General features: G+C 44.4%; 64 protein-coding genes and 1 riboswitch (1 of these 65 cut by a window edge). Of the genes, 15 read left to right on the forward strand and 49 right to left on the reverse strand.

Annotated features, from left to right (window positions below; translation table 11 throughout):
* Positions 1-126: 126 nt before the first annotated feature.
* From MFMK1_RS15905 to MFMK1_RS15915, 3 genes are all read right to left on the reverse strand, one after another.
* Positions 127-465, reverse strand: coding sequence for a P-II family nitrogen regulator (locus MFMK1_RS15905; RefSeq protein ID WP_366922660.1), 339 nt, complete (start codon positions 463-465; stop codon positions 127-129).
* 11 nt (positions 466-476) lie between these two features.
* Positions 477-1,814, reverse strand: coding sequence for an ammonium transporter (locus MFMK1_RS15910; RefSeq protein ID WP_366922661.1), 1,338 nt, complete (start codon positions 1,812-1,814; stop codon positions 477-479).
* Between the two features lie 404 nt (positions 1,815-2,218).
* Positions 2,219-2,920, reverse strand: a complete 702-nt coding sequence (locus MFMK1_RS15915) for an HAD family hydrolase (RefSeq protein ID WP_366922662.1) — start codon at positions 2,918-2,920, stop codon at positions 2,219-2,221.
* Positions 2,921-3,009: 89 nt separating this feature from the next.
* On the opposite strand from MFMK1_RS15915, the gene mug reads away from it, so the two are divergent.
* Complete coding sequence (gene mug, locus MFMK1_RS15920) at positions 3,010-3,519, forward strand: G/U mismatch-specific DNA glycosylase (RefSeq protein WP_366922663.1); 510 nt, start codon at positions 3,010-3,012, stop codon at positions 3,517-3,519.
* Here the strand turns inward: mug and MFMK1_RS15925 are convergent.
* Entirely contained in the window at positions 3,516-3,797 is a 282-nt protein-coding gene (locus MFMK1_RS15925; protein ID WP_366922664.1) for a hypothetical protein, read from the reverse strand. The genes mug and MFMK1_RS15925 overlap by 4 nt on opposite strands.
* A 57-nt stretch (positions 3,798-3,854) precedes the next feature.
* Between MFMK1_RS15925 and MFMK1_RS15930 the strand changes: the two genes are divergently transcribed.
* Positions 3,855-5,399 carry a GNAT family N-acetyltransferase gene (locus tag MFMK1_RS15930; RefSeq protein ID WP_366922665.1) on the forward strand — a complete coding sequence of 515 codons (1,545 nt, stop codon included), beginning with the start codon at positions 3,855-3,857 and terminating at the stop codon, positions 5,397-5,399.
* 32 nt (positions 5,400-5,431) lie between these two features.
* On the opposite strand, the gene MFMK1_RS15935 is transcribed toward MFMK1_RS15930, so the two are convergent.
* Complete coding sequence (locus tag MFMK1_RS15935; RefSeq protein ID WP_366922666.1) at positions 5,432-6,250, reverse strand: alpha/beta hydrolase; 819 nt, start codon at positions 6,248-6,250, stop codon at positions 5,432-5,434.
* A 142-nt stretch (positions 6,251-6,392) separates the two neighbouring features.
* Positions 6,393-7,964, reverse strand: a complete 1,572-nt coding sequence (locus tag MFMK1_RS15940; protein WP_366922667.1) for a methylenetetrahydrofolate reductase C-terminal domain-containing protein — start codon at positions 7,962-7,964, stop codon at positions 6,393-6,395.
* Between the two features lie 262 nt (positions 7,965-8,226).
* Between MFMK1_RS15940 and MFMK1_RS15945 the strand changes: the two genes are divergently transcribed.
* A complete protein-coding gene (locus MFMK1_RS15945) occupies positions 8,227-9,345 on the forward strand; it encodes a PRK06851 family protein (RefSeq protein WP_366922668.1) in 1,119 nt (372 codons plus the stop codon).
* Positions 9,346-9,480: 135 nt separating this feature from the next.
* Positions 9,481-9,573, reverse strand: a riboswitch (cyclic di-GMP riboswitch).
* Positions 9,574-9,860: 287 nt separating this feature from the next.
* On the opposite strand, the gene MFMK1_RS15950 is transcribed toward MFMK1_RS15945, so the two are convergent.
* From MFMK1_RS15950 to MFMK1_RS16050, 21 genes are all read right to left on the reverse strand, one after another.
* Positions 9,861-10,439 carry a hypothetical protein gene (locus tag MFMK1_RS15950; RefSeq protein ID WP_366922669.1) on the reverse strand — a complete coding sequence of 193 codons (579 nt, stop codon included), beginning with the start codon at positions 10,437-10,439 and terminating at the stop codon, positions 9,861-9,863.
* A 519-nt stretch (positions 10,440-10,958) separates the two neighbouring features.
* A complete protein-coding gene (locus tag MFMK1_RS15955) occupies positions 10,959-12,158 on the reverse strand; it encodes a heterodisulfide reductase-related iron-sulfur binding cluster (protein WP_366922670.1) in 1,200 nt (399 codons plus the stop codon).
* Positions 12,159-12,569 carry a hydrogenase iron-sulfur subunit gene (locus tag MFMK1_RS15960; protein WP_366922671.1) on the reverse strand — a complete coding sequence of 137 codons (411 nt, stop codon included), beginning with the start codon at positions 12,567-12,569 and terminating at the stop codon, positions 12,159-12,161.
* Positions 12,569-14,059, reverse strand: coding sequence for a hypothetical protein (locus MFMK1_RS15965; protein ID WP_366922672.1), 1,491 nt, complete (start codon positions 14,057-14,059; stop codon positions 12,569-12,571). Before MFMK1_RS15965 ends, MFMK1_RS15960 begins: the two co-directional genes overlap by 1 nt.
* A complete protein-coding gene (locus MFMK1_RS15970) occupies positions 14,049-15,257 on the reverse strand; it encodes an FAD-dependent oxidoreductase (protein ID WP_366922673.1) in 1,209 nt (402 codons plus the stop codon). The genes MFMK1_RS15965 and MFMK1_RS15970 overlap by 11 nt, the downstream gene beginning before the upstream one ends.
* 4 nt (positions 15,258-15,261) lie before the next feature.
* Positions 15,262-16,119 carry a CoB--CoM heterodisulfide reductase iron-sulfur subunit B family protein gene (locus MFMK1_RS15975; RefSeq protein WP_366922674.1) on the reverse strand — a complete coding sequence of 286 codons (858 nt, stop codon included), beginning with the start codon at positions 16,117-16,119 and terminating at the stop codon, positions 15,262-15,264.
* Positions 16,119-16,637 carry a 4Fe-4S dicluster domain-containing protein gene (locus MFMK1_RS15980; RefSeq protein ID WP_366922675.1) on the reverse strand — a complete coding sequence of 173 codons (519 nt, stop codon included), beginning with the start codon at positions 16,635-16,637 and terminating at the stop codon, positions 16,119-16,121. Before MFMK1_RS15980 ends, MFMK1_RS15975 begins: the two co-directional genes overlap by 1 nt.
* Positions 16,638-16,654: 17 nt before the next feature.
* Positions 16,655-17,071 (reverse strand): glycine cleavage system protein H, encoded by a 417-nt coding sequence (locus MFMK1_RS15985; RefSeq protein ID WP_366922676.1) that lies wholly within the window; start codon positions 17,069-17,071, stop codon positions 16,655-16,657.
* A gap of 22 nt (positions 17,072-17,093) precedes the next feature.
* Positions 17,094-18,152: a lipoate--protein ligase family protein gene (locus tag MFMK1_RS15990; RefSeq protein ID WP_366922677.1), complete on the reverse strand. Its 1,059-nt coding sequence runs from the start codon at positions 18,150-18,152 to the stop codon at positions 17,094-17,096.
* 58 nt (positions 18,153-18,210) lie between these two features.
* Positions 18,211-18,690, reverse strand: a complete 480-nt coding sequence (locus tag MFMK1_RS15995; protein ID WP_366922678.1) for a DsrE/DsrF/DrsH-like family protein — start codon at positions 18,688-18,690, stop codon at positions 18,211-18,213.
* Between the two features lie 25 nt (positions 18,691-18,715).
* The gene (locus MFMK1_RS16000) at positions 18,716-18,943 is read right to left on the reverse strand and encodes a sulfurtransferase TusA family protein (protein WP_366922679.1); all 228 of its coding nucleotides are present in this window, start codon (positions 18,941-18,943) and stop codon (positions 18,716-18,718) included.
* Between the two features lie 12 nt (positions 18,944-18,955).
* Positions 18,956-19,264: a sulfurtransferase complex subunit TusB gene (gene tusB, locus MFMK1_RS16005; RefSeq protein WP_366922680.1), complete on the reverse strand. Its 309-nt coding sequence runs from the start codon at positions 19,262-19,264 to the stop codon at positions 18,956-18,958.
* Between the two features lie 12 nt (positions 19,265-19,276).
* Positions 19,277-19,627, reverse strand: coding sequence for a DsrE family protein (locus tag MFMK1_RS16010; protein WP_366922681.1), 351 nt, complete (start codon positions 19,625-19,627; stop codon positions 19,277-19,279).
* Between the two features lie 13 nt (positions 19,628-19,640).
* Entirely contained in the window at positions 19,641-19,994 is a 354-nt protein-coding gene (locus MFMK1_RS16015; RefSeq protein ID WP_366922682.1) for a DsrE/DsrF/TusD sulfur relay family protein, read from the reverse strand.
* A gap of 160 nt (positions 19,995-20,154) precedes the next feature.
* Positions 20,155-21,168: an L-erythro-3,5-diaminohexanoate dehydrogenase gene (gene kdd, locus MFMK1_RS16020; protein WP_366922683.1), complete on the reverse strand. Its 1,014-nt coding sequence runs from the start codon at positions 21,166-21,168 to the stop codon at positions 20,155-20,157.
* 12 nt (positions 21,169-21,180) lie between these two features.
* Positions 21,181-22,203, reverse strand: coding sequence for a lysine 5,6-aminomutase reactivase subunit KamB (gene kamB / locus MFMK1_RS16025; protein WP_366922684.1), 1,023 nt, complete (start codon positions 22,201-22,203; stop codon positions 21,181-21,183).
* Entirely contained in the window at positions 22,200-23,018 is an 819-nt protein-coding gene (gene kce / locus MFMK1_RS16030; protein ID WP_366922685.1) for a 3-keto-5-aminohexanoate cleavage enzyme, read from the reverse strand. The genes kamB and kce overlap by 4 nt, the downstream gene beginning before the upstream one ends.
* A gap of 5 nt (positions 23,019-23,023) precedes the next feature.
* Positions 23,024-23,416, reverse strand: a complete 393-nt coding sequence (gene kal / locus MFMK1_RS16035) for a 3-aminobutyryl-CoA ammonia lyase (RefSeq protein WP_366922686.1) — start codon at positions 23,414-23,416, stop codon at positions 23,024-23,026.
* Between the two features lie 18 nt (positions 23,417-23,434).
* On the reverse strand, positions 23,435-24,184 hold the full coding sequence (gene kamE, locus MFMK1_RS16040) for a lysine 5,6-aminomutase subunit beta (protein ID WP_366922687.1): 750 nt from the start codon (positions 24,182-24,184) through the stop codon (positions 23,435-23,437).
* A complete protein-coding gene (gene kamD / locus MFMK1_RS16045; RefSeq protein WP_366922688.1) occupies positions 24,138-25,742 on the reverse strand; it encodes a lysine 5,6-aminomutase subunit alpha in 1,605 nt (534 codons plus the stop codon). The genes kamE and kamD overlap by 47 nt, the downstream gene beginning before the upstream one ends.
* Positions 25,743-25,744: 2 nt before the next feature.
* Entirely contained in the window at positions 25,745-27,304 is a 1,560-nt protein-coding gene (locus MFMK1_RS16050; protein ID WP_366922689.1) for an amidohydrolase, read from the reverse strand.
* Between the two features lie 209 nt (positions 27,305-27,513).
* Between MFMK1_RS16050 and MFMK1_RS16055 the strand changes: the two genes are divergently transcribed.
* Positions 27,514-29,172, forward strand: a complete 1,659-nt coding sequence (locus tag MFMK1_RS16055) for a PucR family transcriptional regulator (protein WP_366922690.1) — start codon at positions 27,514-27,516, stop codon at positions 29,170-29,172.
* Between the two features lie 48 nt (positions 29,173-29,220).
* Here MFMK1_RS16055 and MFMK1_RS16060 read toward each other — a convergent pair whose 3' ends face one another.
* The 3 genes from MFMK1_RS16060 to MFMK1_RS16070 form a co-directional block, all read right to left on the reverse strand.
* On the reverse strand, positions 29,221-29,406 hold the full coding sequence (locus MFMK1_RS16060; RefSeq protein WP_366922691.1) for a hypothetical protein: 186 nt from the start codon (positions 29,404-29,406) through the stop codon (positions 29,221-29,223).
* A 13-nt stretch (positions 29,407-29,419) separates the two neighbouring features.
* Positions 29,420-29,653 carry a glutaredoxin family protein gene (locus MFMK1_RS16065; RefSeq protein ID WP_366922692.1) on the reverse strand — a complete coding sequence of 78 codons (234 nt, stop codon included), beginning with the start codon at positions 29,651-29,653 and terminating at the stop codon, positions 29,420-29,422.
* Positions 29,654-29,877: 224 nt separating this feature from the next.
* Positions 29,878-30,840, reverse strand: a complete 963-nt coding sequence (locus tag MFMK1_RS16070) for a 2-hydroxyacid dehydrogenase (RefSeq protein WP_366922693.1) — start codon at positions 30,838-30,840, stop codon at positions 29,878-29,880.
* Positions 30,841-30,988: 148 nt separating this feature from the next.
* Between MFMK1_RS16070 and MFMK1_RS16075 the strand changes: the two genes are divergently transcribed.
* The 3 genes from MFMK1_RS16075 (at position 30,989) to MFMK1_RS16085 (ending at position 31,852) form a co-directional block, all read left to right on the forward strand.
* On the forward strand, positions 30,989-31,132 hold the full coding sequence (locus MFMK1_RS16075; protein WP_366922694.1) for a hypothetical protein: 144 nt from the start codon (positions 30,989-30,991) through the stop codon (positions 31,130-31,132).
* Between the two features lie 18 nt (positions 31,133-31,150).
* On the forward strand, positions 31,151-31,312 hold the full coding sequence (locus tag MFMK1_RS16080) for a YgaP family membrane protein (RefSeq protein WP_366922695.1): 162 nt from the start codon (positions 31,151-31,153) through the stop codon (positions 31,310-31,312).
* A gap of 267 nt (positions 31,313-31,579) precedes the next feature.
* Positions 31,580-31,852: a DUF3243 family protein gene (locus MFMK1_RS16085; RefSeq protein ID WP_366922696.1), complete on the forward strand. Its 273-nt coding sequence runs from the start codon at positions 31,580-31,582 to the stop codon at positions 31,850-31,852.
* Positions 31,853-31,975: 123 nt separating this feature from the next.
* Here MFMK1_RS16085 and MFMK1_RS16090 read toward each other — a convergent pair whose 3' ends face one another.
* A complete protein-coding gene (locus MFMK1_RS16090) occupies positions 31,976-32,161 on the reverse strand; it encodes a 4-oxalocrotonate tautomerase (protein WP_366922697.1) in 186 nt (61 codons plus the stop codon).
* 98 nt (positions 32,162-32,259) lie between these two features.
* On the opposite strand from MFMK1_RS16090, the gene MFMK1_RS16095 reads away from it, so the two are divergent.
* Complete coding sequence (locus tag MFMK1_RS16095; RefSeq protein ID WP_366922698.1) at positions 32,260-32,472, forward strand: hypothetical protein; 213 nt, start codon at positions 32,260-32,262, stop codon at positions 32,470-32,472.
* A 57-nt stretch (positions 32,473-32,529) separates the two neighbouring features.
* The gene (locus MFMK1_RS16100; RefSeq protein ID WP_366922699.1) at positions 32,530-33,402 is read left to right on the forward strand and encodes a fumarylacetoacetate hydrolase family protein; all 873 of its coding nucleotides are present in this window, start codon (positions 32,530-32,532) and stop codon (positions 33,400-33,402) included.
* 22 nt (positions 33,403-33,424) lie between these two features.
* Here the strand turns inward: MFMK1_RS16100 and codY are convergent, their stop codons facing one another.
* Positions 33,425-34,222, reverse strand: coding sequence for a GTP-sensing pleiotropic transcriptional regulator CodY (gene codY / locus MFMK1_RS16105; protein WP_366922700.1), 798 nt, complete (start codon positions 34,220-34,222; stop codon positions 33,425-33,427).
* Between the two features lie 245 nt (positions 34,223-34,467).
* On the opposite strand from codY, the gene serC reads away from it, so the two are divergent.
* Positions 34,468-35,550 carry a 3-phosphoserine/phosphohydroxythreonine transaminase gene (serC, locus tag MFMK1_RS16110; protein ID WP_366922701.1) on the forward strand — a complete coding sequence of 361 codons (1,083 nt, stop codon included), beginning with the start codon at positions 34,468-34,470 and terminating at the stop codon, positions 35,548-35,550.
* A gap of 19 nt (positions 35,551-35,569) precedes the next feature.
* Here the strand turns inward: serC and MFMK1_RS16115 are convergent, their stop codons facing one another.
* Positions 35,570-36,682, reverse strand: a complete 1,113-nt coding sequence (locus tag MFMK1_RS16115) for a YkvI family membrane protein (protein WP_366922702.1) — start codon at positions 36,680-36,682, stop codon at positions 35,570-35,572.
* Positions 36,683-36,909: 227 nt separating this feature from the next.
* Here MFMK1_RS16115 and MFMK1_RS16120 point away from each other — a divergent pair, with 227 nt between their 5' ends.
* Entirely contained in the window at positions 36,910-38,112 is a 1,203-nt protein-coding gene (locus tag MFMK1_RS16120; protein ID WP_366922703.1) for a cofactor-independent phosphoglycerate mutase, read from the forward strand.
* Between the two features lie 67 nt (positions 38,113-38,179).
* On the opposite strand, the gene MFMK1_RS16125 is transcribed toward MFMK1_RS16120, so the two are convergent.
* From MFMK1_RS16125 to MFMK1_RS16135, 3 genes are all read right to left on the reverse strand, one after another.
* Positions 38,180-39,238 (reverse strand): phosphodiester glycosidase family protein, encoded by a 1,059-nt coding sequence (locus tag MFMK1_RS16125; protein WP_366922704.1) that lies wholly within the window; start codon positions 39,236-39,238, stop codon positions 38,180-38,182.
* Positions 39,225-39,656, reverse strand: a complete 432-nt coding sequence (locus tag MFMK1_RS16130) for a hypothetical protein (protein WP_366922705.1) — start codon at positions 39,654-39,656, stop codon at positions 39,225-39,227. The genes MFMK1_RS16125 and MFMK1_RS16130 overlap by 14 nt, the downstream gene beginning before the upstream one ends.
* Positions 39,657-39,892: 236 nt before the next feature.
* Positions 39,893-41,602, reverse strand: a complete 1,710-nt coding sequence (locus MFMK1_RS16135) for an ATP-binding protein (RefSeq protein ID WP_366922706.1) — start codon at positions 41,600-41,602, stop codon at positions 39,893-39,895.
* A gap of 242 nt (positions 41,603-41,844) precedes the next feature.
* On the opposite strand from MFMK1_RS16135, the gene minC reads away from it, so the two are divergent.
* On the forward strand, positions 41,845-42,519 hold the full coding sequence (minC, locus tag MFMK1_RS16140) for a septum site-determining protein MinC (RefSeq protein WP_366922707.1): 675 nt from the start codon (positions 41,845-41,847) through the stop codon (positions 42,517-42,519).
* 43 nt (positions 42,520-42,562) lie between these two features.
* On the opposite strand, the gene MFMK1_RS16145 is transcribed toward minC, so the two are convergent.
* From MFMK1_RS16145 to MFMK1_RS16185, 9 genes are all read right to left on the reverse strand, one after another.
* The gene (locus MFMK1_RS16145) at positions 42,563-42,910 is read right to left on the reverse strand and encodes a hypothetical protein (RefSeq protein WP_366922708.1); all 348 of its coding nucleotides are present in this window, start codon (positions 42,908-42,910) and stop codon (positions 42,563-42,565) included.
* Between the two features lie 168 nt (positions 42,911-43,078).
* Complete coding sequence (locus tag MFMK1_RS16150) at positions 43,079-44,488, reverse strand: oxaloacetate decarboxylase subunit alpha (RefSeq protein ID WP_366922709.1); 1,410 nt, start codon at positions 44,486-44,488, stop codon at positions 43,079-43,081.
* Positions 44,489-44,684: 196 nt separating this feature from the next.
* Positions 44,685-46,424 (reverse strand): pyruvate kinase, encoded by a 1,740-nt coding sequence (gene pyk, locus MFMK1_RS16155; RefSeq protein ID WP_366922710.1) that lies wholly within the window; start codon positions 46,422-46,424, stop codon positions 44,685-44,687.
* Positions 46,425-46,439: 15 nt separating this feature from the next.
* Positions 46,440-47,399, reverse strand: a complete 960-nt coding sequence (gene pfkA / locus MFMK1_RS16160) for a 6-phosphofructokinase (protein ID WP_366922711.1) — start codon at positions 47,397-47,399, stop codon at positions 46,440-46,442.
* 18 nt (positions 47,400-47,417) lie between these two features.
* Positions 47,418-47,618: a putative signal transducing protein gene (locus tag MFMK1_RS16165; RefSeq protein WP_366922712.1), complete on the reverse strand. Its 201-nt coding sequence runs from the start codon at positions 47,616-47,618 to the stop codon at positions 47,418-47,420.
* Positions 47,619-48,018: 400 nt separating this feature from the next.
* Positions 48,019-48,246: a trp RNA-binding attenuation protein MtrB gene (gene mtrB / locus MFMK1_RS16170; protein WP_366922713.1), complete on the reverse strand. Its 228-nt coding sequence runs from the start codon at positions 48,244-48,246 to the stop codon at positions 48,019-48,021.
* A gap of 72 nt (positions 48,247-48,318) precedes the next feature.
* Entirely contained in the window at positions 48,319-48,810 is a 492-nt protein-coding gene (gene coaD / locus MFMK1_RS16175; RefSeq protein ID WP_366922714.1) for a pantetheine-phosphate adenylyltransferase, read from the reverse strand.
* 414 nt (positions 48,811-49,224) lie between these two features.
* The gene (locus tag MFMK1_RS16180) at positions 49,225-49,728 is read right to left on the reverse strand and encodes a phosphatidylglycerophosphatase A family protein (protein WP_366922715.1); all 504 of its coding nucleotides are present in this window, start codon (positions 49,726-49,728) and stop codon (positions 49,225-49,227) included.
* Positions 49,729-49,820: 92 nt separating this feature from the next.
* Positions 49,821-53,267 carry a DNA polymerase III subunit alpha gene (locus MFMK1_RS16185; protein ID WP_366922716.1) on the reverse strand — a complete coding sequence of 1,149 codons (3,447 nt, stop codon included), beginning with the start codon at positions 53,265-53,267 and terminating at the stop codon, positions 49,821-49,823.
* A gap of 167 nt (positions 53,268-53,434) precedes the next feature.
* Between MFMK1_RS16185 and MFMK1_RS16190 the strand changes: the two genes are divergently transcribed.
* Entirely contained in the window at positions 53,435-53,758 is a 324-nt protein-coding gene (locus MFMK1_RS16190) for a YtrH family sporulation protein (protein WP_366922717.1), read from the forward strand.
* Entirely contained in the window at positions 53,758-54,273 is a 516-nt protein-coding gene (locus MFMK1_RS16195) for a sporulation membrane protein YtrI (RefSeq protein ID WP_366922718.1), read from the forward strand. Before MFMK1_RS16190 ends, MFMK1_RS16195 begins: the two co-directional genes overlap by 1 nt.
* A gap of 53 nt (positions 54,274-54,326) precedes the next feature.
* Here the strand turns inward: MFMK1_RS16195 and MFMK1_RS16200 are convergent, their stop codons facing one another.
* From MFMK1_RS16200 to MFMK1_RS16215, 4 genes are all read right to left on the reverse strand, one after another.
* Entirely contained in the window at positions 54,327-54,461 is a 135-nt protein-coding gene (locus MFMK1_RS16200; protein ID WP_366922719.1) for a hypothetical protein, read from the reverse strand.
* Positions 54,462-54,537: 76 nt separating this feature from the next.
* Positions 54,538-54,774 carry an alpha/beta-type small acid-soluble spore protein gene (locus MFMK1_RS16205; RefSeq protein ID WP_366922720.1) on the reverse strand — a complete coding sequence of 79 codons (237 nt, stop codon included), beginning with the start codon at positions 54,772-54,774 and terminating at the stop codon, positions 54,538-54,540.
* Entirely contained in the window at positions 54,761-55,414 is a 654-nt protein-coding gene (locus MFMK1_RS16210; RefSeq protein ID WP_366922721.1) for a hypothetical protein, read from the reverse strand. The genes MFMK1_RS16205 and MFMK1_RS16210 overlap by 14 nt, the downstream gene beginning before the upstream one ends.
* Before the next feature lie 497 nt (positions 55,415-55,911).
* Complete coding sequence (locus MFMK1_RS16215) at positions 55,912-57,345, reverse strand: transposase (protein ID WP_428846297.1); 1,434 nt, start codon at positions 57,343-57,345, stop codon at positions 55,912-55,914.
* Between the two features lie 159 nt (positions 57,346-57,504).
* Here MFMK1_RS16215 and MFMK1_RS16220 point away from each other — a divergent pair, with 159 nt between their 5' ends.
* Positions 57,505-57,671, forward strand: partial view of a TAXI family TRAP transporter solute-binding subunit gene (locus MFMK1_RS16220; RefSeq protein ID WP_366922723.1) — the 5' end (the start) only. It continues 877 nt past the right edge of the window; the window shows 167 of its 1,044 coding nt (coding positions 1-167); its start codon is at positions 57,505-57,507; its stop codon lies off the right edge, out of view.

Genomic DNA, 57,671 nt, shown 5'->3' on the forward strand with positions numbered 1-57,671 from the left:
AGGCACCATTTTGTCAAGTTATTGCTCAAGAGCAAAACTCAATTGTATTTTATACTTTCTAATACTTAAAAAACCTCCCCGGCTATTGAACGAGAAGATGCTCATTCACTGCCGGGGAGTCCTTCTTTAGATGGCTTTTTCTCCAGACTCACCGGTACGGATTCGCACCGCGTTTTCCAGCGGATAGATGAATATTTTACCGTCGCCGATTTTACCGGTCCGCGCCTTTTCCACAATAACTTCTACAATTTCGTCCACTTGAGCATCTGCTACTACTGCTTCAATCTTGACCTTTGGCAGTAAGTCAATCGTGTACTCACTACCTCGATATACTTCTGTTTTTCCTTTTTGTCCACCACATCCAATGACATGGGTAACCGTCAATCCCTGAATACCATAGGCCCCCAGTGCCTCTTTAACCTCTTCAAACTTTGATGGTCTAACGATACACTCTATCTTTTTCATCCTTTTACCCCCTATTCCACTGTCGGCACTTTAGCCCGAAGCATGAAATCGCCGTATGCCTCAATTGCGTGTTCACCTATATCCAGTCCGGCTACCTCCTCTTCCTCAGTAACCCTAAGCCCAATTACTATGTCAATGGCCTTAAAGAGTACCACCGTGGTGGTAAGAGTCCAAGCAAGTACGGCAATGACACCAATAGCCTGCACCTCAAACATAGCTAAGCCGCCGCCATAAAATAGCCCGCCATCGGTAGCGAATAACCCCACCGCCAGTGTACCCCATACACCGGACATACCATGAACTGCTACGGCACCTACCGGGTCATCTATCTTGAATACCTTGTCAATAATCTCTACTGCCAGCAAAGTAATTACGCCGGCTATTAGTCCAATTATCAGCGCTCCACCGGGACTAACGCTGGCAGTCCCTGCTGTTATTCCTACCAGTCCCCCCAATGCACCATTTAAAGTGAGACTAACGTCCGGCTTGCCGTGACGAACCCAGGAATATATCATGGCAGCAAAGGCACCGGCAGCAGCAGACAGGTTTGTGGTCATCGCTATGGCTGCAATATCAGGGGTAGTGCCGGAAATCGTACTTCCCGGGTTAAATCCAAACCAGCCAAACCATAGGAGAAATACCCCGAGGGCCCCAAGAGTAAGGTTATGACCGGGTATAGCATGGGATTTACCATCACTACTGTATTTACCCACTCTCGGGCCAAGAATCTTTGCTCCGACCAAGCCGGCCCATCCCCCCAGAGAATGAACCACGGTAGAACCGGCGAAATCCACAAATCCCAATTGAGCTAACCAACCGCCGCCCCACACCCAGTGTACAACCACTGGATAAATTAAGCCGCTGATCACGATACTATAGGCAAAATAAGCAGCAAACTTCGTCCGTTCCGCCATAGCGCCGGAAACAATGGTGGCTGCAGTAGCGCAAAACATAGTCTGGAAAAGAACAAAAGCCATTAAAGGAATTCCTAGCCCAAGATGATCAAATCCATCATTAATCATAAAACCTGTCGATCCAAACAGCCCATTGGTGCTGACCCCAAAAGCCAGGCCAAACCCTACTAGCCAAAATACCAATGTTCCGGATACAAAATCCATCACATTTTTCATGATGATATTAGCAGCATTTTTGGCCCGGGTAAAACCTGCCTCCACCATGGCAAAACCAGCTTGCATAATAAATACCAGAAAAGCCGCAATCAGAGTCCAAACGGTGTCAATTGCTACAGCATTACTTGCAGTACTAATGCCATCCGCTGCCGATGCCATACCGGGAATAAGTAATAGCATTAAGCACACTAACAAACTAAACATTAAAAACCTTTTCATTCTTATCCTCTCCTTTTTAATCTATTGAGACAATTAACTAACTTACAGCTACTTCGAATCACCTCCGGAATTAATTTGTATCAATATTCAAAGTGGCACCATTGACCTGTAATACCGGTTCAATGGCACCACTGCCACGGTCTCCTTAGTCCATAAAAGGATAAAAGAAAAATGCCCCCCGAAAAATATTAACGAGAGGCATCATCGCTCCAATCCGCACCTGTGCGGAAACTAAAAAATGCCCTGCAAACCTTAAGTTCACAGGACATCGTTGTCCTTTTGGCAACATCATCGTTGCACTAATTTTGAAGTTTGAATTATTATAATACCATTTACTGAGTAAGTCAATGTATTTTAGCGAGTATGTTGTATACTCAGAAGGAAACGCAGCAAAAAAAACGAAATTAAAATTTGCTAAGGAAATCTTTTAGTTCCGTTAAATCTCCTCGCCCATCTGGTTCATATGTAGGGTCACCACGATCAATTAAATTCTTTGTAACCAGGAAAGTTGTCATTCCTAAGGATTTAGAGACTATATCCTCTTGCACATCATTACCGATCATCAAGCATTGCGCTGGCCTGACTTTGATCTTATCAGAAATTTCTTGGTAATAACGGGGATTTGGTTTACAGGTGCAGGTATTTTCATATGCGGTTACCAAAGCCCATGGGAAGTGCCCCACCCCTGCCCACTCCATCCGATGACGGATGGCGGCTTCAGGAAATACCGGGTTTGTGGCTAATACTATCTTATATCCCTTATCCACTGCTAGTTGTACCACTTCGGCTGCTTGTTCAGTATACCCTGCATACTGTTTTAGCTGGGGAAATTCGTCCCGATAAAAAGTTTCAAAGAGTGGTGCCATCACTTCTCTTTCCTGTTTAATAGCAGGGAGAAACTGCTGCATGAACAGCTCCTCGTTGGAAACGGTACCATCATTTTGCAGCATCTTTTCCGTCGCCGTCAGCAGGTATTTGAGAAATTCAGCAGGCGCGGCAACATCACGAAAGTAGGGGGCAACGGTGCCAAAATACTTTTTGAGAAATTCTTCAGTATTTAACGGCAGCAGCGTGCCGTCTAAATCGAATAAAATAGCTTTAGACATTTTCTCACCTCATTATCATAAAAGTTTTGGGAATAATAACCGGCAGCTACATGGCCCCTGATAATCGTTTAATGTGAGGACGTGATTTCTTGAAGCCCATTCCAGATCATCTATCTCACACACTCAATGTGTTATTTGTCGGTTTCAGCCCCAGCATCCGCTCAGGGGAAACCGGGCACCACTATGCCAATCCTCATAATAGGTTTTGGGCCATCCTTTACCGGGCAGGCTTAACGCCACATAAATTCCGGCCTGAAGAAGACCAGAAACTGCTTGATTTAGGCTATGGGCTTACTAACATTGTATCTCGGCCCACCCGAGGCGCTGCAGATATTAACAAAGAGGAATATCGCCGCGGCAAAAAGGTACTAATGGAAAAAATCAAATATTACAACCCCAAGGTTGTTTGTTTCGTGGGCAAAGGGGTTTACCAGCAGTATAGCGGACAAAGGCAAACAGCATGGGGCATTCAAACCCAGCCCGTGGTACCCGAAACCATCGATTTTGTCGCCCCTTCGTCAAGTGGTTTAGTACGCATCAAGCTAGACGAAGTGGTGGAAATATATCGTCAATTACCGGATCTGATTGATACCCCCTAATAAGCATGACTTGCCAAACCAATCAAGAATGCAGCCAAGCCCAAATACGCGGCCCAATGTTTTATCTTTCTATTAACATTAGGCTTAAAAACAATCAAGAAGATTATAAAACCTAACGGGAAATATAATTGGTTAATATTGAAACGAAAACTGCCGAGAAAGTAGTAGCCAATCAGTTTCAGGACCAAATATTCTTCCTCATTCTCTCGCTGTTGATAAATGTACACCAGTGCGGCTATAATGAGAATGCTAAATACAACCGTATTAAAGAAACCCATATTAATTCCCCCATACATTTATTCTACATACTAAAATTACACGAAAGGATGCTTAGCATGCCAAAGATAGACCTCTCGAAATTCGAGCGAAAAATCACAATGCGAAATATTAGGTTTGAAGACATCAATGACATTATTGAACTTGCCAAAGTCTGCTTTCCCACCATGGAACCCTGGGAAAAAGGCCACCTTGAAAGCCAATTAGAGACTTTTCCCGAAGGTCAATTTTGCGTAGAGTATGACGGCAAAATCATCGGCTCCTGCTCCTCATTAATTATAGAATTTGATGAATACGATGATAAACACACTTTTGACGAAATCTGTGATGATGGCTATATTACAAATCATGACCCACAGGGCAAGAACTTATATGGCATTGAAGTAATGGTTCACCCTGACTACCGCCGCATGAAAATCGGCCGCCGGCTTTATGAAGCAAGAAAACGGCTGGCACAAAAACTAAACTTAGAAAGTATCATCATCGGCGGACGCATACCTAATTACCACAATTATGCTGAAGAAATGCGCCCAAAAGAATATGTTGAACAAGTCACCCAACACAACATCTATGACCCGGTACTCACCTTTCAACTTATGAATGGCTTTACAGTGAAGCGGATTAATTCCGGATACCTAACTGATGATATTGCATCGTTAGAATATGCTACGTTAATGGAATGGAACAATACAGATTATATGCCCGCGCAAAAGAGGCCTCGCCGCCATTATATCAGGTCTGTCCCAGTACGCATCACCGTTATTCAGTATATGCTTAAAAAAATTGATTGTTTTGAGGATTTTGCCCAGCAGTGTGAATACTATGTCAACGTCAGCTCGAACTATAAAGCTGATTTTGCGGTGTTTCCCGAGATATTTACTATCCAGTTGTTATCTTTCTTAGAGGAAACCATCCCCAGCCAGCAGGTAAAAAGGCTGGCAGAGTTCACCGAACCGTTTATTAAACTGTTTTCTTCATTGGCAGTAAACTATAATATAAACATCATCGGCGGGTCACACTTTGCCGAGGTGGATGGTTCCATTTATAACGTATCATACCTCTTTCGCCGGGACGGGAGCATTGACCGGCAGACAAAGCTGCACATTACACCTAATGAGAAAAAATGGTGGGGTATCCAAAACGGTGATGAAATCAAAGTGTTTGATACCGATTGCGGTAAAATTGCCATTCTTATCTGCTACGATATAGAGTTCCCTGAGTTGTCTCGAATTGTAACTGATAGAGGAGCCAATATAATTTTTACCCCATTTTGTACCGATGACCGTCAAGGCTACCTTAGAGTTCGTTATTCCGCTCAAGCAAGAGCAGTGGAAAATCAGATATATACGGTTATTTCCGGCACGGTGGGCAATCTGACCCATGTGGAGAATATGGATGTACAGTTTGCCCAATCTGCTATTTTTACGCCATCGGACTTGGCATTTCCACCAGACGGTATCGCGGGCGAATGCAGTATCAATACCGAAACCGTGATTGTCGGTGAAGTAGATTTAGAAACATTAAGGCGCAGTAGGCGAAATGGTACTGTAACCCAGTTAAAAGACCGACGTAAAGACTTGTACCGCATTAAAGTGATTGATTAACTTCCTTTTCGTAGTGTTCTCCCGAGTACTAACTATGCCCTGGCTTTTAACCAATGCAGGATGATTTCCCTTAATTCGCAGCTTCCAGGTTCCTGCATTAATTCATGGTAAAAACCTGGGAAGAGTTTAAGGGTTTTGTCCGCAGCCGGTATCCTTTTTATAATTTCTTCCGAGCGATTAAAAGGGATAATCTTATCATCCTTCCCATGCAGTACTAAGCAGGGCAGACGGTAATCCCGGTCATTCTCTTTGGCCCAACTGATAGCTTTAAAAAATTCACAGAAAAAACCTACTGTAGCATACTTAAGCACATATGGGTCCTTCTTTAGTCCACGAAGAAACTCTTCATTTCTACTGGCACTTCTCGAAACCACCGGGTAAACACGTAACTTAGAGAAGTATTTGCAGGCAAAGCCATATAACCATCTGGGAATGATGCTTGTTCCCCAGGGTAGACCTAAAGCAGGCGCCGAAAAAATTTGTCCTTTAATCTTTTCCGGGTATTTAATCCCGTATAAAAAGGTAATCAACCCGCCCATACTATGCCCAAAAGTAAATATAGGCAGTTTATGTTCCATGGTAATAAAATCAACCAAGGTCTGCATATCAGCCACAAAGTCCAAGTAAGTAGTTATGTGCCCCTTCTCACCCGGTGCACGGCCATGCCCCCTATGGTCCAAAGCATAAACACCATATTTGTTGGCGATAAGACAATCCGCTAATTGATTATACTGACCCGCGTGCCCACGAAATCCATGACTAATAGTTATGATTGCTTTGGCACCTTTAGGCACCGCACTAAAGCAGGGAATATTGTGGCCATTTTTTCCTTGGACGGTGCGATATCGCATTTTCCCCACACCCTAGCTTTTTTGATCATATTCAATCTATTCCACCTTATTGTAGTCAATCCTGCTGAAAATCTGCCATATTTGCTCTACACCTAATCCCTTTCTTTAAAATAATTACTCATTGGAAAGTCACTATTTATTATCAGTGCTGGGCTAATTCTTTAATCTTTTTATCCTTCGCTTTATCAACGGGACAGGCCGCCGCATGGTCTCGGCCCAGATAAAAATTTTTCCAGCCGGATGTTTGATATAAGTCCCAGTTACATGCCGGTATTTGTGTACCGCGTAGTTGTTCTTCCTCTCCGTATTTTTTCAATCTTGAGTATGCCCTGACATAGATACACTGCCTGTCCGGATTTACCTCACAGAAACCATTGTTACTCCCACCGCAGGGGCCGTTACGTTGGTTTTTCGGGCACTGAGACATAGGGCATACATACCCAGTATCAGGCAGGGCACAGTCGCCACAGTCTTTGCAATCATACAGTCCTACTTTCAACAGTAATTCCAGCTTATGAAAAGGTCTTTCAAGTATTGACCCATCCAGGGCTTTTGATAGATACTTCATGGCCCGATAAAGGGGTTTACCCGGGTCAAAAAAGATACTGTGCATAATTCGTGATATTTTATAAGTGATACCCACCGGTGCGTTTAGCGGCAGTTTTTCCCTATTTACCGGCTTAGTAGTGTTCAGCCCGCTTGCTTTATCTTTCTCAAAATAATAAAATCCTCCTGGAATCGGATAATCAAATTCAGCCGCTAAATCCTGCCAATCAATGCTTAGTTCTTCACCCTTATCGATGATATACTCTACCTGATGATACTTTATATTATGACCGCCGATATGCACGCCGCTAAAACCCATACCTTTCATAACGGCATACATCTTGGCTGCTCTTAATAATCTTTTTTCCAAGCCCTTGTCTGATGCATCTTTTTCTTCTTCAATTTTTGCCAGTAGCTTATCCGGCACCACACAACCAGGAATTTGGTTTTGATTCATTAGTTTTGCTGCGCTATAAGACAAGATATAAAGATTCCCCAAGACCGGAATATCACCATTGTGCACTTTAAGAAATTGCAGGACCTCATGGAACTTTCTCGCATCATAGCCGAGTTGGGTAACAATGAATCGGGCCCCGGCAGCGACCTTTTTTTCAAGTTTAAAATACTGGGTCACTTGTTCCGCTTCAGTGGCCTTAAACGGGGATACCGCTGCACCGGTAAAAAAGCTAGTCGGGTGATACTTAATTGGCCCTTTCCTTCCCTGCACCTCAAGGCCGTTATTCATCTTGGTAATAAGCTCTAACGTATGGGTAGAATCCATATCGAAAACAGGCTTAGGTCTTCTTCCCTCCAGTGCCTCCGGGTAATCACCGGTAAGCACCAAAAGATTGTTTACTTCGGCCCGGTTAAGCGCATAAAGCTGGCTCTCCATTTGATACCTGTTTTTATCCTTGCAGCTAAAATGAACCAGCGGCTCGATACCCATTCGGAGAATTTCCATGCCTAAATAGTCTGCCAGTATCGCTGGGTTTCCGCCGGGATTATCTGTAATAGTCAAAGCATGGACTCTATCACCCTTTGCCGCTTCCTCTGCCGCTTTTAAAGCGCTTTCTTGACTCTTCTCCCGAGCACCTCTACCGGGAACCAGTTCCCACGCTATGGTCATCTCATTTTTATTGTTAAGTGAGTTTTGAAATGTTTCTTTCATTGGTAACTATCTCCCAACTTTAGAGCGATAGTTATAGTTTTTACACAGTCCTTTGCTTTATGATTGGTAATGATACCAAGTAAAATTTAATCGGCATAGGACAAATTTTTACTGAATAAATTTTAAAATACCACAATGTTCAAGAAGAGCGACCACTTTCATAGCTTGCGGCGGCATTAAGGTACTCGCTTCTAGGAAATTATCCTAACCCATAATTTCCTATACAGTGAAAAAAAGTTTTATATCAGAGGGAGGTTTGGGCATGTCAGAAAAAGGCAGTCTAAAAAAGATGTTTCCCGGAGGTAACACATCTATCGGTTTTTATTCTTTTTATGATTACATTATCAGCCAAGAGACAGCCACACGCATCATGGTGATAAAGGGCGGCCCCGGCGTCGGCAAATCCACATTTATGCGAAAAATTTCTTTGGAATTTCGGGAATTGGGTTACGATGTAGAGTTTCATTGTTGTTCATCTGACAATGGTTCTATTGATGGCTTAGTTATCGACGGAAAGGTCGCTATGATTGATGGAACAGCACCACATGTTGTTGACCCTAAAAATCCCGGTGCTGTGGATGAGATTATCCATCTGGGTGATCATTGGCAGGAAACTGTTATACGTAAATTTAAAAATGAAGTACTTGCAGTAAACAAGCGGGTGGGGAGATTGTTTAATATTGCCTATCGCAGTCTGGCGGAAGCCAAGGTTATTCATGATGAGTGGGAAAGTTATATTACTGAAAGTATGGAATTTAATCAGGTAAATAAACTAGCTAACGAACTGCTTACAGAAATATTTGCTCAGCAGCAGGCGGATTACGGGTACAGACCAAAAGTAAGAAAAATGTTTGGCAGCGCCATTACCCCTAACGGCCTGGTGAACACCTTTGACACATTGCTGCAGGACATCTGCGACCTCTATATTCTGCAGGGCGAACCGGGTTCCGGTAAATCTGCAGTTATTGAGCGGGTTGCCGCCAGCGCCAATGCCCGGGGGCTGGATATGGAGCTTTACTACTGCCCCTTTGACCCCAATAAGCTTGACTGCATCATTATTCCAAAACTTAAAAAAGCTGTGATAAATGGCTCAAACCCCACTAAGTTTGACCCCGGACAACTGCCGGCTTTGGATACGGTCCGCTTCATCAATCTTGACCGCTGCTCAAACCCGGAAATCCTAAATCTTTACGCCGCAGAAATATCCCAGACAGAGGTACGTTTTGACAGGGCACTGAACAGGGCTATTTCCTACATCAACAAAGCAAAGGCCGCTCATGATGAAATGGAGGAATATTATATACCCGCCATGGACTTTGAAGCCATCGAAACACGGCGAAGGGAAACAGTAAAGCGCATTAAAAACTATCTTAGCGAATAGCAAAGCGAGCCACTCGGCTCGCTTTTATTTATCTTTTTAACAGGAGTTATGCACTTGATGGAAATAACTAGAAGCCACAACCCCCAAAAAACTTAAAAAAACCCCAATTGAAAAGTTACAAAAAGTACTTTTACCTTCGGCAGCTCGGCGGCCATAGCCAACTAATTGTCTTTAGACCCGTAGCTTTGCGTCCCCAGTTTTCATTCACGGGGTTTGCCTTTTCGGGTACTTATATTTTATTTTCGTGGTATTAGCCTGAATATTCGGGATACTTCGATTATTCCCTGCTTTTTACATGGTATTTTTTGTCATAAATTTCGACATAAATCAAGAGGAGGGGATAAGGCAATTAAAACTTTAGTGATAATGCTCTAACCCTAATGAACCAGCATGGATGCATTATCTCTCTAGCAGCCTAATTGAAGGAGAGAGATTTGTGAAAATAATGCGGTTTTCAGAGCAACGTTTCTAATTACCAAAGGGCAAACGGCTCTGTCTTATATGGGAAACAGTTCTCACTTTATTTTTTTAGGTTTAATCGTTTTACCGTATCGATTACGATTACGTGTATCCTGTTGTAATATCTTAATAGTTTTAAGATTTAAATCATCTTTGTTATTTTTATATTGCTGACCAAAATTATCAACAAGCAGATACAAGTAAGTGGCAAACAGCATATGGGCAATATAAAATGCAGCTATGGACAATGGTTCGTCACGAGTGTAATTAGTTATATTTAACAAATTCATCATAAATCCTGCTCCTAATAACCAAGTGCCATTAACAACAATAATAGCTTTCAGCCAAAGATTGTTCCATCCAGTTAACTCTAGAGCTACTAAGTAAAGTAATGAATAGACTCCTCCAACAATGGTACTCCAAATTACGCCAAGTACTTTTATTAAAAGAGAGTTAGTAACTTCATTATTTAAAAATATTCCCAGTGTGACTTGAGGCATATTTACGTTTTGACCAATTATGGCTTGATTAATTAGATATAGCGATAAGTTGGCAGCTAAAGCTGCTATAAAACCTGCAAAAGCAGCTAATAAAAGTCTATCATTAATTTTAAATGGGGGTTTAATTTTTCTCACATAAGGACGCTCCCTAATAATAAGCTTTTTTTATTATTACTCTTTATTAATGCAAATATAGCAAAAACATAAAAAACAACCTTATTGCTCATCCCAATTATAAAACGCAATGACCATTTCCATGATAACTGCGTTATTTATAGTTTGAATTAATTGCGTGCTGCTAGAATGACAGCAATTTAATTAGTTTTTTGACCATATTACTGAATAGAAATGAACCTAAAGCCAACAATAAAAGAAAAACAAAGATTAGGTGAGAATTGTAATGAAAGATAGACTGATAGCCGGAGGTCTAGCTGGCCTAGCCGCCGGTGTTACTCAAAATCTATATGGTGCTTTTGTTAAAGGTAGGAAACCACCTTTTTACATTCACTAGCGTTGCATGTGATGTTTTTCTATAGTTTTGCATACCCTCACCTCTAGCTTAAGTATTCCGCTATCTCAGCGAATAGCAAAGCGAGCCCCCCGGCTCGCAATAACTTGCAATAACTTGACAAAATGGTGCCTGGCACCATTTTGTCAAGTTATTGGTTTTTTATCTTTAATTTTGGTTAAATTACCAAACCGGAGAGGCGGTAATCCCTCTTCCTGGCGAAACTCCCTTAAATCTGCTAAAGGAAACACTGTGCCGTGAAGTAATATATTCTGATAGGCCTTTTGATAGTTCGACTGCGGTTCTCTGTCGAGACGCATCCTCACCCCGTTTTGATATACATCTATTCCCTGGGGGCAGGAGGTCGTACATTCAAGGCAAGCAGTACAAGCCCACGGGTTTCCTTCTTCGCCCATCTGCAGTGAGGGAATGGAAGCAATACCTTTTTGCTCAGCGGGACATACTGTCTTGCAACTACCGCATTTCAGGCATTCCTCGGGTGAAGCCGATGGAAGTATGCTCTTTTTCGGCAGTTGGTGTCCCTTTATATCCGGGATAACAGCACCATCAATAGCTTGGGCCACCACATCAGTAATAAATGACACTTCCCGCCGCAAATCGGGCCGCTCCTTAGTGGTCAACGGCTGCCAACGAGATAACGCCAACTGACAATTACCGCAGGCGGTAACCAGCAGTTCATCCGCCGCCGAAGCAGCCAGTTTATCCCGGGCCATGGTATAGGCCATCTCCGGGTCATGGAGAGCCATGGTAGCACCGCAGCAGTCTGTTTGAGCCGAATGCTGCACCACATGGGCGCCTACCGCCCGTAAAATGTCTGCCATGATATGCGGAGCAGCCGTATCCTCAATGTCTGAAATCCCCTCGGGTTTTCGCAATTGACATGGGTAGGTAGGCCAGACAGGCTGTTTTGAGGGAAAAGTACAGATCTCCCGCAGCTTTTCCAGCCGATGCCACATAACTTCAGTGACATGACCTACATTCGTCCCATTTTGGTACTGTAGGCCGATACTTCTCAGTTGTTGGTTGACCTGCACCTTAATTTGCTCCTGCTCCAGTGCCTGCCTCGCGCGAGTAAGCATATTGGTACAGCTTCCGCATAGGGTAATGAGGTTCACTCCCTGCTGCTCTGCCCGGGCGAGATTTACCGCTGCGGGCAGCCACTGTTCCCCGTCAACACTCTCCCAAACGTTGCTACCGCAGCAAACCGTTTCATCTAAGTTTTCTAGCTGATAACCTAAGGCCGTCAATACTGTGCGAGCAGACCGTTCATACTCCGGAAAACGGGCGGTAACCAAACAACCGGGGAAAATTGCTGCGGGGCGCATTTAGCCCGCTGCCTCCCGGGAACTTCCTTCTTCTAGGCTGATAATCATTTGTTCTACTGCCTTGACAAACTGATGGGCATTGTCGGGTCCAATGTTGATAAACTGTACCTTATCTTGGTTCATACCCATTTGGTCCAGTTTTTTTCGCACTTCGCCCGCTCGCTGCTCTGCCCAATGGTTTCCGTTCTGATGATGGCAGCTGCCCTGGTTACAGCCCATAATAATAACTCCATCCGCCTCGTTTTCCAAAGAAAGAATTATTTCATGCACACTGACAGCACCACTGCAGGGCAGTGGAACGATTTCCACCCGGGGCGAATATGTCAATCTCTTTCGCCCCGCTTCGTCGGCAGCGCGGTAGGCGGAATGTCGGCAAGCATAAACTAAAATTGTATCATGTTTATCACTCATCAGTTATCACTTCCCCCTTTCGCCGGGGCATATGCAGCCGTAGGAGTACCCGGTACGGCAATCGCTTGGGCCGGACATTCAGCGGCACAAATACCGCAGCTTTGGCAGCTGCGCTTATTTACCTTTGCCCTGCCGTCTAATACCATGGCCTTATGCGGACAAAGCCTGACACACGTTAGACAGCGAGCACAGTATCCACTGGATAATCTTTCAGCGGTAATCTGCACTGCATCACTCTGACTCACATCCGCTAATAATTGGTTCACGGCATTAACCGCCACCTTGGCTCTAACGGCATGAGCATTGGCACCAGTAGGAAAGTCACCATGGTACAGCGCATATATACCACTGCGGTTCGTCCCTATTCCGCCCTGGTACAATCTACTGCCCTGTTTTCTATCATAGCCAACAGGCATTTCCACCTTCAACACTTTTAAGGTATGCCAATCGGAAATTACCGACTGTTCAGCCACCAGCAGCAAGTCGGTGGAAATTTCCAACGGTCCCAGCGGTGCCACTGTCAAGTCTGTGACTGTAATTAGCATCTGTTCCTGCTTTTGAACAATTTGCGGCTCTAGGTCGTACTTAACAAACTTAACACCGGATCGGCGGAGTTTGCCGTATACTTCCTCAATGTCGGGCCCGGCTGAAACTTGGAAGTTTTTTGCCAAAATGTATACTTCCGTTCCTCCTGCCCGAAGCTTTTCCGCCGTATTTAAAGCACTTTGGAATGCTTGAGGCGAGGACTGATGCTGGTAATCAATTAGAATAACGGCCTTTTCAATTGTTTCGCTTAGACCACTATATTGCTTAAGCCCCATAACCTTTTTGGAATTTCTGGCCATAGGCAATAAATATTGGACATCGGGGGATATGACTACGGCGGAAGCATGGACTTCCTTCTCGTCATCCCCTTTTCTGATCAGCGCCCGGTAATCCCCTACGTCCCCTTGAAAATCAATCAAACGGTAGCCGGAATACTTCCGAACATGACTTTGCCGATCCTCTTGGTTGTCTTCAGAAAGAACATGAATTACTTTATAGTCATTAGCCGCGAATGTCTTAACTGCTTCCTGAGCACTTTCGTCGCTGCCGATAATTAAAACGCTTTTATCAAAATCTGCCAACGGTACCGGGCTGCTTGAAAACCCTATGCTATCCGCTTGTCGCCTAATTAAACGGCGGGCCTTTTCTTTCGCGGCACTGTTATCTTCAGTAACCCAAAAGGCCTGCTCGCGAATGTTGGCCATGCCACAAAATTTATCGCCCATTAGACTACGAAAATAGTCCTCATGCTGCAGTGGTGAACAAGCACCTGCTACCGCTTTATCCAGGGATGATGCTGCTAATGTTTTGCTAATGAATTCTTCACCTTTTTTAGTACACAAAGCAGGGTGAGACCAGTGCTGATAACCCTCTTCATCAATCAACCCATCAACCGGCAAAGTGCCCCCGCAGCTGCACAAAAATATACCTGTTTTAGCCGACATGTTCAACCCTCCCCCTTAGGACATCTATCACCTGAACTGCTGCTTGCTGACCATGATTAATGCTGGCAGCAATGTCCCGGGGCGCCTGAGTTGTTCCCGCTAGAAAGATCCCTTCTCTGGATGAATAATTACCTTCATTTCCGTCAACTGCGGCAAAGAAACCATCGTTATTAGTTTCTAATCCTAAACTATCAGCGTTTGAAGCAGCGCTGTCTAACCCGACGGAAAGTATTACTCGTTGATAGGTACTTTCATTAATCTCCTGGGTATTCAAATCTTCCGCGCGCAGAGTAAGCCCTGCTGCCGAAGGTCTTATCTCAGACGGTATACCCCGAACAAAACGTACCCCAGCCCGGAGGCACTTTTGATAAAGTTCCTGCACTTGACGGGTGGGCAGCTGCAGATCCATATAATATATGGCGCAATCTGAAATCTTTTCTTCTGTTTTCAGCCATAATGCCATTCGCAAGGCATAAAGGCAGCAAACCCTGGAGCAATAATTATTACCCCGTTGGTTCCGCGACCCTACGCATTGGATGAAAGCCGCGCTGTCTAAAGACGGGACTTTATCATCCTTTATCTCCTGCTCCAGTTGAGCAGCAGAAATCATACCCGGCTGCATACTATAGCCCCACGCTGAAACTTTGGGGTCAAATGCTTTGGAGCCGGTGGCGACAATAACGGCATCGTAATCCTCTTCCATATCTTTGGTATTACTACCCAAATCAATGGCACCGGTGGGACAAACATCCTCACATTCATGGCAGCCTTCGCTGCATTTATTCTTGTCTATGGTGTAGTATTGTGGATAAGTCCTGTCATCACACGCTGTCACTGCTCCATTATTACAGCTTTCCAAGCATTTGCCGCAGGCAATACAATCATCCGCTGCTACCGGCATTGCTTGCTGCTGAATCTTTACTTTGAAATCGCCTGGCTTACCTTCTATTTCCTTTATCTCACTGTTCAAATAGACATCTACCAATTCGTTATCAAGCAGCGCTTCTATTTCCCCGAAGGGCAGGCAAACATTACACACGTTACAAGTACCATCTGTCGCCTTACAGCCGTAGCTCTGCCACTGGCCGCCCAATATTCCCTTCTTTTCCACTAAATTTACTGATATCCCGTTTTTCACCAGGGTGTTTGTAGCTGCCAGACCTGCCGGGCCGGCACCGATTACCAATACTTTTGTCATAGCTCTACCCCACCCCCAATTCTTCCAGCCAGTCTTCAGCATCGACGGAATTAAGCTCAAAGCCCAAATCGTCCGGGTCAATACCTAAAGCCAGGCCTAAAAGCTGAGGAAAATATATTACGGGGAACTCGTCATCTTCCTCTTGGTTATTAGATAGCATCATGCCACAGGTAGGACAGGTAACCACCACGGACTTAGCGCCTGCTTCAACCATTGCTGTTACCTTTTCCGCGGACAGCTGACCGGCATAATCCTGACGCAATGCCAACAAACCGCCGCCGCAGCAGCCATCTTTTCCGGAATAATCTGTACTTTCTGCTCCTACCAGCCCAATAAGATTATCTAATGCTTGGGATGGCAGGTCCTCGCCGTAATAATGGTTATAAGCACGGGTCGGTTTGGTAAAGTGACATCCATAATGTGCGGCAACAGGTGATTTAGCCAGTACATCTTCTAATTCCGGCACTTCTCCCGCTGCTGCTAGTTCCTCTATTATTCGCAAGAAATGTTTCACCTTGGTAGTTCCTTTGTATTCAAGACCGAGTTTTTTCAAGTCTTCGTTAATTTTATTACGCAGTGCCTCATCCTCTTTCAGTTCTATATCCGCTTCAAGCAGACTACCGCTGCAGGCATTACACAGAGTGCAAATTTCCAGACCGGCTTCTTCAGCTAAGGCCAGGTTACGAGCCGCCAATAGTAAGCTGGTATAATGGTCCAGTGCCTTGACTGGGTAACCGCAGCAGCGAAATCCATCTACGTCAACAAACTCCAAGCCCAGCTTCTCTGCCACCGCCCGGGCACTCTTTTCATAACCCATCACGCGGACAGGAATGCTGCATCCTAGAAACAACGCATATTTCATCAGTCCACACCCTTTTCCAAACGTTCTTTTAGACCCGTGATGGCAAAGACTTCTTCCAACACTTCTTCATCCTCGTCCAGCGGCGGAAGCCCTTCATCTTCCCTTTCTTCGTTAAGAAAATCGTCCACCAGGTAAATACGGCTCTCTTCCATCAACTTTTTTGCCCCCATGGCCAAAGGTGCCGGGGCAAAACCTTGCCGAAATGCCTCATTCTTTAACGCAGTCAGCACTTCGGTAGGACGAGCATCCTCAGGGCACTCTTCCTGACAGGTATAACAGAGCAGGCAATACCAAAGACTTTCATTCTGCAGCACCCACTCCTTCAAACCCAGGCCTGCTGCACGAATAAACAGACGGGGGTTATAATCACCATCCAGCCGGGATAGGGGACAGCCGGAAGTGCATTTGGCGCATTGGTAACATGCCCATAATCTTTCTGCGCCCTCCTGCTGCAGATAATTTGGGAAGGAAGAGTCTACATTATTTGGAGCCTTTTTTTCAATCATATCTTGGCTCATAAAATCCCCCTCTTCCATTATTTCTTATGCTTTTCTATCTCCGCTTCGTAAAACTCCTTAACTTTATCGCCGTGAAGCAAATTATCTAATTCAGCGGGGTCCGCCATCTTAATCTTACAAATCCAACCTTGATCATATGGGTCGTTATTAATAATCTCTGCCTTCTTCTTTAAATCTTCATTGATCTCCACCACTTCACCGGTCACCGGGGCATAAATTCTCCCTACCCATTTACCGGATTCAATAGAAGAAACAGGTTTGCCCTGCTTGGTGCTTTTGCCCAGTTTAGGCAATTTAATGTGAATAAAGGTACCTGCCAGCTGCTGAGAAAAGTCTGAAAGGCCCAAAATTACCAAATCGCCGTCCACTTTTGCCCAACCATGATTTTCATCATAGTAAAGGTCATCGGGAAAAGTATAGCTGCCTAGCTGCATTTATAAAACCTCCTTGGAATTATTATTCTTTAGGTAGTGCATTTGACACCGCCTGGGCAATATCTGATGCGGTAACCCCAGGAATATCTAGCCCGTTTTTAAGAATTGTCTCTTGTAACGCCGTCTCAATTATCATCTGGTCGGCATCAACGCCGGTTAAGGTCTTTTCAAGTTCCACCAACGCTTCCTTAGGGTTAATAGTAAAATCTCCACTAATACTCGCATTTTCAATTATACCTTCGCAGTAACTAACCGTGGTAGATATCAAACCACCGGTAGCCTTATAATTACCTTGGCCTACGAAAGTCCCGGACTTAACTTTGACCGCCTGATGTCGTTGGTGCCTTTCCTCAAAAAGAAACTTTTTTGCAGTCAGCTTTTCTTCCACGGCCCGCATCTCATCCTTAATCTCCCTGGTTAATTCCGAGGGCTCAAGCGGCCCCAATATCTTTTCAAACTCTTGCACCAATGATTGTTCTACCTCTGCCCGATCCGGCATTTGGCCCAGTTCAAGTGCTAAAGTTGACATGCCCTGTGCCATAGTTTTCTGCACCTTATCCCGAAATTTTTCGTCGGGCACCCGTAAAATTTTTACCATGGTGTCGATGTCAAAATCTAAGATTATGCTGCCGACAAACACCATACAGTCACTGATGTTTGCGCCGCCTTCACCGGCAATTTTTTTCCCTTCCGGCGTAATCAAATCGTTCACCGGCTTAAACCTCGCCTCCACTCCAAAATGTCGATATGTGTTAATGGGCGGTTGGGAAAATAGGCGGTAAAGTTGGTCAACGCTGGCAGGAAAGTTAGGATTATCCTTCTTCATAACTACATGATAGAAAATTTGGTTTTTGTCCAGCAGTACAGTGCCGCCGCCAACTTCGCGCCGAATAACGGGTAGGCCCATCCGTCGGCATGCTTCTACGTCTAATACCCGCTGGGTATCCTGAAAATAGCCCACACTCACCAAAGGCTGTTCAGGCGAAACCAGTACCAGTGCTTCAATATTCAAGCGCGCCAAGGCATGAAAGACCGTCATTGCTTCATATCCTGGAACTATACCCAGTTTAAATAGCTTCATGATGAGCCCCCGTTCGTTAATTAAAATAAAATCTTAGTAATTATATAAATTTAGTAAGTTAGATAAATAAGGAAAACTTGGATTCGGATGCCTCATTTAAAAATGCGGCAACACCACCGTATTCAATACCGTCAATCAAGTCTTCTTTGGGTATTTCCATTACATCCATGGACATTGTACAGGCCACCATTTTTATATCTAGTTCCTGAGCCAACTCCAAAAATTCCGGTAGGCTTTGCACCTTTTTACTTTTCATTTGTTTTCGCATCATCTTCGAACCCATACCACCCATATTTAAATTGGAAAGAGGCAGCTTATCCGGTCCGCCGGGCAGCATTTTGTCAAACATCTTACCCAGTATGGTGGATGCTCCCTTTTTGGGACCCTTTTTCTTCAGCATACTGACTCCCCAGAAAGTAAAGAATAATGTTACCTCCATCCCGGAAGCAGCTGCCCCGGTAGCAATATTCATGGTAGCTAGGGCCTTATCCAATTCACCGCTGAAAACAATAATAGATAGTTTTTCTTGTTCGCTCATGGTTCTCCCCCTCTAACCCTTAGGCTTAAGACTTACGAATATAATACTTTTTGCAGCCGTCTCCCTCTTCGCTGCTGATAAATTCGTTACCAGTCTTTTTGCACCAAGCAGGCACATCGCTGTCTGCACCGGCGTCATCTGCTAAAAGTTCCAACACTTGACCGCTTTCCATTGCCTTGACACCTTTAGATAATTTAACAATAGGCATCGGACATAATAAACCCACAGCATCTACAGTAGTATCAGCTTTCATAGTATTACCTCCCTAGTAAACTTTTTTATATTTAAAAATAAGACCTAAAAAACCAGAAAAATCCACAACCTCAACGCCCGCTGCCTTTGCTTGGTCAGGGGATATACCCCGGGCCTTTAAATCAGCGTCCAAAGCGAAAAACTTGCAGCCTTTTTCTTTAACTTGGTTAGTAATTTCCTTATATTCCTCAGGTGCTGCCTTAATAGCATATACTCCGTCCTGTATCAGAATGACCGCACCCTCATCCTGACCCATTGCCAGTTTTAATGCCTGGCGGTAATCCGGTCGGCTAAAAGGTGCCTTATCCAACATGGTGAGCATTATTATCCCCCCCTAAAACTTAATGACTGCTTCTGTTTCCGCGATCAATTGATCCAGCTGCTTGCGGGTTATTACCTCTCCGGCAATGATATCCCCGGCGTCAATGTTGCGCTCTTGTAAAGACTCATCTAAGACAACCAACCGTGCATCAAAATCCGGCAGGTTAGCGTAGGCCTGCCCCAAAGATTTCATTTCTATGTCCTGCGGGTCTTGCTCCGGCAGGACACAAAAAACACCGTCATCAGCCAGTACTACTACTGTCTCCACGTCTAGGCTAGGTCCTCCGATAGCCAATCGAAAAGCTTCTACAGCAGCAGCCGAACCATACGGCGCACTTTTTAAAAAAAGTAGCATTTTATCCATATTTCTCCCCCCCCTACATGGCAAAGTTAATTACTGCATCTACTTCCATAAGCATATCTGCAAAATCCACAATACTGCCCATCTCAATATCATCAGCGAATGCTTCATCAGTAATACCGCGGAACTTAGAACAAGCGCCGCATGCTGCAATTGCTGCCCCCTTATCAGCAAGAGCTTGTAACAGCTGATTAAGATTTCTTTCATCAGGGGTATCAATATTTTTGTTGGCAGCTATTACACCATCGATGTAAAGGAAAATACTTACTTCATGCCCTTCAGCCAAAGCTGTATCAGCAAGTTTTACCACAGTGTCAGCGTTTTCATAAGTATAGGGCCCTGTCTGCAATACCATGCCTAAATGCGCCAAAGTTATCACCTCCTCAAAATTTATTTTTGCACAAGATAATTATTTCACAAAACCCCTTCGTAGTCAATGCCCTAATTATTCACTGTATATATTTTATGCGTAATGTATCAGCGAAAAAAAATGGCCCTACTCGGGGCCAAACTCCAATTTTATACTCGCTTTATAAAATACCCATGCTTTTTAACTTTCTCGCGGCATCAAGCACAATCTCGGCATGGCCTGCAGTATAACCGTTGCCGATCAGCATGGTTATGTCCTTCCCGACACCTTCTGCTCCCAGGGCCGCTGCGGTAAACTTGGTAGCCATGCTAAAGAAGTACACCGTACCGCCATCCCTAGTGGCCAGAACTGAGGCCATTTCCGTTCCGGGCACATCAACACAATTGATAGTAATATCAGCAAGTCCCCCCCCTGTGGCCTCTTGAACCTTCTCATATACTTCCAATGCCTTGGTAGCATCAGCTTGGATTACTCTATTCGCTAATCCCGAACACCTGATACGCTCACAACCGCCGTCACTGCGGGACAAACCCACCACATTACCGGTAACTCCGGCACGCTTCGCCGCCTCATAAAGACAGAGGAGTCCGGACTTGCCTCCACCGCCGATAACCAATACCGTATCTCCAGGTTCTACCAGCTTGGCAGTCTGGGCCGGGGCACCGGCCACGTCCAGCATAGCCAGAGAAAAATCCTCAGGCAAATCATCGGGCAACTGAGCGTAAATACCACTGGCAAAGAGGATGGCTTTTCCCGTTACCTTCAACTGATCTGATTTTTCGTTAACCTGATGTACAGCCTCCAACTTTAACGGCGTTAGGGATAAGGATACCAGCGTTGCAATTTTATCCCCAACTTCTACCTGTCCCGGAAAGTCTCTACCTACCTGAATAACCCTGCCTATAAGCATCCCGCCCGAACCGGTAACAGGATTATGCTGTTTCCCTCTTTCGTTAACGGTATCAGTAATCACTCTTGCTATTTCCTCACGGTCGCCACCCACTTGGCTGCTGATTTGAGAAAAACTTGCAGCATCAATATTTAGCACCTCTACATCAATCAGCAGTTCATTATCGTATATTTCCATATCGTTATTCAATTTCCACGCTGCCTGGGGCAAAGTTCCTTTGGGTTCAATAACCCTATGAGTACCGTAAACACATCCTTTTTTCAAGTAGGTCACCTCCTAATTTGATCCCAATCCCGCCACCAAATCAAAGACAGGGATGCCTTCAGCCACTTCTTTAATCTTATTAAAACACTCAACGGGGTCTATATTTCTCCCGGCAGGGCTTATCGGGTTAACCGTCACCGCCAGCAGATCGGCTTTCTTAATTACCTTGATGCTTCCCCCGGCCGCGATAAACCTATTAATAGACTCCCCCTCCGCCATCAGTCGGGTGACATCCTTGACCACTATCATCAGCCGCTGCAAGTCAATTGCCGAGGACATAATCCCCTGCAGAGCGAATTGAGTAAGTGCTCCGCCAAAGATTGCCAGAGATACGTCGTTGTATTTTCGCCAGAAGCTCGGCCCGGCAGCCAGCATTCTAAAACTGGGGATAATCTCATCGGTAGCAGTTCCCTTAAGCGCCACCTTCCCGGGAATATAAAGTTGAGCTGCGGACGTCGGTGCTAAAGCAAAAGAAAACTGTCTAATGCGATTATGGGTAATTGCTGCCACTTTATCCAGCGTGCTTGCCACCGATGCACCAGTGGCAAGCACGCTGGCGCCGGTAATATGGGGGGCAGCAAAGGACTGTCTATCCAGGGCGCCATCCACCATTACCATATCGGCACCTGCCTGCTTGAGCGCGTTAATTACCATGTCAATCTGCTTTACCTTTGACGGACCGGCTAACACCACCGTACCCGAACTGGTGGCCCGGGCCAAAATTACTTCGCCCAACGGAGTGTAAAAACCCATCCTTGCCAGCGGTACCACCGCCGCCGTACCGGCAGACAAGGTATTTTCAGCGGTAGAAAGAAGTGTACCGGCTGCAACTTGAATAAGGGGTTTACGCTTCTTGGTAAGCAAATCCCATGTTTCCCCGTCGCGCCCTACTGAAGTAAGCCCCACCCTAACCGTATTCTTTGCAGCAGCACTGATGAGATAATTTAAGGTCACGGTCTTCCCGGTATTTTTCGCTAAACCGGTCACTGCCAGATTAGGCAAGCCATGTTTTTCATATAACTTCCATAAGCTCATTTCCGCTTTATACCCAGTATTTTTTTCGCTTTTTCAGCATCAGCAATGCCCCTTTCAAATTCACCTGCCAGTCGGACTACACGCTGAACCAAGGGTACATTGCCCTGGGACAGTTCTCCTTTGCGGTAGTAGATATTGTCCTCCAAGCCTATGCGAACATGGCCTCCTAAGATAATGGCGGCGGCAGCCATGGGAAGCTGATGCCTGCCTATGGCTGCTACAGACCAGGTGGAATCAGCAGGCAAAGAATTCACTAAAAAGAGCAGGTTTTTCATTTCAGCGGGCAGGGCCCCCGGCACCCCTAGCACTAAGTCAAAATGTAATGGTGATGGTACCAAGCCTTCTGCTTCAAGCTGGATAGCATTTGCCACCATAGCGGCATCGAAAATTTCCAACTCAGGTTTGACACCTTTTTCCTTCATGGCAGCGGCGAATTCAGCAACCAGTGTAGCCGGATTATAAAAGACTTCTTCACCAAAGTTAATCGTTCCCGGCGTCAAACTGGCCATATCGGGTGCCAGTTCCACTGGTAACAGTCGTTCAGCCGTAGTCATACCAATGGCTCCCCCGGTAGATACCTGTATTATTGGATCGTAATGTTTCTTTATTAATGAAATTATTTCGCGGTAAACTTCTTTATCCTGAGTGGGAACCCCGAATTCATCCCGAGCATGGAGGTGAATTACCGCCGCCCCTGCTTCACAACAACGGCATGCCTCTGCGGCAATCTCCCGGGGCGATAGTGGCAGATACGGCGTATCCGCTTCGGTTAATTCGGCCCCCACCACTGCAGCGGTGATAATTAATTGCTCCATGTTCGTCACCTCACCTTACGCTGCAGGTCACCCGGCACCATACAGGTACCGCTGGCCCTTAATACCATAATCGGCTCTTTCAATACCTCAGCGGCAGACGGTGCCAGGTCGGGGTCCCGCATTAACCTGACTACCTTTTTCGCTTCAAATTCCATTTTGCGAGACGTCCTTCCCTCTGCAACAATTCTTCCGGTAGCCTCAATATAGTCACCTGCATAAACCGGCGCCATAAATTCCACATTATCGTAAGCTACAAACAATCCTTCATCGCCATCTTTACGAATTAACAATTCCGTAGCAACATCGCCAAAAAGTTGTAAAATACGGGCACCGTCTACCAAATCCCCGGCATAATGGGCCTCATGAGCACTCATTCTTAGTCTCACTTTCACTTCCATTATCACACCTCCCAAAAATTATTGTTGCTTGACACTGCCAGCCATTAGCTGTACTAAAAAAGAGGCTACATCCTCAGGATATGTGCCGGTGCTAAACCCTGCATCATAACCTAACTCTTTAGCAAGCTCCGGTGTAATGTGTGGTCCACCGACAATTACTACCAGCTCATCTCGTAATTCCTCCGCTTCCAATAATTCAATCAGCCGGGTTAAATTTTTTACATGTATATCTCGCTGGGTGACCACCTGGGAAATTAATAAGGCATCCGCCTGTTCCTGAACAGCCCTGGCAACCAGCTCTTCAGCAGGTACTTGGGCGCCCAAATTTATGGCGTTGATTTCAGGGTAGCTTTCTAGACCCTTATGCATGTCATAACCCTTCATGTTCATAATGGCATCAATACCTACCGTATGGGCATCGCTTTCGATACATGCCCCCAGAACCGTAATCTTTCTACCCAGATTCTTTTTGATAAAAGTGTTTATTTCACTGGACTGCATCAATTGATAATCCGGCTTGACAACTTGAATGGCGGTGTAATCCACCCAATGAGGACTCTGGGCATAAAGAATAATATAGGTGAAATTTTCGCCGATCCGATCCATCCAAACCACCCTGGCATTCTTTAATCCCATTTGAGCAGCCATCATCAGGGCCGCCTGCCGGGCTTCTTCTCCGGTGGGTACCGGCAGAGTAAATGAAAGCTGAACAGCCCCGTCATCAAGCGTATCCCCGTACGGTCTCACCCTGCTTAACTCCACTGCCATTGTCATGCGCCTCCTTTCTTTTAACTAATATTTCAAAGGGATTATAATATTGTTCGGACTTTTTCACCACGCCGTCCAGTCCTTTGCCGCCATCCTTCTGCCGGGCAATATCCGCAAACATACCTTGAGAAATCGCTGTCATCAGGCCAATAGCTGCTATTTCTTCCAACAGAGCCGCCGCATTCTCCAGTACTTCACTTGCCCGTTTTTGGATTAGCCCGTCAGGGGCAAACTGGATTTCCGCACCTAGATGCTTCATTGCTTTGAACACATAATCCGTATTTTCCAAACTCAGGTAGCGATCGTGTACATGGGGAGTATGGACTGCCTCGGTGGGCATTCCCAAAAGGTGCACACTTTGATTAGTGATAACGGAAGCAGCATTGAAGAGAACATTTTGTACATTCCCCTGAAATATATTTCCCGTCATATGCTTGGTAGGGGGCATATACTTCACCGGATTTTTCGGAAACAGCTGCCTAACTAATTGGGCCTGGGCCAATTCAAACAGAAAACTATCTTCTAACTTGGGTGAAATCTCAAATGCATGCCCCAAGCCTACCTGTTCGGCCTTCAACCCGCTTTCCACAGCAAATCGGAGATTAATAAACTGGCTTGCCACCACCGTATGTGCCTTTTCGTACGCATCCGCGGTAGTTAAATAGTTATCTTCTCCGGTATTTATCATTATGTCTGCGTAACTGAGAATTGCGCGGGAAAAATCTTGGTCAATAAAAGTACGAAGCATATTTATATCTCGAAAAATTATGCCATACATGGAATCATTCAGCATAATATCTAACCGTTCCAATGCCCCTAGCACTGCCATTTCCGGCATACACAGCCCTGAGCAGTAATTGGTCAGATAAATATACCTTCCTACTTCCTCACCGGTTTCATCCAGAGCGTGCCGCATCACGCGAAAGTTCTCCCGGGTAGCCAAGGTACCACCGACACCCTCAGTAGTCATCCCCGATGGGACATAGTCGAACAGACTTTGAGCCGTATGTCTGATAACTGCAATGATATCTGCCCCCTGGCGCACTGCTGCCTGGGCCTGCAGGACGTCCTCATGAATATTTCCTGTAGCTACTATTAAATAACGCAGCGGTTTTTCCCCTTCGCCCAATCGACTTAGCAATTTATCTCTTTTGTACCTCACCTTATCCAACTCAATAAGCGCCTGCTTAGCACGCTCTATCATCTCATGCCGGACCTTGGTAAATTCTGCTTCAGGAAGCTGAGTCAAGTCCAGTTGCCCTGCTGCATTCTCCTTGGCAACCTGCCGCGCATCCTTTCCGGTGACCAATATGGCATTGACCAACCAAAAAGCGGCACCCCGATTCAACTCACCCTTTTTTAGTAATTTATCCACAATGATATTAACCAACGGCACCCCGTCCGCCGTCTCACCCTCTACCCCCAGCAGGCGTAATACTGCCCTTTCTACTGCCATGGTGGTATTAGCATCAATTTCCTTTTTCACATCCCATGCAATTTTAAGAGAAGCCGCCTTGGCCCTGTTAACAGTTTTTTCATCCAAAAATAATTCCGCCATAATTACACTCCTCTCTTCCAGGTTCGGTCAGGATATACCAGCATACCCGCTATAAAAGTCATCGTTACTTGGATATCCTTAATCCGTTGAGGTGCGATGCGCAGCGGGTTTTCCTCCAAGACCACCAAGTCTGCCGCTTTACCTACTTCTATACTGCCGCGCTCCTTTTCCACACCCAGCGCATAGGCACCGTTAATGGTAAACATACGCAGTGCTTCCACCAAAGAAGTCTGCTGCATGGGATTGGGATGGTTTATGGCACTATGAATCCCATACATGGGGTTCATCGGAGTAACTGAGGCATCGGAACCTCCTGCCACCATCACTCCGGCATCAAAAATTTCCCGCAGCGGATTTGATCTATTTATCCGCTCCTCCCCCAGCCGCTGACCGTAGAGATTATCCAGGCCACCCCAATAAAATTCAAAGGTAGGCTGCATAGACAAAATTAATCCCAACCTTTTGGCTCGAACAATCTGTCTGTCGGTGGGAAGTTCAAAATGCTCCACCCGATGACGCGGGTCGCTGCGAGGGCTTAATTTCTGAGCGAGCTCATAAGCGTTAAGAAGTTGCTCTATTGCTCTATCGCCGATGGCATGGGCAGCAATCTGCAAACCGGCCCGATGCGCTGCTAAGACGAACTGATTTAATTCCTCCTGCGTAAAATATAAAATACCGTTGTTATCGTCATCGTCGCTGTAGGGAGCTGACAATGCCGCAGTGCGGGAACCCAGTGAACCGTCCAACAATATACATCCGCCTATCCTTTCAAGACCCAGCTCTAGCACCCGGTCTACGTCAGTGGTCTGGTAAAACACCTCTATCCTTAGGCTTACTCCCTGTTTATCTGCCAAAAGTAATTTAACTTCCTCCACACCGAAATCATCGCCGCCTTCAAGCGCTGATACAGTGGTAATCCCCTTGGTAACTGCAAATTGTGATGCCATCTCTAATGCGTGTTTCCGTACCCCGGGGTCCAAGTGATTGGCAATAAAGCTTCGGGCTACCTGATCAGCCTCAGCCCGCAAGACACCATTAGGAACTCCCCTTTCGTCTTTCTCGAGCCCATCAGTTCCCGGAGGAATTGCCAATACCTGAAGCAATCGCGTGTTGATTACCGATGAGTGGTAATCAACTCTGTTTAGCCAAACCAAATGGTTGGGGGCCACTGCATCCAGTTCTTTTTTGGTTGGCGGTTTTTGCTGCGGAAATTTTTGTTCGTCATATCCATACCCACGGATTAAAGTTCCCACCGGATGATAACTTGCCGCCTCTTTAACATTTCTAAGCACATCGGAAATATCTTCCGTATCTACCAAATTGACACTAATCAAAGATAAACCAGTATGCAGAAAGTGGGTATGATTGTCAATGAAACCCGGTAAAACAGTGGCACCCCGCAGAGCAAACACCCGGGTATTAGGCCCTATACCACCTTTGATGTCAACATTCTTACCTACCGCCTCAATTCTATCTCCCGTTATGCCCACTGCTTCAGCCCGAGGCTGCCTGACATTCATGGTAAGCACACTTGCGTCAACCAAAACCACGTCAAAAGCCATATCTCACTACCCCCAATCATCAAAGTGGATCTATTATCATAGTAACAACTGAATAATCAGAATTATATGGCTACTATGGCAAAAAATCATGCCGGGCTTTATACATTATGTATAACCGAATTAAATAAAGGACCCCCTTTAGGAGGGATTTTTCTACTCTTGGGCGAAATAACTCCGGTAGTAAACATTGTCCATGGGAGGGAAAAATAATGACCTTTCAAGTGAGCGATGCCTTAAAAATGGAAGCATTTAAGGATGCTATACTGTTAAGTGGTAATAAGGGCCTACAAAAAAAAATACGGTGGGTAAATATTCTCGAACTGCTTGATGACATTAGTTTGGTTCGCCCAGGCGAGCTCTTAATTACAACCGCTTTCGGACTGGCCCAGGACAAAGAGCTTCAAGAAAAACTGATACCCACGTTAGCGGGAAAAAAAATATCCTGTCTGGCAATCCAGACAGGATACTATCTCCAAGAAGTTCCCAAAAGGCTTATCATTGACGCCGAAAGGTTTTCTATTCCTTTAATTCAACTGCCCCAAGGTATGTCCTTTTCCCATGCTACTACCGACCTGCTGACAAGAATTGTCAACCGCCAGTTTGGTCTCTTGGAATATCGAGAGCGGGTCCGCCGCCAGCTGCTACAGACGATACTTGATAATGGCGACTTTTCATCTCTTGTCAAAGTCCTTAGACAACACCTAGGCAAATACCCCATTCGTATTTTAGACAGCACGTTTAACGCACTGGCCAGTTCCCGGGTAGAACCCGCCCTGCTTTCAACAAAAAACCTTACTAAAGAGCTTGACCAACTGGTGCAGCAGGGTTACCTGGATAACGCCGAAACCGACCATAGTCTGATGCAGATAAAAGCGGTAGATAATCTGATCCCAGCACAAAGGTTGATGCCCATATTGGCCTCAGGGAATCAGGTGTTGGGATATATATCAGTTTTAAACCTGCCTGCTAAGCTGTCATATGAACAATCCACCGTTCTAGATCAATCGAGTACGGTTTGCGCTTTACTATTTTTACGCCAGATAGCGGTGAAGGAAACAGAAAACCGACTGCAGGGGGATTTTTTGGACGATTTATTGGCCGGAAATTTTCTATCAACTGATCAAGTAGAAAAACGAGCCGCCTTCCTCGGCTATAATCTAGCTCAGTACGGTATGATTTTGCTGGCCAATATCGATGACTTTAGCGGCTATATCCACGGGAAAAATGAAACTGATATTCATGGTCTAAAAAACAATCTGCTGTATCAGGTAAATTGCGCCATAGGAAACCACACGAATCACAGCTTCATTACCCGTCTTCGCAGCGACAGCATCATTGTTTTAGTATTGGCACCGGAAGCTGATAACAATGAATGGCAAAACCGTTTGGCACAAACCATCCGGGCAAGGGTAAACCAGCAGTTTCCCAACCTCAGTCTTTCCATTGGCATCGGCCGGTTCTATCATAGTGTTACTGACTTCAGGAAAAGCTACAGCGAAGCAGAAAAATCCCTTCATATTGCACGTAAGTTATATCAAACCGATGCTATTGCATCCTTCGACCAACTTGGCTTTTACCGTTTGCTGCTGGAAAATGGGACAAACGAATTAGACAATTTCTACCGGGAAACCCTGGGGGCACTAATTAGCTATGACCAAGAAAAAGGGACGGAACTGGAAAAGACTTTAGCAGTATACCTTGAACAGAATAGAAATGCTCAAGCCGCAGCCGAAGAATTATTCATTCATCGCCATACGCTGCGATACCGTCTCGGTCGGATAGAAGAAATCGCTGGCATCGGGCTTGATAATGCAGAAAATGTCTTTAACTTGCAGGTGGGTTTGAAACTTCGCAAAATACTTCGTTAACATTTGGGCCCAAGAAAAAGGACGGCTGTCCAGCCGCCCTTAGTAAACTCAACCTGTGTAGGCATGAAATATCTCGCAATCTCCCTCAGCCCAGTTGATACAATTGTCACAACGAGGGGATTCCATCCCGGAAACATTGGCCAGTGACACCCCATAGCCCTGAGCCAGTCCCACTGATTCAAATTCTGGGCAGGCATCTGCAATTCGTTCAACCAGAATGTTCCTGGTATTCAACCGTGCCACCACCTCAATGCAGCTTCTTATCAATGGCCTGCCTGTCAAAGCCAACTATTACTTCACCATCAATAGCAATAACCGGTACCGCCATCATTCCGGTCTTCTTATGCATTTCGTCGCGCGCAGCCTCATCTGAAGAGACATCCAGTTCCTTAAAAGAAACTCCCTTTTGTGAAAGATACTCTTTCACTTGTGTGCAGTGTGGTCAAGTTGGTGTAGTATATACCGTTACGGCATGTTCCATCTGTAATCCATCTCCTTTCGAAGAGTTTATCCTTAGCATTCCGCCACAAACAAACTTTATTCTCTTAAAAAGGGTTGTTCAAAAAGTCCAACGCAGGTGAGCAGCGAATTTCTGCGTTGCTCAGTCTTCGAGACTGCTCACGTAGCCACCAGTACGCTCCGCGTCTAAAAGCCTTCGCGCCTTGAATTCTTGCTCCTGCTACGATGGACTTTTTGAACACGCACTTAAAATGGGTTGACCCAGTTAGGCGGTGTATCTCCGTTTAAAGCAGCGATAACATTATCAGCTACCATTTCCGCCATTCTATTTCTTGTCTCAACTGTAGCGCTGCCTGTATGTGGAGCTAAAACCACGTTATTCATACCAATTAACCTCTGATGAACAAGAGGTTCATGCTCGTACACGTCAAGTGCTGCCCCGGCTATTTCACCGTTCTCAAGTGCTGATACCAGCGCTTCTTCCTTGACTATCGGCCCCCGAGCAGTATTAATCAAATAGGCACTATCTTTCATTCTTTTAAAAACCGCCTCATCAATAAAATAGTGCGATTGCTCAGTTAAAGGTAAATGCAGGGTAACCAAATCAGCCTCCGCTAACAGCCCTTCCATGGAACGATATGACGCTTTTAGTTCCCCTTCAATCACGGGTGACTTCTGGCGGCGGGAATGATATATCACCGGCATGTTAAAGCCGGCAGCACGTTTTGCCACAGCCATACCGATACGACCAAACCCAATAATCCCCAACGTCTTACCGTTTAGCTCACTTCCCAATAAAAGTTCCGGGGCCCAGCCGGTAAATTGACCGTCACGCATCATCCTATCTCCTTCAGGAATACGCCGCGTCACCGCTAAGATTAAGGCCCAGGTCAGGTCAGCCGTAGCATCAGTAAGTACGCCAGGGGTATTGGTAACCTTGACCTTTTTTTCGGTGGCGCCGGCAATATCTATATTATTAGTACCAACTGCATAATTTGCTATCACTTCCAATTGCGGCAATGCTTCAATTACCTCCCGATCCACATTGTCTGATAGCAGCGTGACCAGGGCCTGCTTGCCTTTTGCACCATCAATAATCTCTTCTTTTGTCAGGTGCCGGTCTTCAGTCCCCACCGCAACCGAAAAATGCTGTTCAATTTTGGCAACTGCTGCATCCGGCAGCTTGTAGGTCATAAACACTTCTTTCATCATTTCACCCCCGTAATATTTTAACTTTGAACAACTTAAATTATTCCTGTTAATATCATTAGCTGTCAACTGGCATAAACCTTCCCACCACTGTACATCCTATATAACAAATAATCTCTTTCACTACGTTCAGAAAGGAGTTAAGCAAATGACATCTGCCGACCAATGTAAAAACCTAGGCTGTCGTTGGATTTTTGAACGCCAATGCAATGCCACCTATGCCTGCAGTAACCCGGATGTAATTAACCAGTCGGTAACCTGTCCATATCGGGGAATTATCAATAAGGAATAAGAAAAAAAGGAGGGGCAAATGCCTAAAAAAAATGTGGGAAAAACCGACCAGGTTATCCGTTACATTTTGGCAGCATTATTACTGGTTACTGCTTTTCTGACTAACCTTGGTTGGATATGGTTTGGAGTTTTGCTGATAGTGGGAATAGCACTGCTGGCCACGGCAGCAACTCAGTACTGACCGGGTTATGACCTGGTAGGTTGGTCAACCTACAGCAAGCGCCCAAACAAATGAAAAAATTTATACCTTTTGACTGGTATAAATAAAAAGTTCCTACGCAATGGTAGGAACCTTTGAAGGGTGGGGTGGGGATTTGGGGAATCCCACATTGATAGTATACAACAAAGAAAACCGTTTGTGACGTGACGAAGGTCACTTTTTTAGCAAGAAAAATAATTATTTGTATCAGCTTAGTTGGATAAATCGTTATGAAAGGAATGATTAGTAATGCAGGAACAATTAAAGGGAATGTTAAGCCAATTAGACGCAAGTTCCTGGGAAAACTGGAAAAAATCTTTAGGAAACATGGTACAACAAGCGAAAAAATCTGGCATTAATCAGGACACCCTGGTAGAGTTTGCAGCAGAATTTGGCGACTTCTTAACTCACAATATTTCTCCCGATGTCCCTGAAAACATAGCTCTTAAAGAACTATGGCAAGCAGCTAATGAAGAAGAACAAAAGACACTGGCCAAATTGATGTTAAAACTTACGCACTAAGCATTAAAATTTAAAACCGCGCGAAATGACATTTCGCGCGGTTTTTTTGATGTATAGGAAATTATGGGTTGTGGATAATTTCCTATACATGGGGGTTATTAAGGGCCCCTTATACTTATGTATTTATCTGTCTTTGTAAAGAACTCCGCCCTCGGCATAATGTTCTTTTTTCAACTCTCGGATAATGACCTTAACCACTTCCGGCTTACAGCTAACGGACTCAACTACTGCATCAGTAATGTTCCTTGCCAAACTCCTCTTTTGTTCTTCAGTACGACCTTCAATCATGTCAATCTGAACAATAGGCATCTTCACACCTCCTTCACATAGTCTAAACATTTTAACTAAAGAATACACTTTACTAAGCTTTGGTGCAAGTGAGCTTACGTAAAAAAGGAGGGGTCCTGTTGCTAACAGCCCGGGTAATACGGAGCGAAACGGTGGATGATCGCGAAATAATCCATTACGAGGTGGACTGTCCCTGCTGCGGCCAAACTAAGTTATTTATCGTTGCCGACCATAACAGTCAATCCCAGCTTCATTGTCCAAACTGTGGTGTCTTCTTCTACCCAACCAGTTTTGAAAAAGCCTCAACTAATAAGTATCGATATAGACGATAAGAAAGGATTTACGATAGTTATTGTAGAACTACAAGGCAGAAAAGGAGGTAGTAAAAATTGCGCTTGGCTACAATAGTATCAGCAGGTGAAGAAACTCTGGCATTAGTAATTACAGATCATGTTATACCCTTAACCAATATCAATAAACATTACCACACCCGATGGAATACCTGTCTCTACTCTCTGTTATCTGACCAACAGCTGGACCAATTTAAAGACTGGGTATCTCAACAAAATCATAATACCCTTACCAGTCTGGCCCTAAAAAAGACCGCGGATATCACCCCTCTTTACAGACACCCGCGAAAGATATGGGGAATAGGTCTAAATTACGCAGAACATGCAGGGGATTTAGAGGAAAAAAGCCCCACTACGGCGCCGGCCAGCTTTATGAAACCTGATACCACAATAATAGGACCAGGAGACGCAATCCAAATACCTAAGCAATCCCAACGCACCACTGCTGAGGCAGAACTCGGGGTCATTATTGGCAAACGCTGCAAAAATATTACACCGGCTGCGGCACCCGAATATGTGGCAGGCTTTACCAACATCATTGATATGACTGCTGAAGACATATTAAGACAAAACCCACGCTATCTTACTCGCTCTAAAAGCTTTGATACTTTTTTCAGCTTTGGCCCCTATTTGGTAACTCCTGATGAAGTGGCAGATGTTTTGTTGCTTGAAGTCGCCACTGTTATTAACGGCAGTGTTCATCGCAAAAACTATGTCAACAATATGACATTTAACCCCTGGGAGTTGGTTGCATTCCATTCTCAGGTAATGACACTTCTGCCGGGAGATATTATTTCTACGGGCACACCCGGGGCGGTAGTAATCGCTGATGGTGATGAAGTAAGCTGCGAGATTACCGGCTTCCCTACTTTACAAAATTCAGTGATGGATTTAAAAACAGACCGCGCATGATGCGCGGTCTGTTTTTTCACCGTTAAAATTTTATCCCAGTCGGGGACATTTTATCAAGTTCCTCCCAAATAAATGAGTTAAGTACTCTGATATAAGTACCCTTCATACCTAGAGATTTAGAATTAATTACCCCGGCGCTTTCGAATTTCCGCAGGGCATTAACAATTACTGAGCGGGTGATACCAGCCTCATCAGCAATTTTACTAGCTACAATAACCCCCTCATTTCCTTCAAGACCACGCAGTATCGCTACGATGGCCTCAGCCTCAGAGTAGGAAAGAGTCTGGGTAGCTACATGTACCATTGCCTTTAGGCGCGCAATTTCTTCTGATTTTTCTGATTGGGCACGGAGCATTTCCATTGCAATTACTGTAGCACCATATTCCGCCAATACTAAATCTCCATCGGAAAACCACTGGTCGAATTTACTCAATACTACAGTTCCCAATTTCTCGGCACCACCGATCATGGGAATATAAGTTGTGACTTTATTACCAAAAACGCAGGTCTCTCTTCCATTTGATAAAACACAGTAATCCTTGTGGGCCACATTAGCCTTGGTCATTTTAATGTCCTCCAAGGATTGGGCGTAATCTTCTGGAAAGCACTTGGCCTCATAAAGTATGTCGTCAATGGTATCGCAAGAACGACCCCGGGAAAAAGCATACCCGAGAACTTCTCCGTAACAACCAATGATATAGCAGTTTGCTTCCACATGCTCACTAAGTGCTTTACCCATTTCCTTAAAGTCCACCGGTTGTCCTGCGGACTTTTGAATCAAGTCGTTCATTGCTCGCATTTTTTCCAATAATGTTTTCATAAATTCCTCCTAGCCGACCGTTGGGTTTTAAAAAAAAAGAATTTCCATTATGACTAGTATTAGTAATACAAGGGATTTTAAAACTACGCACCCCTATTATAATCACATTTCGGCTTTTGTGCAATAATTCACGATAAATTCACCTAGGAAGTACAAATGTCTTCTCACTCGGAACAAAAAACCTTTGAGTATTAGTCCAGTTTCAATTATAATGTGAAATAACTAACTTTCAAAAGGAGCGTTATATGATGAATAAAGTCTTTAACTTTTACCCAGGGCCGGCCACACTGCCGCAACCGGTGCTGGAAACAGCGAGAACAGAACTTTTGAATTACCGTGACTCGGGTATGTCAGTGATGGAAATGAGTCACCGTTCAAAACCAATAGAAAACGTTATTGCCTCCGCAGAAGCTAATTTGAAGGAGTTACTAAAAATACCCGAAGGATACCGAGTGCTATTTTTACAGGGCGGTGCTACTTCTCAATTTTTCATGATACCTTTCAACTTCTTGACAAAGGACCAGACCGCTAACTATGTGCTCACCGGAAGTTTTGCGGAGAAAGCTTATAAAGAAGCGTTAAAAACCGGCAGTGCTCATACTGCCGCTTCTACTAAAGAGGAAAAATTTCGTTCTATTCCCAAACTTGAAGATATTTCAGTCAGTGACAATGCTGCATATCTGCATCTCACTTCGAACAATACTATTTACGGAACCCAATGGCAGCAGTTCCCCCAGCTGTCTATTCCAGTGGTAGCCGATATGTCCAGCGACATTTTATCTCGTCCTTTTGACGTATCAAACTTTGATTTGATCTATGCTGGAGCACAGAAGAACCTTGGACCGGCAGGAGTTACCGTAGTAATAATCAGTGAGAAACTCATAAACATCAGTGCCCAGGCAAAACTGCCGGATATGCTAAAGTACTCTGTCCATGCAGAAAAAGATTCTATGTTTAACACACCGCCAACTTTCCCCGTTTATATAGTTAACCTTGTACTCGAATGGATTAAGGAAAACGGAGGGTTAGAAAAGATGGCGGCACGCAACCAAGAGAAAGCCGATATGGTTTACCAAGTAATTGACCAAAATCCGGACTTTTATCAAGGCCATGCAATCAGTGACAGGTCACTTATGAACATTTCCTTCCGATTACCCAATGAAGACCTAGAAAAAGAGTTTGTGCATAGCGCTGAGAAAGTCGGCCTGGTAGGTTTAAAAGGGCACCGTTCCGTTGGTGGCATTCGCGCTTCCATTTATAACGCCATGCCCGTAGAAGGATGTGCTGCTTTAGCGGCATTCATGCTGGCATTTAGGAAAACTCATTAATAGTGTTTACAGCGGGACCCTACCGGTCCCGCTTATCTCTATTATCCTGTGGTTTAACTGCGGGTATTGGTGATAAATTTACTGACCGCTCCCGAACAAATTGATACACAATGCCTGTCAATAATAACAGCCCAATATAACCTACAGCGGGAAGCAGATAGCGAATAAGATTGACAAAACCAATTCCACTGAGGACTAATGCACCAAGACTTGCACCCGCAGTGAACCAAAGCCGTTTTTTACCGGAGCCAGCCAACCTGGCCACAAAACCATAAAGGCCACCTACCGCGGTAGTGTACACTTCGGCAAAAAGCACACCGCTGTAAATTGTTTGCACCAACGGTGATATGGTACCGGCAAGAAAAATCATAGGTACTTCAAATTGAGCCGCTGTGGATCTGGTAAGGAGAAGCGCGGTAGCTATTACTATTGCCCCTAATCCCAGACCCAGTCCACCCAATAAAGCACCAGCGTTGATGGAATGGCGGTCATTGGCTTCGCGCCCAAGCGGAGCGAGCACGGCTACCGCTAAAATTAAATTATACGACACGTAAAGCGTCGCTGCCAGAAGCCAGTTTCCTACAACTGCGTTACCGGGCAGAGCATTAACAGCACTTATCCCGATTAAATTTGAGTCGATAATGACCCTAACACTGACGTATGTTACCGCTGTCAACAGCAAGGGCACCACTAAACTAATGGACCGGATAACACTGCTTACGCCAAGAGCTACTGTGACAAATGTGGCGGCAATAACTGTTATACTGCCAAAAAACGGTGCCAAGCCAAATTGTTCTTTAAATAAGGACCCCGCACCGGCAGCCATAAGTGTTAATGCGCCAAACAAAAAAAAAGTAATCACAATATCTATCAAAGTTCCAATGATCCTACCGGTAAAATACTTAACTACCGGAAGGTGTGACTCTGCCTTTAGCTTATAACCGTATAATAACATCTGCCAGCCAAAAAACATAAATAATAAAGTGGATAAACCTAAGCCAATATAAGCAATCGGCCCAAAATAGCCAAAAAACAAAAGTACTTCTTGACCTGAAGCAAAACCGGCACCAACTACAGTACCTATATATGTTGCTCCAACAGTCAATGGAGAAAGTTTTTTCTCTTTTTTCATTAATCATACCTCCTGTTATATAGCATTTACAAACAGGCAGGTTGTTACAGCCGGATATATCTTCCTGTACAAATCTTCCTGATTTTAAAGGAATTAGCCGATAAAAGGAAAAAGTGAATAAATGAAAACTTGGCATGCGTCAATACAGATCGAAACAAATCAGCACCAATGCCGTCGGAGAGCTATTCTGTCTGACAGGCATATCAACACTCAAGGAGGTCGAAACAGTGAAATATATAGTGTTATTGGGCGACGGGATGGCAGATTACCCGATACCAAGCTTAGGTAATCGTACCCCGCTTCAGTATGCGTCTACTCCGAACATGGACAAACTAGCAGAAGTAAGTCAACTTGGCATGGTAACAACCGTCCCGGCTGGTTTTTCCCCGGGAAGTGACGTGGCCAACCTTTCCGTAATCGGCTATGACCCAAAAACTTATTACACGGGTAGGTCCCCCTTAGAGGCCATCAGTATGGGAATTGACCTTTTACCTGGTGATATTTCCTTTCGCTGTAATTTAGTGACCCTTTCCGATGAAGAAAATTACCAAGACAAAAGAATGCTTGACTACTGCGCCGGGGAAATATCCTCCGAAGAAGCAGCCGAACTAATCAAAACGATTAATGAAACCCTTGCTCCTGAAGGAATCAATTTCTATCCGGGAATAAGTTACCGACATTTAATGGTATGGCATAATGGTACGGGTGAGCAGCATTGCACGCCTCCTCATGATATCGCGGATAAGACTATTGGCAATTATCTTCCTCAAGGAAACGGTAGTGAAGAGTTGCTTAACATGATGTTAAACAGCAATAAGCTGATTGAGGAACATCCTATAAACCTGCTTAGAAAAGAGCGGGGTAAAAACCCCGCTAATTCCATCTGGTTGTGGGGACAGGGAACTAAACCAAAGATGCCCGCTTTTAAAGACGTATATGGCGTTGAAGGCGCAATGATCTCAGCCGTGGATCTCACCAAAGGCATAGCCCAAGCGGTCGGGCTACAGGTAGTGGACGTGCACGGTGCCACCGGAAACATCCACACCAACTTTACCGGCAAAGCCAAAGCTGCCCTAAAAATTTTGTCGGAAGGAAGCGACTTTGTCTATCTTCATATCGAAGCACCTGACGAAGCGGGACACCAGGGAGACTTAGAGACCAAAATACAGGCCATTGAAGCCATTGACCGGCTTGTATTAGGAGAAATTATCTCGGGGATGAAAGAATTGGATGATTACAAATTAGTGGTTCTCCCCGATCACCCCACACCTATCAGTTTGCGTACCCATACTGCAGAACCGGTACCATTTATGTTGTTTAACAGTGCAGCAATAAAAAACGGCCCTAGAATCTTTCATGAGAAATCAGCTCTAGCTGCAAATTTCCACATCGACCAAGGGCCTGATTTAATGAAACTTTTCTTGAGGTAAATAAACAAGACTTATACCTTCTTCTGGTATAAAGATAAGCACCCTAATTTAGACGGGTGCTTTTTCTTTATGGTACAATCACTATGTTGGTAGTCACTGGCCGTTCTCTTCCGTCTGACGGCCGATTAATTACTTTTCCGTTATAAACAAAGGTACTGGAGCCCCCGCCATCTAAGTTATAAGCCTCAATAATTCCTAAGTCATATAATTTTAGCTGCAAACTTTCAAGACTAATCCCAGCGCTCCATCCCTTTCTTCGTCCATCGATAACCAGGAACAATATATCACCGTTAGCATACTGTCCAATTACAGTGCGCGGATGCTTTTCCCGCTGCCATTTTTCGGGTATTGGCAAAGGCCGTCCCTCTTGGAAAAGCATGGGAACAAAACTAACACCCTGCCATGGGCGATTTCGTATCAGGTCTGCTTCTTCCTTGAACATCCCACCAATTAACTCAGCTTTTTTAGTCCAACCGGAGAAAAAAAGGTCATCATGAGTGGGACTAAAACCGCCAACCAATTCCCCGTCAATCATAGTATTGCCAATTGGAAGAGCCTTTTGGTTGCCGTCTTTAACCACTTTGAAGAAGCCGCCCCCGTTTACTCCAAATATCGCTCCGCTTCGTTCTAGCGCGTCACTGGTAGTTTCTGTTTCGCCCAGAGTGTCCTTGGCCAAAACAACCTGCATAGCCCGCGGGTCAAAAAGCTTTACTTTTGCCGCGTAACCCCGGTACCCGTTTTCATTGATCGAAAAAAGCTTTAGCTCAACCCGATCATTGCGAACTGTTTCAAATGGTTCACCTAATTTAGCCAGAATTCTTTCTTCATAGATTTCCTCTGACTTTACTTTTTGGGACTGACTTTTTTGGGCCAGCTGCTGCAGCAGTTCTTGCTGCTCTTCATATTGCCGCTGCTGTTCCGCCAGGATTTCATTGATGAAGCTGATACCGTTTTCCAACCGAGATACTTCCGCCTGATAATTTGCTGTCCGCTCTTCAAGACTGTCCACAGAAAAGATCAGTTGTTTCTGTTCAATCCCTAACTGGGGAAGTTGCTGATTGAATCCTACAATAATACCCAATAACGGTGCCATCAAAAATAATAGCAGCAGACTAATCTTTCGCATTGCCGTTCCCCTTAAGTATCTCAAGACTTTCTTCCAGTTGCTCCAGTTGATTATCTAAATCCTCAATCCGTTTATTCAATTCTTCCCTGCTGGAATTTGATTGGGTAAGGGTATCATCGGCATCATCTAGAGCTTCGCCAATTTCCTCCATTGCTGCAGTCATCCGGCTTAACTTATCTTCTAACTGTTTGATATTCAATGCGTTTGTTTCTTGAACAGACTTGATTGCCTGGGATACCTCCGCTTGGGTTCGGTTGTAATTATTAGTAATTTTGCGGTCCACAATTGTATAGGCGGCATACACCGTACCACCCCAAAGAAGAGAAAGTATCAGTGTAGCTGCCACAGTCCTCCACGTACCCTTTTTCGTTTTTCTCCGACGAGTTGCTTCAGTCTGATCCTGTGAATTTTTCGACATATTTTTACACCCCTTAAATAACACTCTACTTTAAGCTGACGATAACCAAAGGAAAATGTTCCTTAAAACTAAGCTATAACACAAAAAAGCGATTTCATCGCCTTCGGCGTATTAAGGTAGATTTTTCTCTTCTATACATCAAAAAAGTCCCCCGAAAAGGGGGATAGTTGTTTGGGACGGTGTTAGGTTAACCCTTCAAAATAACATTCGACAAAAAGCCACTATTTCCTGCAAAGTTAGCCGATCATATGTTTTACTTTTTCCTCCAACACTGGAAGGTATAGGGTGACAACAGTACCCATTCCTTCCTCACTGCGTACCACTATATCCCCGCCATGGCTGGCAACAATGTGCTGGGTAATGGCAAGACCCAACCCTGTCCCCTCTTCCTTTGTAGTAAAAAAGGGATTAAGAATATGGCTAATATCCTGCTTGGTTATTCCCATGCCGTTATCTTCAAAGGCAATCGCTATTCGGTCCGCCAAGGAATAAAGACGCACATTCAACTGCCCATTTTCGGAGATAGCTTCAAATGCATTTACCATTACATTAACTATAGCCTGCCGTAACTGCTCCTTATCACCCATCACTAAAGGAAAGCAACTGGGAATTTGCATAACTACGGAAACCTCATAAAGTCTTGCCTGGCTTTCCAAAAAGTCGATAATTTCCTGCAGCAGGTCAATAATATCAAGGGGTTGTAAATGTGGAGCAGAAGGTTTGGTTAATAATAGGAAATCGTTAATCAATTTAATTAACCGTTCTACATCGTCATTGGCAAAGTCCAGATACCCTTTGACGGTAGGTTCCCCTGTGGCTTCCTTCGCCAGCTGACAAAAGCCCTTTACCGAAGTTAAAGGATTACGTAGTTCATGGGCCAGCCCGGCCGCGAGATGCCCCACCAAAGCCATCTTTTCTGCTCGTTTCTGCCGTTCTATTTTTTCCCGCTTGACAAGTGCTTTTGCATCTTCCAGACGGTTCATCGCGTGTTCCAATATATCATCTTCGGCGCATGCATCTTCAGGACAATTGGCACAGCCAACCAACAGGTTTAATCTATCAATGTCCAGCTTAGCCGCTACTCGGCGGGCATCGGCTTGTAAGCCGTTGATAAATTCTTCCACCGTACCTTTATCAGCTCCGGAAAAAACCGCAAACTGATCCCCTGAATAGCGGAATGCCTCGTCTCCTGAAGGCAAGGCGTTACGTAATGCCTCAGCCATGCCGCTAATTATCTTATCCCCTGTCTTAAAGCCATACTTGCTATTATGGTACTGCAAATTACCCAAGTCAATGATTACTAACTGGAAAGGAATGCCTTCCGTTTTCCATTGTAAGACTTTACCCTTCAAGAGCTTCTCAAATTCACTGTAGCGCCACAAGCAAGTCTGATGGTCTATCTTTACATCTCCTTCCATCTGCAGTATCTTTTGTTCTACCGTTTCAGTCAAACGGCTCAGTATACGAAACTCAAAACGCATCAGCACTATAACACCAAGTAGATACAGGAAGTTATCATCTATCACAAAAGAATGCTTCACCATATGCATCTGCACTAACCAACACAAAGCCATGGCAGCGGTAGTCAGATTGACAAAAGCCTTAGCTAAGCTAATCTTACCGTCAAAAATGAAAATAACCACGGGCATCAGATATAGGAAGTGATATGTGCTATAATAGCCTCCGGTGGTATATGTAACAATGTTCAAGGCCGCAAAGCTTGAAAGGAGACAGAGAACATCCCAAAAATAAATCATTCTATTTTTATTCATCAGTGTATAGGTACTCAAATAAACACCAAATAAAAAAAACAAACTTACCATTAACAAATTCCCTATGGATTGCCCTGCGCCGACAATCCATAGGGAATAACTAACGAAAAAGAGATTAATAACTATTACAGTTTTATGCATGGTAGTTAAGCTACTCTCTATACTGTTTTCCAAGAACCCAGTCACCCTCTCCACCAACTAAAACATTACCAAGGTTTCATTCCACAATTGCTGACCTTTTCCTTCGGAGAATTATCAGTGTTTTTGAGATTAATTGGCGATTTAGGTCGAATGGAGAAATTTATAATAACTTCTCGGAAAAACCTGGTACTATCGTCAAAACAATTTGTTTTGGAGCAGGAATTAGTCATTAAAGCTCGAATTTTTTGGTAGGCAGGGATAAGGAGTGATCAAACTTGCAAAATGAGGCATTACATGAATGCATTAATATAAAAGGGACCAAACATGGTTTGTTAATCTATTGTAACGGCCAGGTCGCCGAGGGAAGCCTAACCGCCACACTTGAGAAGAGACTGCAGGAAGCCAACGGCTTTTTTAGCGGCGCTATGTATTCCTTGCATTGTATTCCACCGACCAACGAGGATACGACGAAGCAACTGCACACCCTATGTAAACATTATGGGCTCGTCCTGGCGGATACCCCTATTGAACCGCCAAAACCCGTAAAAAAACATAAAATGCGCAGAAAACCGGCCCCGATTAAGGCAAAACCTACCACCGGGCCAATGGGGGATACACTGTTGCTGCATAAAAACATCCGCTCCGGCGGTAAAGTAACTCATGACGGCAATGTAGTCCTGCTTGGCGATTTAAACCCAGGAGCTGAAATCAAAGCAACCGGCAACATCCTCGTGTTGGGAGCACTGAGGGGTACGGCTCATGCCGGCTGTGCAGGGGATATGGACGCTGTTATAGCAGCTTATAAACTCCATCCCAGTCAACTGCGCATCGCGGATAAAATTGCCCGTTCACCGGAAAGTCTCATTGAACGGCCATTCCCAGAACTGGCTTTCGCCAGCGAAGAAGAAGGTATTATAATTGAAAAATATAACCCCAATAAAAGAAGATAGCTTTCGGAAGCATCCTTAGAAAACGTAGAATTTAAATATTTGTTTACCGAGAGCGACGGGCACCGGCAAGGTGCTCGTTTATCTTTTCCAACCCGAATGTAATTACGCCGATTTTTTCATCTGCTACATTTAATATCTCACGGCGGCCATTGCTTAATTCGATAATTAACTTACCGTCGCGATAATCCACCACACCTATTTCATGGGGATTAAAACTTTTACATTTTAATGAAAGCCATTTCTTTTGAATTACGTACATCCACTGGTTAGATATTACTATTGCCGTTTTCGGTGAAAGCTGAATCGAAAGTCTCGTTAGTTCCTGCATGGTCACCCGCCGGTTAAATTCCTGTTTGAAATTTGGCAATAACTCTTCCAAAAGCTCCAACATATCGGTCCCTCCCCTACCTGTCTAAATGCTCCACCGCCTAAAGCTTCAGCCGACTGAGTACCTCGCAACCGAAGGGGCACACCCCTCTGTTTAGGAGATTATCCGCAATCCATAAGTTCCGCCATATATACGTAAAAAGCCGGCGGTAGTAACCGCCAGCCCTTTTACTTACACCGGATGATACGGTGATTGTCCATTTTCCGGCCCTTCCTGGGCAATACGAAAATCCACCTTGGTCTTTTTAGACATTCTTTCCTCCAGGAATCTTTCCGCCACTTGGGGAAAAATAGCGTAGGAAATTATGTCCTCTTCCTTTTCCATGTACTGAGCAATTTCTTTCTTTGCGGCCGGCAGCTGGGGTTCCAACAAGTCTGCTGGACGACCTTCTATGGGCTGTTCATCGCCGATAATTTTTTTCCGTATTTCCGGGTCAACTTCCGCAGGCGGGCGTCCATATAAACCGCGCATGTAATTTTTTACTTCATTGGTAACCATTTTGTAGCGTTCCCCTGCCAAAATATTGAATACCGCCTGGGACCCGACAATCTGGCTAGATGGAGTCACCAACGGCGGGTACCCAAAATCCTTCCTTACCCGTGGTACCTCTGCCAAAACATCAGGCAGCTTATCCAGTGAATTCTGTTGTGATAACTGAGAATAGAAATTTGATAACATACCCCCGGGAATTTGGTAAAGAAGCACATTGGCATCTACCGTATTACCAGCCAAATCAAACGCTTTATATTCGCCGCGGATACCCTTAAAGTACTCAGCAATTTCAGATAATAGGTCAAGGTCTAGTCCTGTATCCCACTCAGTCCCCTGCAGTGTCGCGATCATTGGCTCCGTCGCCGGTTGGGAAGTGCCCATAGATAAAGAAGAGATGGCCGTATCAATAACGTCCACACCGGCTTCTATGGCCTTGAGATAGGTCATGGATGCCATACCACTAGTATAATGACAGTGCAGCTGAATAGGTATTTCTAACTCCTGTTTGAGCCTTTTAACCAAGTCGTAGCCATGTATCGGCGTAAGAATGCCGGCCATATCCTTAATACAAAGGGAATCCGCACCCAGCTTCTGCAGCTCCAATGATTTTTCCACGTAATGGTCGATGTTATGTACGGGACTGGTGGTGTAGGAAATTGTTGCCTGGACATGGCCGCCAACGCTTTTGGCCACCTCCATCGCTTTAGCCATGTTGCGAACATCATTTAACGCATCGAAGATGCGGAAAATGTCTATGCCGTTCTCCTTAGCCTTGGTAATAAAGGCCTCCACTACATCGTCGGCATAATGACGATAGCCCACCAGATTCTGACCCCGAAGCAGCATTTGCAGCTTGGTATTCTTCAATACTTCTCTTAGTTTACGTAACCGCTCCCACGGATCTTCATTGAGAAAGCGCATACAACTGTCAAATGTTGCCCCGCCCCAAACTTCCATAGAGTAAAAACCAACTTTATCCATCTTCTCTGCAATGGGCAGCATATGGTCAATTTTCATCCTCGTAGCCAACAGAGACTGGTGTGCATCCCGAAAAGTGGTGTCTGTAATTCCCACGGGTTTACCTGACATAGCGTCACCTCCAAATAAAATAAGTGCAGCAACATTATCATCGTTGATTACTCAAGAATTAGCTTAAGCCAATAGTCCCGGGTAATAAGCTATATATATTCAATAACGCCCCGCCCATTCCTGCCTATTAGAAATTGAATACAATATTCACTACATTCTAGCAAGCTTCTTTGCTTGGCAATGTCACTAAACTTAGTTAAAGAACCTTAGTTAAACCGCGATAAATTATTCCCTGTCGGCCATCAACAGTGATAGTATCGCCGTTCTGCAGCAAAGTAGTGGCCTGTTCCACTCCAACAACTACCGGTAGTTGAAGACTTAAGCCCACAATGGCCGCATGTGAAGTTAAGCCCCCTTCTTCGGTTATAACTGCTGCTGCCTTCTTCATCGCGGGTACTAAATCTCCATAGGTACCTACTGCAACCAAAATATCCCCTTCTTTTACATCTGCCATTGCCTGTTCTTCGGAAGCAGCTATTTTCACCGTGCCCGTTATCACAGTTTCCCCGATACCTGTACCTTGGGCAATAATTTCACCCACTATATGAACCTTCAATAGGTTTGTGGTGCCGGATACGCCCACCGGCAGGCCGGCAGTGATAACCACCATATCACCGCATTGAATTAAGTTTTTACCCAGGGCGGCAGTAACAGCGCCATTGATCATGTCGTCGGTACCATCGGACGCCGGGACTTCCTGTCCAGTAACACCCCAAACCAAAGAAAGTTTCCGCAACACATCGCTATGCGGGCTTGCAGCTATAATGGGAGCCTTAGGACGGTACTTTGCCACCATTCGCGGCGTTGATCCGGATTCAGTGGGAGTGATAATCGCCGCCGTTCCCAAATCAAACGATATGGTACAACTGGCATGACTGATAGCCTCTGTAACGGAACGGGTACTGTCCACTTGGCTTTCCTGGAGGTTCTGCTTAAACTTGATGGCCTGCTCAGCCCGCTGAGCTATTCTATGCATGGTGGACACCGCCTCCACAGGATACTCACCGGCGGCTGTTTCCCCAGAAAGCATAATAGCATCAGTACCATCCAAGATAGCGTTAGCCACATCGCTGGCTTCGGCCCTAGTCGGCCGGGGATGGCTGATCATGGAGTCCAACATCTGGGTAGCGGTGATGACCGGTTTACCAACCAAATTACACTTACGAATAATTTCTTTTTGAACTAAAGGTACTTCTTCAGCAGGGATTTCTACTCCTAAATCCCCTCGCGCTACCATTATTCCGTCTGATACCTTTAAAATCGCTTCAATATTATTCACTGCCGCTTGGGTTTCTATCTTCGCGATTATATGTATGTCGGCTTTCTTAGACTCCAGAATCCGGCGGATTTCGAGAACATCGGCAGCACGCCGGACAAAAGAAGCTGCAATAAAATCAAGCCGATGCTCTATAGCAAAGTTGATGTCCTCAACATCCTTATCCGTTATTGCCGGAAGTTCCAGTAATACCCCTGGAACATTAACACCCTTATTACTTTTTAAAGTGCCGTCGTTAAGTACTTTGCAGCTGACAGTATCGGCCTCAGTGTGGAGCACTTCCAAACCAATAAGGCCATCATCCAACAGTATCTTATCTCCCTGGGAAACGTCCCTAGCAAGGTTTTTGTAGGTCACAGGGATTCCTTCACTGTTACCAGAGGCCAAGACAATTTCCTGTCCTTCTTCCAGTTCCATCTTATCATTGGGCACTTTGCCGATACGTATTTCCGGACCCTTCGTATCCAGCATCAGGGCAACGCTCTGCTCCAACTGACCAGCAATCTCTCGGATAAGGGATACCCGCTGCCCATGTTCTTCGTGGGTACCATGAGAAAAGTTAAGCCGCGCAACATTCAGCCCGGCTTTCATTAAATCTTTTAGAATTGCTTCCTTGTCACTAGCGGGGCCAATGGTCGCTACTATTTTGGTATGTCGCATTTTTTTCCTCCCGAGCTAAATTGATAATACTCCTGCAAGTTGGTACATCTCCAAATCAATCTCTTTTTTACTAGCCAAAGCTTCAGTAATATCGACGTTTTGAATTGCTCTGTTAGCTATACCAACCATCCGGTTACTTTTTCCTTCAAGCAAAAGTTTTACAGCCTCCGCACCCATTCGGCTTGCTAACACCCTATCAAAGGCCGTAGGTGTGCCCCCCCGCTGGATATGCCCAAGAATTGTTACCTTTGTCTGAAGACCGCTGATACTCTCAATATCCTTACTGATATCCATCGCACTACCGACACCCTCAGCAACAACAATGATATTGTGCAGTTTTCCTCTGCGCCTTCCCTTTTTAATCTTGGAGATAACTGTTTCAAGATCCTTAGGTACTTCGGGTATCAACACCGTCTCGGCACCGCCGGCGAGCCCTGCTTCCAACGCTATATGCCCGGATGACCTGCCCATAACTTCTACCAGCCACACCCGTTGATGCGATGTGGCAGTATCCCTTATTTTGTTGATGGCATCTATCACCGTGTTGACTGCAGTATCAAAACCAATGGTTGCTTCAGTAAAAGGAATGTCGTTATCAATAGTACCAGGCACTCCTATTACAGGCATACCCAGTTTTGCCAATTTAGATGCACCGGCAAAAGAGCCGTCACCACCGATAACCACTATGCCGTCAATATTATGCTTACGAAGATTTGCCAGGGCCTTTTTTCTTCCTGCTTCTGTCCGAAATTCTTCACTGCGTGAGGTTAATAGCTTCGTTCCCCCCCTGTGGATGATATCTGCCACCGAACTGACCTTTAAGTGCTGGAATTTATCCTCTATCAGTCCAGTATATCCCTGCATAATTCCAAAAACATTTAAGTCCTGGTAAATGCCCGAACGTACAACTGCCCTAATTGCCGCATTCATTCCCGGGGCATCACCCCCGCTGGTTAGAACTGCAATGTTGTTCAAAGATTTGCACTCCTTCCGTCATTTACCAATGGTCTCACTGATAATTTCATGGGCTTCTTCAATTTCACCTTCAGGCACTAAAACCTCTACCGACCTTGATTCGCCAAGCGGCGAGGCACCAACTGCCCGTAAAGTTACCAGCACCCCTTCTTGGGACAGTTTATCGCGGATTTTTTCTGCGGTAATAGAGTTAGTTGCAATATAGACAACGGTCCACATAAAAAGCCTCCTCGATTGCTTAAAACCAGAACAAAAGCATTTAATGCCTTCCGGCACTTAAAGGTAATGCTTTTGCACCCAAGGGCATTAAGATCGACTAGGCAACAAGTTGCCAAGTCTCTCTATATTCTTACCCAGGGAACCCCTGGGTGCTGCGCACCCGGCCGCCTCACCGACTCGGCGGCGCTCGTACCTTGGCGTCACTTATTCGTGACGCCACTCGCCCTAGGTCGCTTCGCTGTTGCAAAACTCTTAGCAACTTGTTGCTGTAGAGTTTTGGCATGCCCCTTGCGGGTAGACCCTCCTGCATTTAACATAAGGGGGCAAGCCCCCTTAACAACCCCCATGTATAGGAAATTATCCACAACCCATAATTTTCTATACATTAAAAAACTACTAATTATTCCCCGGTTTCCACCTGTCCGTGTTTAGTGTAAACCCTAGCCCGACCGCGAATTTTGATAGCAGACGTATGCTCGGTAAACTGCGCTATCATAACCTCGCCTTTATCTAATTTCTCAGTATGATGAAATTTGGTATTTTGCCCTCTGGTCAGGCCAATCAGGGTAACGCCGTTTTCCAAGGCCTTAACAACTATATAATCACCTTGAATTTCTAGATTACTCAACTTAGCTCACCTCACATATTTTTCATAAAATACTTTCCCCTATGTAACACTTTTTCATGCTTATAAACTACTCTACTCACATATATTAAGCTTATATTTCTCTTGCAAGGCCTTCTCAACTACCGGCGGCACTAGACCACGAATGCAGCCGCCCATAGACGACGCTTGTTTGATAATACTAGAACTTAAAAATGAATACTCACTGGCAGTCATTAAAAATAAGGTTTCCACATCACCAGCAAGTTTTTTATTCATCAGAGACATCTGAAATTCATATTCAAAGTCTGATACTGCGCGAAGACCTCGAATAATGATACTAGCTCCATTATCCTTTACAAAATGCATTAGCAACCCATTAAACGGTATCACTGTGGTGTTATCCATAGATTCAGTGACTTGGGTTAATAACTCAGCACGTTCCTCTAAAGAAAATAATGTGTTTTTATAATTATCAGCAGCAACTGCAATTATCAGCTCGTCAAATAAACTTCCAGCCCTTTTGATAATATCCAGATGCCCGTTGGTAACCGGATCAAAAGTACCTGGATAGACTGCAATAGTCACACCGAATGCCTCCTTTGTTGTATCTGCTCTCATTTTCTGTATTTCCACTAATGGCAACGAAATCCTTCAAGTATTCGATAATTCAACCAAATTTTAAATGGAACCCATTGCGTACACTATCATCTTAATAAATTCCACTTGAACCTCCTCATACTAACTTGGGCGCGTTTTTTGGCGGAAAGCAGACCGCCTGTCCAAAATGGTCTAACATCCTGCTTAAACCTATTTTTCACCTGCCGAAGGCATATTATTAAGTGATAGCTTGTCTTCCATAAGACTAAGCCAGCTTGCTGGCTTAGTCGCACTTGTGCTCCTGAGTGGATGGGAACTTGCCAGAACTTATACTTTCTGGCTAAACTGGTACAAAAAAAATCTGCCTTTAAGTCGGCAGAAATGATTATTTAGGAAGCTCTCTTATTCGCTATCTATATCTTTACTGCCCTTTTCCCTTTGATTGTTTTTTGCACCATGGGCCAATTTAGCCGATGCGGCAGCAGCGATACCAGCTATCAGGTCATCTAAAAAAGTATTCACTTTATTTTTTTTGTTATCATTTAACTGCCCGATAACCCCGGTCTTTTCCTTATCCAAATAGCCGAAACTGGTAATGCCGATGGTACCATAAATATTGGTAATACCCATAGCCAACACCTCATCCAAACCGTAAAGTGGTTCATCCCGAGAAACTATATCTTGAAGGGGTTGGGGTAAGGCCCCCTGCTCGGCCAATACATCCAAAGCAACGCCGGTAAAAATGGCGTATTGTACTTCTCGTTTTTCCAATACCTTTTCCACCGCTTCAAGGCATTGATCCTTAGTAAGAGAAGATAAATAAGGCTGCTGCAGGTGAAAAACGATATCGCCGATTTGATACAGGTAAACCCCTCGGCTAGCTAACAAATTAGTCGCTTTTTTCACTGTATACCCCCCTAAAAAAATGAATCAGCAGCTACATGAGCTACTGATCATCTAAGTTAGTATATTGTTATGCCTAAAACAGTGTATCCGTGCTAGCCATTTACCAACTTAACACATTCATTACCGCAGATACCCTTCAATCCGTTTATTAATTCCTCTTGCGGGCTTACCCAATGTCCTCTGTCAGTCATGATACAACGTCCGTTATCAGGGAAATATAGATAAACAGGTGTTTCCCCAGGGAATTGCTGCAAAAAGCCTTTGATCCTGTCCATAGAATGTGTTCGGTCTAATATTTTTAAATACAGCTTATCGGTGCCGGGTTCAGGCAGCCATTGAATCCCATCCACAAATATCTTTAGTTCATCTTCACTTTTAGCTAACCTTCCTGACATAATTACCACCCGATCCTCCTCAAGCAAGGTATTTAGTTGGGAATATGTTCGCGGAAAGACCAAAGCTTCAACCATGCCGCCCGTATCTTCCAATGTAATATAGGCCATGGCCTCCCCTTTCCTGGTAATAGCACGCCTGACATAGGTAATAATCCCACCCAGGTTGACCCGGGTGCCGTCCTCTACCAGCGGTAGTTTTGCGATTTCATAAGAAGTCTGCGCTTTAATTTGTTCTGCATACGAAGCCACCGGATGACCGCTGACATAAAAGCCCAGCATCTCTTTTTCCATCCCCAATAATTCTCTTGGACCAAATTCAGGTAGATCGGGTATCCGTTCGGAAATACAATCTCCCCTATCTCCCTCACCGACAAGATCCAGAAGAGAAACCTGCCCCTGGGCACGGTCCCGCTGGTAAGCTTGGGCGGAATCTAGAGATTGGTCTAAAACTGCCAGAAGCTGCGCCCGGTTTAAACCCAGTGAGCCAAAAGCACCGCACTTAACTAAACTTTCTATCACCCTTCGGTTGACCTGCCTCAGGTCTATTCGCTGACAAAAGTCCGTTAACGATTTGAAACTGCCATTCTGTTCCCGAGCGTCGATAATTGATGCTATTGCCCCCCGGCCGACATTCTTTACAGCAGCTAGCCCAAACCGGATCTTCTCACCCACTACGGTAAAATCCATTCTGCTCTCGTTAACATCCGGAGGTAATATTTTAATGTCCATCTTGCGGCATTCATCAATATATAAAGGAACTTTGTCAGTATTATTCATAATACTTGTTAGAAGAGCAGACATAAATTCAACTGGATAATTAGCCTTAAAATATGCCGTCTGATACGCCACCAAAGCATAAGCGGCGGAGTGAGATTTATTAAATCCGTACCCGGCAAAGTATTCCATCAAATCAAATATTTTCCCTGCAATTACCGAACTAATGTCGTTTTTGTCAGCACCCTTGAGAAATTTATCCCGTAACCCCATAATTACCTCAGGTTTTTTCTTTCCCATGGCCCTGCGCAGCAGGTCCGCTTCACCTAAAGTAAAACCGGCTAAGGTACTGGCAATTTGCATCACCTGTTCTTGATACAATATTACACCGTAAGTTTCCTTTAAGATATTTTCCAAGGATGGGTGTAGGTAACTTGCCTCTGTATTTCCATGCTTGCGGTTTATAAAATCCTCCACCATACCACTGCCTAGCGGACCCGGGCGATACAAGGCAACCAAGGCGATAATATCAGGAAACTGTTCCGGTTTGAGGTTTTTAAGGATGCCGCGCATACCTGAACTTTCTAATTGGAATACGCCGATGGTGTCTCCCTGGGAAAGCATTTCAAAAACTGCCGGGTCATCCAATGGTATCTCCTTTAAATATACTTCCGTACCACTGCTTTCCCGTATTAAACGCAGGGTATGATTCATGACCGTAAGGGTACGTAACCCTAAAATATCCATCTTTAACAGTCCCAATTCTTCAACAGTACTCATGGGAAACTGGGTGGTGACAATCTTGTCGCTGGTAGTCTGCAGCGGTACATAATTAGTCAATTTCTCTTTAGCTATCACAACACCCGCGGCATGGGTTGACGCATGCCGCGGCATTCCCTCAATTGCCTTGGCCATATCTATTAATTCCCTGGTCTTATCCTCTGTTTCGTATCGTTCCCGCAGAATGTCACTTACTTTTAAAGCCCTGGTAATAGTTATACCCAGTTCGTTTGGCACCAGCTTGGCTATTTTGTCAACTTCCCCCGGAGAAAAACCCAGTACCCTGCCGACATCGCGAATGGCAGCCTTAGCGGCCATCGTACCAAAGGTAATAATTTGGGCAACATGGTCACTGCCATATTTCTGGGCCACATAATCAATAACTTCACCCCTCCGTTCGAAGCAGAAATCAATGTCCACATCCGGCATACTCACTCGTTCGGGGTTAAGAAACCGCTCAAACAACAACCCGTATTTCAACGGGTCTATATCAGTAATTCCAAGACAATAGGCCACCAAGCTTCCTGCGGCGGACCCCCGACCCGGCCCGACAAGGATGCCCTTACTCCTGGCAAAGTTGACAAGATCCCATACTATCAAAAAATAACCGGGGTAATCCATCTTGTTTATAATTCTCAGTTCATACTCCAGTCGTTGGTCGTGTTGTTCAGTCACCTTTTCATAACGCCTGCTGAGGCCTTCACGGCATAATTTACTCAGATAGCTGTCCAGGTTATATTCTTCAGGTACTTCATAGTATGGGAGGTGGAGAGAACCAAAATCAAAGTCCACCTGGCATCGTTCAGCAATATTAAGTGTATTATCCAACGCCTCAGGGTATTCCCCGAAAAGCATCTCCATCTCACTGCGGTCTTTTAAGTAAAACTCACCGGAACCAAAATCCATCCGGTTGGGATCTGCCAGGGTTTTTCCTGTCTGGATACACAAAAGAATTTCATGGGTTTTAGTATCATCAGGCATAACATAGTGAACATCGTTGGTAGCCACTAAGGGAATCCCTGTCCCCCTAGACAAATTTACCAAATGCCGCGTTACATCTGCCTGTCCTTTTAGCCCGTGATCCTGAATTTCCAAATAAAAGTTATTCTTACCGAATATTTCACTCATTTCAAGTGCTATTAGCCGAGCGTCGTCAATACGGCTATCCAGTACCGCAGCAGGTATCTCCCCTGCCAAGCAAGCAGACATTGCTATCAATCCTTGGTTATATTCCCTCAGCAGCTCTTTATCAACCCTTGGTTTGTAGTAAAACCCTTCAATGTATGCTTTGGAAACCAATGCCATCAAGTTTTTATAGCCAGTGGCATTTTCCGCCAATAGTACCAAGTGGTATGGAGAATCATCCTTATTCGCTTCTCGATCAAATCGACCCCGCCTGGCCAAATATACTTCACAACCGATAATGGGTTTGATACCGTACTTGCGGGCCAACTTGTAAAATTCGACCACACCATACATAACGCCATGGTCGGTTAACGCCAAGGCATCCATTCCTAACTCTTTAGCTCGGGTAACTAAGTTCTCCAACCTAGCTGCTCCGTCTAACAGGCTATATTCCGAATGAACATGCAGATGCACAAATTTATTGTATCGGTCAGTCTCCCCAGTAAAATTGCCGGTAACAGCCAACTCCGTTCCTCCTCATCATCGTTGCATTATGTTCGTTAGACTTCTAAATTCAAGACTTACTGTTGCTAACCCTGCTTTTATAATAAATTTGACCTTCCAAAAATGTCGGCATAGCCTGAGCTGACTACTAATAAGTATTTATATGACAACACAGAGGAGGTGCCTTAATGGACAGCTTTAGCCAAAAAATGCTGCTAATACTTTTCACTTCACTGGGCGTAGAGCTGGGCGCCTCACTAGTGGGTGCGCTTGCCGCCGTACTAGCCGGCGGTCCGCCATTACGAACCATGGCTAAATTAGCCTACGAAATCAAGATTTGGGCCATTGTCGCGGCAATAGGAGGCACATTTACCACCATTGAAGTGTTAGAACTGGGCCTCTTTGAGGGGGAGCTTATTACAGTTATCAAACAAATTCTTTATATTATCAGTGCCTTTGCCGGGGCACAGTTAGGCTACTTTATACTCTCGAATTTAGCCGGTGGTCGGTAATGGGGCGCTTCCTAGTTGTAAAAAGAAAAATATTATTAAAATTAACCGCTGCATTTTCTTTAGGGTTAATCATCGGCATGGTTTTTGCCACAATAAATATGGGCCACACCATCGATCAGCTTACGATAGATAAGGAAAACCTGAAAAACGAACTTGCCGGCGTTAAAAAGGAATTGAAACAGATTAAAGAAAACCTGGAGGAAAGAAAGATCACCGCCGTAAACAGTATCGAGGCAGAAGTGACCTTCCCCGAAGATATCTTCAACAAATATGAAGGAACCTCTCTGCAGATGGAATTGGAAAAGGAAGTATGTGAAATGCTTCAATCATTAAACGGGAAGAATATCGATCGACTGGACCCGGATCTAATACCGCAGATTATTGAAGGACGGCACATCACTGTTGAAAACCGCAGCTTTCAACTTCATGTGGAAACAGCGGTCATCAGTCAACAACTAAAGATATATGTCCTGGCTAAGCCTAAAAAAATAACAGAAAATAAAACCACCTTCTAACTCATAATAATATACTGAAAAGGAGTCGCGAAAACGACTCCTTTTCAATTGGGCTATTTATTCTTTTTTAATTTCTTTTTCTGCGGCTGCACTTCACCGGCCAATTCCATATCCATGCTGCCGGCGCTTTGACCCTGGGCCATCTGCTGCTGTTTATCCTTTTGCGACGCTTTGGCCTTCTTAGGCATTTTATTACCCTCCTTTGACCATGAAAATGTATTACCCACTTTTGGTCAAATAATAGGTTGCCAATTTTACCAAAATTTATGTATTCAATTGCATACTTTTCTTCCTTTTAGTAACCAAGCCGCCCAATCGCCCGCTTTCTTCAGAACTGAGACTATCCCAACCGCATTTTTTCACTTTCTCCAGCAGGCCTAATTCTGAAGCAATTTCTAATTTAAATGCTTCAGCTTGAGTTGGATACTTGCTTTTCTTGGTTGATTTCTTACTGCGTGGCACTTTTTCATCGTTAATTTTCATGGTTTTAACCTTTGTCATTTTCATCCTCCATTTCCCTGATAATCCCGCTGGCAAAAGGCCCAACATCACCTGAGGCAAATGCCTTCATGGTGCCTGCTGCAACATTTCTTACCGCAGTCTCCCATAAAGAAAGGGTTATACCCTCCTGCAGCATTTTCTTTTTTATCGTATAGGCGGCCTTAATGCCCTCACCTGACGCAAGCGTGTTCAGTACTTCCACTAAATCCTCACTTCCCTGTTGTACTGTGCCAAAATGCCAGAATATATGACTGATTTTTTCAGTTTCTTCACCTTCATCACCATCCACAATAATTGTTGGTGCTTCTCCAGCAGCTATTTCCCGGGCGTGACCCACTATTTTTGCCGAGACCACTTTTGTTTCTCCCGCGATTAATTTCTGCAGCGGTTCTCTCTTTTGATTCGTAGCAATGTTTACCAGGATCTGCTTAGTTGAAAGACTGGGTGCTAGGCGTTTAACCATTTCAGGCATTACTTCAGCCGGCAGAGCCAGTATTAGAACTTCCAAATCAAATAGCTGCTCAAATCGCGCCTCATGAACGCTTAATTCATCAGCCGTGGCAGCCGCTATTTTGTTATCATTATCATACAGCCATAAGTCAAAATGCCCTCTCAACTTTTCAGCCAGCTGCCTACCCATTCTTCCCACTCCTATTATACCCACAGACACCAAGTCAATCACTCCTTAAATTAATTTATCCCGCTCAACCTTCGTTACCTATTATATCTAGTTGCTTTTTATTTTAACAATCTGAGGAGCGGCTATTAATTATTTGACTAAACAGAAATTTCTGATGAATTATTCAACCAAAAAAAGGTTTTTTAACAACAACTGTCGAAATCCAAATATGGTATTTTATCACCATAATGAGAGAATATTCCAGAAAACTGAATCATATGTTTCATAAGGACTATATTGAAGGGGGGATTTGACAACTCCCTGTCCGGTTTTGGCAAAAACAGCGGATAGGATTTAAATACAATAGGTAATTGCGAAATTCAAAATTTAACGTAGGCAGCTAATCAGAAAGTTTAATAAAGAGGACAGAAAATTTTAAGCAGAGGTTGGACAGAAAAAATTCGGCACAAATAACCGCAAGTATTTTGCGGGTTGAAAGAGCAAGTATAAAGGATTTGCTAAGCCAAAAGAGGTTTAAGGCTTCTGATGAGTTCGTGTTTATGGAGTTTGTCTGCAAGAATAACGGTAAGCAGTTGAGTAATTCCTGCAAGGAGTAAGTCAGCCTTAATGGTTAAAGCATTTGTAGTTTTTCTGTTGGCGACGCCAAAATTGGATTTAAAGTGTTGAATGGTTTGCTCAATAACGCAACGATTTTTGTAGATATCAATCCATTCAGGGGTGTCTCTAATAATGCCAGGATAAAGTCTTAAGTCTTTTTCAGGATAGGTATAAAACATTCTACCAGAAGGAGAGTCGGAGCAAGGATGTTCACATAAAGTAATGCGTTTAGAACCTTTCCACTTCATTTTTGGGCAAACCCATTTATCTCTAACAACGCCACTCCTTAAGGGCGCTTTACCTTCATATTTCATGGGTAAAGAAGAATCTAACGGACACAGAGGTTGTCCAGATTCGTTGAACCCGGGTTCAGGGAGGTTCTTAGAACCTCGTTCGTTCAGAGGAATGACTGTTTTTAAAAAGTGACAATCCTTCAATAAAAAGTTATAGGAATCGTTTGTATCAAAAGCAGCATCGCCAATAAACGTGCTGGGTTTAAAATGAGTATGTGTTTTAAAAAAGTCGCGCAGAACAGGTTTAAGTGCTTTAGAATCGGATAAGGATTTATCTTCATCAGGGGAATCAGACTTTTTCTCTATTGGGATTTCAGGGTGTGCATTTATAAAGTCTTCATCAAAAAAGGAAATATTTCTGACTATACCAAGGCCATTTGTGAGCATACCAAATTTATAGACATAGCAAAAATGGCCATTGATGTAAAGCTGTTTGACATTTGGATTTGATGATGCGCAGGAAGGCATAATGCCGTATGCCATTTTGTATGGGTCAACAGAAGAGTTGCCTTTGTATTGAGACTTAAGCTGCTTGATTAAGCGATTGATAAACTTAGGATTATTCTCAGTAACGTAAGCTTCAACGCCAGAGGTATCAAAGACGAGATATGAAGCAAGTTCTGAGTTAATTTGCTCACAAATAGGTTCAGTTTGATCAACAAGGTTATCAAAAAGTGTTTGAAGATGTTTAGAAAAATCTTGCTTAAATCGTGTAAATTTTGATGCATCAGGTACTTTAGAAAAACCACAGAATTCACGGATTTCCTTGGAAAAATTCAAAAAAATAATCAGAAGCGCATCTGTAGGAATAGAAAAGATTCTCTGAATGATGAGTGCATAAAGAAAAGACTCAAGCTTAAATTTTCGTTTGCGACCAAAGTGCTTGTAAAAAGCCTGATAGAAACTCAGCGAAATATACTCTGAAAGTTGAATATGCTCTTCAAGAAGCGCTAGAAACCGAGGTTTATCCTTATCAACGAAATCAAGACAACCGTCATAAATATCAGATAGGGATAATTGTTTAAATTTCACAGAATAGATCTCCTTTCTTGTTGAATGTAGATATTGCCTGTTAACTATATTTTACACAAGACAAGTGAGGAGTTCTATATAACTAAGCAAGAAAAAAGATAGAATTTGCAAGGGTTGCGGCGTTTTGCAAACGCCTATTTAAATACAAATTTACGAGGAGGTTAAAAAATGAAAAAGTCTCTATCAGTTTTATTAGTACTGTTACTGGCACTTTCTTTTATTATAGCGGGGTGCTCTAGTAACCAACCGGCGCCTGATGAAGGGCAAGCAGACAATGCAAAAAAAGAAGCACCTGCTAAGCAACCTGAGGAACAGGCAGCAAAAGAAACTAAGCT

Origin of the sequence: Metallumcola ferriviriculae (assembly GCF_035573695.1) — a bacterium.
In the GTDB taxonomy this organism is placed as follows: Bacteria; Bacillota; JADQBR01; order JADQBR01; family JADQBR01; genus Metallumcola; species Metallumcola ferriviriculae.

Coding starts and splice junctions, on each gene's coding strand:
- MFMK1_RS15905 (WP_366922660.1), bottom strand. CDS start 465: ATGAAAAAGATAGAGTGTATCGTTAGACCATCAAAGTTTGAAGAGGTT.
- MFMK1_RS15910 (WP_366922661.1), bottom strand. CDS start 1,814: ATGAAAAGGTTTTTAATGTTTAGTTTGTTAGTGTGCTTAATGCTATTA.
- MFMK1_RS15915 (WP_366922662.1), bottom strand. CDS start 2,920: ATGTCTAAAGCTATTTTATTCGATTTAGACGGCACGCTGCTGCCGTTA.
- MFMK1_RS15925 (WP_366922664.1), bottom strand. CDS start 3,797: ATGGGTTTCTTTAATACGGTTGTATTTAGCATTCTCATTATAGCCGCA.
- MFMK1_RS15930 (WP_366922665.1), top strand. CDS start 3,855: ATGCCAAAGATAGACCTCTCGAAATTCGAGCGAAAAATCACAATGCGA.
- MFMK1_RS15935 (WP_366922666.1), bottom strand. CDS start 6,250: ATGCGATATCGCACCGTCCAAGGAAAAAATGGCCACAATATTCCCTGC.
- MFMK1_RS15940 (WP_366922667.1), bottom strand. CDS start 7,964: ATGAAAGAAACATTTCAAAACTCACTTAACAATAAAAATGAGATGACC.
- MFMK1_RS15945 (WP_366922668.1), top strand. CDS start 8,227: ATGTCAGAAAAAGGCAGTCTAAAAAAGATGTTTCCCGGAGGTAACACA.
- MFMK1_RS15955 (WP_366922670.1), bottom strand. CDS start 12,158: ATGCGCCCCGCAGCAATTTTCCCCGGTTGTTTGGTTACCGCCCGTTTT.
- MFMK1_RS15960 (WP_366922671.1), bottom strand. CDS start 12,569: ATGAGTGATAAACATGATACAATTTTAGTTTATGCTTGCCGACATTCC.
- MFMK1_RS15965 (WP_366922672.1), bottom strand. CDS start 14,059: ATGTCGGCTAAAACAGGTATATTTTTGTGCAGCTGCGGGGGCACTTTG.
- MFMK1_RS15970 (WP_366922673.1), bottom strand. CDS start 15,257: ATGACAAAAGTATTGGTAATCGGTGCCGGCCCGGCAGGTCTGGCAGCT.
- MFMK1_RS15975 (WP_366922674.1), bottom strand. CDS start 16,119: ATGAAATATGCGTTGTTTCTAGGATGCAGCATTCCTGTCCGCGTGATG.
- MFMK1_RS15980 (WP_366922675.1), bottom strand. CDS start 16,637: ATGAGCCAAGATATGATTGAAAAAAAGGCTCCAAATAATGTAGACTCT.
- MFMK1_RS15985 (WP_366922676.1), bottom strand. CDS start 17,071: ATGCAGCTAGGCAGCTATACTTTTCCCGATGACCTTTACTATGATGAA.
- MFMK1_RS15990 (WP_366922677.1), bottom strand. CDS start 18,152: ATGAAGCTATTTAAACTGGGTATAGTTCCAGGATATGAAGCAATGACG.
- MFMK1_RS15995 (WP_366922678.1), bottom strand. CDS start 18,690: ATGAGCGAACAAGAAAAACTATCTATTATTGTTTTCAGCGGTGAATTG.
- MFMK1_RS16000 (WP_366922679.1), bottom strand. CDS start 18,943: ATGAAAGCTGATACTACTGTAGATGCTGTGGGTTTATTATGTCCGATG.
- tusB (WP_366922680.1), bottom strand. CDS start 19,264: ATGCTCACCATGTTGGATAAGGCACCTTTTAGCCGACCGGATTACCGC.
- MFMK1_RS16010 (WP_366922681.1), bottom strand. CDS start 19,627: ATGGATAAAATGCTACTTTTTTTAAAAAGTGCGCCGTATGGTTCGGCT.
- kamB (WP_366922684.1), bottom strand. CDS start 22,203: ATGAGCTTATGGAAGTTATATGAAAAACATGGCTTGCCTAATCTGGCA.
- kce (WP_366922685.1), bottom strand. CDS start 23,018: ATGGAGCAATTAATTATCACCGCTGCAGTGGTGGGGGCCGAATTAACC.
- kal (WP_366922686.1), bottom strand. CDS start 23,416: ATGGAAGTGAAAGTGAGACTAAGAATGAGTGCTCATGAGGCCCATTAT.
- kamE (WP_366922687.1), bottom strand. CDS start 24,184: ATGGCAGTGGAGTTAAGCAGGGTGAGACCGTACGGGGATACGCTTGAT.
- kamD (WP_366922688.1), bottom strand. CDS start 25,742: ATGGCGGAATTATTTTTGGATGAAAAAACTGTTAACAGGGCCAAGGCG.
- MFMK1_RS16050 (WP_366922689.1), bottom strand. CDS start 27,304: ATGGCTTTTGACGTGGTTTTGGTTGACGCAAGTGTGCTTACCATGAAT.
- MFMK1_RS16055 (WP_366922690.1), top strand. CDS start 27,514: ATGACCTTTCAAGTGAGCGATGCCTTAAAAATGGAAGCATTTAAGGAT.
- MFMK1_RS16070 (WP_366922693.1), bottom strand. CDS start 30,840: ATGAAAGAAGTGTTTATGACCTACAAGCTGCCGGATGCAGCAGTTGCC.
- MFMK1_RS16075 (WP_366922694.1), top strand. CDS start 30,989: ATGACATCTGCCGACCAATGTAAAAACCTAGGCTGTCGTTGGATTTTT.
- MFMK1_RS16080 (WP_366922695.1), top strand. CDS start 31,151: ATGCCTAAAAAAAATGTGGGAAAAACCGACCAGGTTATCCGTTACATT.
- MFMK1_RS16085 (WP_366922696.1), top strand. CDS start 31,580: ATGCAGGAACAATTAAAGGGAATGTTAAGCCAATTAGACGCAAGTTCC.
- MFMK1_RS16090 (WP_366922697.1), bottom strand. CDS start 32,161: ATGCCTATTGTTCAGATTGACATGATTGAAGGTCGTACTGAAGAACAA.
- codY (WP_366922700.1), bottom strand. CDS start 34,222: ATGAAAACATTATTGGAAAAAATGCGAGCAATGAACGACTTGATTCAA.
- serC (WP_366922701.1), top strand. CDS start 34,468: ATGATGAATAAAGTCTTTAACTTTTACCCAGGGCCGGCCACACTGCCG.
- MFMK1_RS16115 (WP_366922702.1), bottom strand. CDS start 36,682: ATGAAAAAAGAGAAAAAACTTTCTCCATTGACTGTTGGAGCAACATAT.
- MFMK1_RS16125 (WP_366922704.1), bottom strand. CDS start 39,238: ATGCGAAAGATTAGTCTGCTGCTATTATTTTTGATGGCACCGTTATTG.
- MFMK1_RS16130 (WP_366922705.1), bottom strand. CDS start 39,656: ATGTCGAAAAATTCACAGGATCAGACTGAAGCAACTCGTCGGAGAAAA.
- MFMK1_RS16145 (WP_366922708.1), bottom strand. CDS start 42,910: ATGTTGGAGCTTTTGGAAGAGTTATTGCCAAATTTCAAACAGGAATTT.
- MFMK1_RS16150 (WP_366922709.1), bottom strand. CDS start 44,488: ATGTCAGGTAAACCCGTGGGAATTACAGACACCACTTTTCGGGATGCA.
- pyk (WP_366922710.1), bottom strand. CDS start 46,424: ATGCGACATACCAAAATAGTAGCGACCATTGGCCCCGCTAGTGACAAG.
- MFMK1_RS16165 (WP_366922712.1), bottom strand. CDS start 47,618: ATGTGGACCGTTGTCTATATTGCAACTAACTCTATTACCGCAGAAAAA.
- MFMK1_RS16190 (WP_366922717.1), top strand. CDS start 53,435: ATGGACAGCTTTAGCCAAAAAATGCTGCTAATACTTTTCACTTCACTG.
- MFMK1_RS16195 (WP_366922718.1), top strand. CDS start 53,758: ATGGGGCGCTTCCTAGTTGTAAAAAGAAAAATATTATTAAAATTAACC.
- MFMK1_RS16200 (WP_366922719.1), bottom strand. CDS start 54,461: ATGCCTAAGAAGGCCAAAGCGTCGCAAAAGGATAAACAGCAGCAGATG.
- MFMK1_RS16205 (WP_366922720.1), bottom strand. CDS start 54,774: ATGACAAAGGTTAAAACCATGAAAATTAACGATGAAAAAGTGCCACGC.
- MFMK1_RS16210 (WP_366922721.1), bottom strand. CDS start 55,414: ATGGGTAGGCAGCTGGCTGAAAAGTTGAGAGGGCATTTTGACTTATGG.